At 55.6% G+C, this 56,147-nt stretch carries 54 protein-coding genes and 1 pseudogene (1 of these 55 running past the window's edge); 37 read left to right on the forward strand and 18 right to left on the reverse strand.

Annotation, left to right across the window (positions count from 1 at the left end; translation table 11 throughout):
• Positions 1–204: 204 nt before the first annotated feature.
• The 4 genes from dmsD to D5066_RS07575 form a co-directional block, all read right to left on the reverse strand.
• Positions 205–819, reverse strand: a complete 615-nt coding sequence (gene dmsD, locus D5066_RS07560; RefSeq protein WP_119915522.1) for a Tat proofreading chaperone DmsD — start codon at positions 817–819, stop codon at positions 205–207.
• A gap of 93 nt (positions 820–912) precedes the next feature.
• Complete coding sequence (ynfE, locus tag D5066_RS07565; RefSeq protein ID WP_119915523.1) at positions 913–3,351, reverse strand: selenate/tellurate reductase subunit YnfE; 2,439 nt, start codon at positions 3,349–3,351, stop codon at positions 913–915.
• A 131-nt stretch (positions 3,352–3,482) separates the two neighbouring features.
• On the reverse strand, positions 3,483–3,749 hold the full coding sequence (locus D5066_RS07570; protein ID WP_080327238.1) for a DUF1161 domain-containing protein: 267 nt from the start codon (positions 3,747–3,749) through the stop codon (positions 3,483–3,485).
• 101 nt (positions 3,750–3,850) lie between these two features.
• A complete protein-coding gene (locus D5066_RS07575) occupies positions 3,851–4,705 on the reverse strand; it encodes a glycosyltransferase family 17 protein (protein WP_119915524.1) in 855 nt (284 codons plus the stop codon).
• Between the two features lie 191 nt (positions 4,706–4,896).
• Between D5066_RS07575 and D5066_RS07580 the strand changes: the two genes are divergently transcribed.
• Positions 4,897–5,607 (forward strand): YnfC family lipoprotein, encoded by a 711-nt coding sequence (locus tag D5066_RS07580; protein WP_119915525.1) that lies wholly within the window; start codon positions 4,897–4,899, stop codon positions 5,605–5,607.
• Between the two features lie 17 nt (positions 5,608–5,624).
• On the opposite strand, the gene speG is transcribed toward D5066_RS07580, so the two are convergent.
• Entirely contained in the window at positions 5,625–6,185 is a 561-nt protein-coding gene (gene speG / locus D5066_RS07585; RefSeq protein WP_119915526.1) for a spermidine N1-acetyltransferase, read from the reverse strand.
• Complete coding sequence (locus D5066_RS07590) at positions 6,185–6,523, reverse strand: DUF1283 family protein (protein WP_063145673.1); 339 nt, start codon at positions 6,521–6,523, stop codon at positions 6,185–6,187. The genes speG and D5066_RS07590 overlap by 1 nt, the downstream gene beginning before the upstream one ends.
• Positions 6,524–6,675: 152 nt before the next feature.
• Here D5066_RS07590 and D5066_RS07595 point away from each other — a divergent pair, with 152 nt between their 5' ends.
• The 5 genes from D5066_RS07595 to D5066_RS07615 all read left to right on the forward strand — a co-directional run bounded on the left by D5066_RS07595 (position 6,676) and on the right by D5066_RS07615 (position 12,487).
• Positions 6,676–7,002: a YnfA family protein gene (locus D5066_RS07595; protein ID WP_119915527.1), complete on the forward strand. Its 327-nt coding sequence runs from the start codon at positions 6,676–6,678 to the stop codon at positions 7,000–7,002.
• 110 nt (positions 7,003–7,112) lie between these two features.
• Positions 7,113–8,327: a D-mannonate dehydratase ManD gene (gene manD, locus D5066_RS07600; protein ID WP_119915528.1), complete on the forward strand. Its 1,215-nt coding sequence runs from the start codon at positions 7,113–7,115 to the stop codon at positions 8,325–8,327.
• A gap of 14 nt (positions 8,328–8,341) precedes the next feature.
• Positions 8,342–9,361, forward strand: coding sequence for a Zn-dependent oxidoreductase (locus tag D5066_RS07605; protein WP_119915529.1), 1,020 nt, complete (start codon positions 8,342–8,344; stop codon positions 9,359–9,361).
• Between the two features lie 73 nt (positions 9,362–9,434).
• The gene (locus D5066_RS07610; RefSeq protein WP_119915530.1) at positions 9,435–10,802 is read left to right on the forward strand and encodes an MFS transporter; all 1,368 of its coding nucleotides are present in this window, start codon (positions 9,435–9,437) and stop codon (positions 10,800–10,802) included.
• A 221-nt stretch (positions 10,803–11,023) separates the two neighbouring features.
• Positions 11,024–12,487, forward strand: a complete 1,464-nt coding sequence (locus D5066_RS07615; RefSeq protein ID WP_119915531.1) for a mannitol dehydrogenase family protein — start codon at positions 11,024–11,026, stop codon at positions 12,485–12,487.
• A gap of 43 nt (positions 12,488–12,530) precedes the next feature.
• Here D5066_RS07615 and ydfZ read toward each other — a convergent pair whose 3' ends face one another.
• Positions 12,531–12,734, reverse strand: coding sequence for a putative selenium delivery protein YdfZ (ydfZ, locus tag D5066_RS07620; protein ID WP_080327230.1), 204 nt, complete (start codon positions 12,732–12,734; stop codon positions 12,531–12,533).
• Between the two features lie 286 nt (positions 12,735–13,020).
• On the opposite strand from ydfZ, the gene D5066_RS07625 reads away from it, so the two are divergent.
• Entirely contained in the window at positions 13,021–13,452 is a 432-nt protein-coding gene (locus tag D5066_RS07625) for a universal stress protein (protein WP_119915532.1), read from the forward strand.
• Between the two features lie 33 nt (positions 13,453–13,485).
• Here the strand turns inward: D5066_RS07625 and D5066_RS07630 are convergent, their stop codons facing one another.
• Positions 13,486–14,172 carry a GntR family transcriptional regulator gene (locus D5066_RS07630; protein WP_080327228.1) on the reverse strand — a complete coding sequence of 229 codons (687 nt, stop codon included), beginning with the start codon at positions 14,170–14,172 and terminating at the stop codon, positions 13,486–13,488.
• A 91-nt stretch (positions 14,173–14,263) separates the two neighbouring features.
• Positions 14,264–15,010: a bifunctional NADP-dependent 3-hydroxy acid dehydrogenase/3-hydroxypropionate dehydrogenase YdfG gene (gene ydfG / locus D5066_RS07635; protein ID WP_080327227.1), complete on the reverse strand. Its 747-nt coding sequence runs from the start codon at positions 15,008–15,010 to the stop codon at positions 14,264–14,266.
• A 142-nt stretch (positions 15,011–15,152) separates the two neighbouring features.
• Here ydfG and dcp point away from each other — a divergent pair, with 142 nt between their 5' ends.
• Positions 15,153–17,186 (forward strand): peptidyl-dipeptidase Dcp, encoded by a 2,034-nt coding sequence (gene dcp, locus D5066_RS07640; RefSeq protein WP_119915533.1) that lies wholly within the window; start codon positions 15,153–15,155, stop codon positions 17,184–17,186.
• Between the two features lie 139 nt (positions 17,187–17,325).
• Positions 17,326–18,534: an MFS transporter gene (locus D5066_RS07645; RefSeq protein ID WP_119915534.1), complete on the forward strand. Its 1,209-nt coding sequence runs from the start codon at positions 17,326–17,328 to the stop codon at positions 18,532–18,534.
• Between the two features lie 19 nt (positions 18,535–18,553).
• Here D5066_RS07645 and D5066_RS07650 read toward each other — a convergent pair whose 3' ends face one another.
• On the reverse strand, positions 18,554–19,543 hold the full coding sequence (locus D5066_RS07650; RefSeq protein ID WP_119915535.1) for a 2-hydroxyacid dehydrogenase: 990 nt from the start codon (positions 19,541–19,543) through the stop codon (positions 18,554–18,556).
• Positions 19,544–19,869: 326 nt separating this feature from the next.
• Between D5066_RS07650 and D5066_RS07655 the strand changes: the two genes are divergently transcribed.
• The 4 genes from D5066_RS07655 (at position 19,870) to D5066_RS07670 (ending at position 23,464) form a co-directional block, all read left to right on the forward strand.
• The gene (locus D5066_RS07655; RefSeq protein WP_119915536.1) at positions 19,870–20,190 is read left to right on the forward strand and encodes a hypothetical protein; all 321 of its coding nucleotides are present in this window, start codon (positions 19,870–19,872) and stop codon (positions 20,188–20,190) included.
• A gap of 127 nt (positions 20,191–20,317) precedes the next feature.
• Entirely contained in the window at positions 20,318–22,957 is a 2,640-nt protein-coding gene (locus tag D5066_RS07660; RefSeq protein ID WP_119915537.1) for a YdbH family protein, read from the forward strand.
• Complete coding sequence (locus tag D5066_RS07665) at positions 22,954–23,139, forward strand: YnbE family lipoprotein (protein WP_080327221.1); 186 nt, start codon at positions 22,954–22,956, stop codon at positions 23,137–23,139. Before D5066_RS07660 ends, D5066_RS07665 begins: the two co-directional genes overlap by 4 nt.
• A gap of 7 nt (positions 23,140–23,146) precedes the next feature.
• Entirely contained in the window at positions 23,147–23,464 is a 318-nt protein-coding gene (locus tag D5066_RS07670; protein ID WP_080327220.1) for a YdbL family probable chaperone protein, read from the forward strand.
• On the opposite strand, the gene feaR is transcribed toward D5066_RS07670, so the two are convergent.
• Entirely contained in the window at positions 23,465–24,373 is a 909-nt protein-coding gene (feaR, locus tag D5066_RS07675) for a transcriptional regulator FeaR (protein WP_119915799.1), read from the reverse strand.
• 241 nt (positions 24,374–24,614) lie between these two features.
• Here feaR and D5066_RS07680 point away from each other — a divergent pair, with 241 nt between their 5' ends.
• On the forward strand, positions 24,615–26,114 hold the full coding sequence (locus D5066_RS07680) for an aldehyde dehydrogenase family protein (protein WP_119915538.1): 1,500 nt from the start codon (positions 24,615–24,617) through the stop codon (positions 26,112–26,114).
• 99 nt (positions 26,115–26,213) lie between these two features.
• Here D5066_RS07680 and D5066_RS07685 read toward each other — a convergent pair whose 3' ends face one another.
• The 3 genes from D5066_RS07685 to paaZ all read right to left on the reverse strand — a co-directional run bounded on the left by D5066_RS07685 (position 26,214) and on the right by paaZ (position 31,950).
• Complete coding sequence (locus tag D5066_RS07685; RefSeq protein ID WP_119915539.1) at positions 26,214–27,320, reverse strand: GGDEF domain-containing protein; 1,107 nt, start codon at positions 27,318–27,320, stop codon at positions 26,214–26,216.
• A gap of 118 nt (positions 27,321–27,438) precedes the next feature.
• Entirely contained in the window at positions 27,439–29,712 is a 2,274-nt protein-coding gene (gene tynA, locus D5066_RS07690) for a primary-amine oxidase (protein WP_119915540.1), read from the reverse strand.
• 195 nt (positions 29,713–29,907) lie between these two features.
• Positions 29,908–31,950 carry a phenylacetic acid degradation bifunctional protein PaaZ gene (gene paaZ, locus D5066_RS07695; protein WP_119915541.1) on the reverse strand — a complete coding sequence of 681 codons (2,043 nt, stop codon included), beginning with the start codon at positions 31,948–31,950 and terminating at the stop codon, positions 29,908–29,910.
• A 285-nt stretch (positions 31,951–32,235) separates the two neighbouring features.
• Between paaZ and paaA the strand changes: the two genes are divergently transcribed.
• From paaA to paaK, 11 genes are read left to right on the forward strand one after another with little or no spacing between them, the layout of a single operon-like run.
• Positions 32,236–33,165 (forward strand): 1,2-phenylacetyl-CoA epoxidase subunit PaaA, encoded by a 930-nt coding sequence (gene paaA / locus D5066_RS07700; RefSeq protein WP_244288133.1) that lies wholly within the window; start codon positions 32,236–32,238, stop codon positions 33,163–33,165.
• Between the two features lie 12 nt (positions 33,166–33,177).
• A complete protein-coding gene (paaB, locus tag D5066_RS07705; RefSeq protein WP_119915542.1) occupies positions 33,178–33,465 on the forward strand; it encodes a 1,2-phenylacetyl-CoA epoxidase subunit PaaB in 288 nt (95 codons plus the stop codon).
• 8 nt (positions 33,466–33,473) lie between these two features.
• Positions 33,474–34,220, forward strand: coding sequence for a 1,2-phenylacetyl-CoA epoxidase subunit PaaC (gene paaC, locus D5066_RS07710; protein WP_119915543.1), 747 nt, complete (start codon positions 33,474–33,476; stop codon positions 34,218–34,220).
• An 11-nt stretch (positions 34,221–34,231) separates the two neighbouring features.
• On the forward strand, positions 34,232–34,729 hold the full coding sequence (paaD, locus tag D5066_RS07715) for a 1,2-phenylacetyl-CoA epoxidase subunit PaaD (RefSeq protein WP_119915544.1): 498 nt from the start codon (positions 34,232–34,234) through the stop codon (positions 34,727–34,729).
• A gap of 7 nt (positions 34,730–34,736) precedes the next feature.
• Positions 34,737–35,807, forward strand: coding sequence for a 1,2-phenylacetyl-CoA epoxidase subunit PaaE (gene paaE / locus D5066_RS07720; protein ID WP_119915545.1), 1,071 nt, complete (start codon positions 34,737–34,739; stop codon positions 35,805–35,807).
• The gene (paaF, locus tag D5066_RS07725; protein WP_119915546.1) at positions 35,804–36,571 is read left to right on the forward strand and encodes a 2,3-dehydroadipyl-CoA hydratase PaaF; all 768 of its coding nucleotides are present in this window, start codon (positions 35,804–35,806) and stop codon (positions 36,569–36,571) included. The genes paaE and paaF overlap by 4 nt, the downstream gene beginning before the upstream one ends.
• Positions 36,571–37,359: a 2-(1,2-epoxy-1,2-dihydrophenyl)acetyl-CoA isomerase PaaG gene (gene paaG / locus D5066_RS07730; RefSeq protein WP_119915547.1), complete on the forward strand. Its 789-nt coding sequence runs from the start codon at positions 36,571–36,573 to the stop codon at positions 37,357–37,359. The genes paaF and paaG overlap by 1 nt, the downstream gene beginning before the upstream one ends.
• Position 37,360: 1 nt before the next feature.
• Positions 37,361–38,785: a 3-hydroxyacyl-CoA dehydrogenase PaaH gene (paaH, locus tag D5066_RS07735; protein WP_119915548.1), complete on the forward strand. Its 1,425-nt coding sequence runs from the start codon at positions 37,361–37,363 to the stop codon at positions 38,783–38,785.
• Positions 38,775–39,197 (forward strand): hydroxyphenylacetyl-CoA thioesterase PaaI, encoded by a 423-nt coding sequence (gene paaI, locus D5066_RS07740; RefSeq protein ID WP_119915549.1) that lies wholly within the window; start codon positions 38,775–38,777, stop codon positions 39,195–39,197. Before paaH ends, paaI begins: the two co-directional genes overlap by 11 nt.
• Entirely contained in the window at positions 39,197–40,402 is a 1,206-nt protein-coding gene (gene pcaF, locus D5066_RS07745) for a 3-oxoadipyl-CoA thiolase (RefSeq protein WP_119915550.1), read from the forward strand. Before paaI ends, pcaF begins: the two co-directional genes overlap by 1 nt.
• Positions 40,403–40,428: 26 nt before the next feature.
• Positions 40,429–41,745 carry a phenylacetate--CoA ligase PaaK gene (gene paaK, locus D5066_RS07750; protein WP_119915551.1) on the forward strand — a complete coding sequence of 439 codons (1,317 nt, stop codon included), beginning with the start codon at positions 40,429–40,431 and terminating at the stop codon, positions 41,743–41,745.
• Positions 41,746–41,801: 56 nt separating this feature from the next.
• On the opposite strand, the gene D5066_RS07755 is transcribed toward paaK, so the two are convergent.
• Positions 41,802–42,638, reverse strand: coding sequence for an SIS domain-containing protein (locus D5066_RS07755; RefSeq protein ID WP_119915552.1), 837 nt, complete (start codon positions 42,636–42,638; stop codon positions 41,802–41,804).
• Between the two features lie 218 nt (positions 42,639–42,856).
• Between D5066_RS07755 and D5066_RS07760 the strand changes: the two genes are divergently transcribed.
• The 7 genes from D5066_RS07760 (at position 42,857) to paaY (ending at position 49,857) form a co-directional block, all read left to right on the forward strand.
• Positions 42,857–43,942, forward strand: coding sequence for a porin (locus D5066_RS07760; RefSeq protein ID WP_119915553.1), 1,086 nt, complete (start codon positions 42,857–42,859; stop codon positions 43,940–43,942).
• Positions 43,943–44,001: 59 nt separating this feature from the next.
• Positions 44,002–44,571, forward strand: coding sequence for a DUF2057 family protein (locus D5066_RS07765; protein WP_119915554.1), 570 nt, complete (start codon positions 44,002–44,004; stop codon positions 44,569–44,571).
• A gap of 9 nt (positions 44,572–44,580) precedes the next feature.
• Positions 44,581–45,495 (forward strand): N-acetylmuramic acid 6-phosphate etherase, encoded by a 915-nt coding sequence (gene murQ / locus D5066_RS07770; RefSeq protein ID WP_119915555.1) that lies wholly within the window; start codon positions 44,581–44,583, stop codon positions 45,493–45,495.
• The gene (gene murP, locus D5066_RS07775; RefSeq protein ID WP_119915556.1) at positions 45,495–46,916 is read left to right on the forward strand and encodes a PTS N-acetylmuramic acid transporter subunit IIBC; all 1,422 of its coding nucleotides are present in this window, start codon (positions 45,495–45,497) and stop codon (positions 46,914–46,916) included. Before murQ ends, murP begins: the two co-directional genes overlap by 1 nt.
• A 14-nt stretch (positions 46,917–46,930) precedes the next feature.
• On the forward strand, positions 46,931–48,229 hold the full coding sequence (pbp4b, locus tag D5066_RS07780; RefSeq protein ID WP_119915557.1) for a penicillin binding protein PBP4B: 1,299 nt from the start codon (positions 46,931–46,933) through the stop codon (positions 48,227–48,229).
• An 86-nt stretch (positions 48,230–48,315) separates the two neighbouring features.
• A complete protein-coding gene (paaX, locus tag D5066_RS07785) occupies positions 48,316–49,251 on the forward strand; it encodes a phenylacetic acid degradation operon negative regulatory protein PaaX (protein ID WP_119915558.1) in 936 nt (311 codons plus the stop codon).
• Between the two features lie 9 nt (positions 49,252–49,260).
• The gene (gene paaY, locus D5066_RS07790) at positions 49,261–49,857 is read left to right on the forward strand and encodes a phenylacetic acid degradation protein PaaY (RefSeq protein ID WP_119915559.1); all 597 of its coding nucleotides are present in this window, start codon (positions 49,261–49,263) and stop codon (positions 49,855–49,857) included.
• On the opposite strand, the gene D5066_RS07795 is transcribed toward paaY, so the two are convergent.
• Entirely contained in the window at positions 49,766–51,037 is a 1,272-nt protein-coding gene (locus D5066_RS07795) for a serine hydrolase domain-containing protein (protein ID WP_119915560.1), read from the reverse strand. The genes paaY and D5066_RS07795 overlap by 92 nt on opposite strands.
• Positions 51,038–51,237: 200 nt before the next feature.
• On the opposite strand from D5066_RS07795, the gene D5066_RS07800 reads away from it, so the two are divergent.
• The 4 genes and pseudogenes from D5066_RS07800 (at position 51,238) to D5066_RS07810 (ending at position 54,265) form a co-directional block, all read left to right on the forward strand.
• Positions 51,238–52,014, forward strand: a complete 777-nt coding sequence (locus tag D5066_RS07800) for an isocitrate lyase/PEP mutase family protein (RefSeq protein WP_119915561.1) — start codon at positions 51,238–51,240, stop codon at positions 52,012–52,014.
• Entirely contained in the window at positions 51,998–53,044 is a 1,047-nt protein-coding gene (locus D5066_RS07805; protein ID WP_119915562.1) for a bifunctional transcriptional activator/DNA repair enzyme AdaA, read from the forward strand. The genes D5066_RS07800 and D5066_RS07805 overlap by 17 nt, the downstream gene beginning before the upstream one ends.
• A gap of 72 nt (positions 53,045–53,116) precedes the next feature.
• Positions 53,117–53,229 (forward strand): annotated as a pseudogene (locus tag D5066_RS23315) (MarR family transcriptional regulator); the annotation flags it as partial.
• A 109-nt stretch (positions 53,230–53,338) separates the two neighbouring features.
• A complete protein-coding gene (locus D5066_RS07810) occupies positions 53,339–54,265 on the forward strand; it encodes a LysR substrate-binding domain-containing protein (protein ID WP_119915563.1) in 927 nt (308 codons plus the stop codon).
• Positions 54,266–54,311: 46 nt separating this feature from the next.
• On the opposite strand, the gene D5066_RS07815 is transcribed toward D5066_RS07810, so the two are convergent.
• Entirely contained in the window at positions 54,312–54,782 is a 471-nt protein-coding gene (locus D5066_RS07815; protein WP_080327187.1) for a hypothetical protein, read from the reverse strand.
• A 292-nt stretch (positions 54,783–55,074) separates the two neighbouring features.
• On the opposite strand from D5066_RS07815, the gene D5066_RS07820 reads away from it, so the two are divergent.
• Positions 55,075–55,551 carry a WbuC family cupin fold metalloprotein gene (locus tag D5066_RS07820; protein WP_119915564.1) on the forward strand — a complete coding sequence of 159 codons (477 nt, stop codon included), beginning with the start codon at positions 55,075–55,077 and terminating at the stop codon, positions 55,549–55,551.
• A 51-nt stretch (positions 55,552–55,602) separates the two neighbouring features.
• Here the strand turns inward: D5066_RS07820 and D5066_RS07825 are convergent, their stop codons facing one another.
• Positions 55,603–56,147: the 3' portion of an NAD(P)H-dependent oxidoreductase gene (locus D5066_RS07825; protein ID WP_119915565.1), read on the reverse strand. It continues 55 nt past the right edge of the window; the window shows 545 of its 600 coding nt (coding positions 56–600); its start codon lies beyond the right edge, outside the window — the gene reads right to left on this strand; it ends in the stop codon at positions 55,603–55,605.

The following is a 56,147-nucleotide window of genomic DNA, read 5'->3' on the forward strand; positions in this document are numbered from 1 at the left end:
TTACGTTAATCCTGGCGGGCAGGAAAACGGAATTAACGCGCTGGTTTAAAGATAGTCGGCCAACAATGAATGATGATGACATGATTCTGGCACCAGACCTCTATCTCGCACTTCGGTTCATTCAAAGCAAAGAGAGTATGAGTGAATCAGGTGGTGATGCATAAATTAAAGGCTTGCCCGCCACCCGCAAGCAAGCCACCTCTCTTAACGATACAGTGTCTTTTCCGCAACCGGAACAAGCAACCCGGTTCGCCAGTCCGCGAGCGTCAGCTGCGCAAGTTTGGCCAGCGCGGTATAGAACGGATGCCCGGCGTTATCGACAAACACCGAGAGGAAGCGAGTGCTCCACGGCAGCAGGTGCCATGCCAGAAGCCGATCGCACTCCGCCTCGCGGCCATTCTCAGCCAGCCACGCCGCCAGCAGCAGCAGCGTACCGAAATGATCTTCCGGTTCGTTTTGCTGCATCTCAAAAGCGATGCCGTTTTCGCGCATCCACTGGCGCAGCGCGAGCGTTGACTCACCAAACAAGACGGATTCGCGGTCCAGCCAGACGGAACCCCAAGGCGGAGCGGGCAGGGCATAAGGGCCAATAAATAGCCGTTGCCACGCGTCCGTAAGCGGTTCATCGGCAGGCTCGGCAAACGTTTTAGCGACAGGCAACAGGCTTTCGCGAGGCAGGGGCCAGTCCTCAATCCATTCGCCAGCCGTAAGTGCCTGCACCAGCGGCGCAGTCTGCTCGTTATCTGGCGCAAAATAAAACAGCGCGCCCAGTACGCGGGCGCTGAACGCGAACGAGTCACGGTGTGAGACGTCTTTCATTAAACCTTCCTTGCTCGCGCGGAGTCAGCCCGCGCGACTGTGTTAACCAATTTTACAGACCATAGAATAAACCACGGTCGCACATTTCACCCTCTAGACCTTCTCGATCTGCACCAGATTGGTGTGCTGAGGGTTGCCTTTTGCCAGCGGTGACGGACGATGCGTGGTCAGGGTGTTGATGCATGAGCCGTGATCGATGCGGTCGCCATTCATATTGGCGTCGTGCCAGGCTCCCTGGCCCATGGCGCTTACACCGGGCATGATGCGTGGCGTCACTTTCGCTTCAATTCGCACCTCACCGCGAGCGTTAAAGACGCGCACGATATCGCCGTTTTTAATGCCACGTTTCGCGGCATCAACGGGATTAAGCCAGACCTCCTGGCGACAGGCGGCTTTCAGCACGTCGACGTTACCGTAGCTGGAGTGGGTGCGGGCTTTGAAGTGGAAACCGAACAGCTGCAGCGGGAACTGCGCGCGCTCCGGAGCATCCCAGCCGTCAAAGGTCGAGGCGTAGACGGGGAGAGGGCTGATGGTTTCGTCTTTTTCCAGCTCCCAGGTGGCCGCAATATCCGCCAGCTTGCTGGAGTAAATTTCTATTTTCCCGGATGGCGTTTTCAGCGGATTGGCTTCCGGATCCTCGCGGAATTTTTTATAGGCCACAAAGTGTCCGTTTGGATCTTTGCGCTTATAAATACCCATTTTTTTCAGCTCGTCATAGGACGGCAGTTTGGGGTCTTTTTCGAGCATTTTGGCATACAGATACTGCAGCCACTGCTCCTGCGTGCGGCCTTCGGTGAATTTCTGATGAATATCCGGCCCGAGGCGTTTCGCCACTTCGCTCATGATCCAGTAGATGGGTTTGCGCTCAAACTTCGGTGCGGTCACGGGCTGGAGGAAAATCAGGTAGCCCATATTGCCCGCATAATCGTTAGGAATGATGTCTTCCTGCTCGACGGTCATCAGGTCCGGCAAGACGATATCGGCATACTTCGCTGACGAGGTCATGAAATTGTCAATGACGACAATCATTTCGCACTTGCTCTCGTCCTGCAGGATATCGTGCGTTTTATTGATGTCGGAGTGCTGGTTAATGATGGTATTGCCCGCGTAGTTCCAGATGAACTTAATCGGCACGTCCAGCTTCTCTTTGCCGCGCACGCCGTCGCGCAGGGCGGTCATTTCCGGTCCGCGGGCGATGGCATCCGTCCAGCTGAAGCAGGAAATTTGCGTTTTAACCGGGTTTTCCGGCAACGGCATACGTTCAATGGTGATGGTGTACGTCGATTCGCGCGCGCCGCTGTTGCCGCCGTTGATCCCCACGTTACCCGTGAGGATCGGCAGCATCGCGATGGCGCGGGACGTCAGTTCACCGTTCGCCTGACGCTGTGGTCCCCAGCCCTGACAGATATAGGCCGGTTTCGCGGAGCCGATTTCGCGGGCAAGCTTAATGATGCGATCCGCTGGAATACCGGTGATGCGCGAGGCCCACTCCGGCGTTTTCGCGGTGCGATCATCGCCCTGGCCGAGAATATACGCTTTGTAGTGACCATTCGCAGGGGCACCTTCCGGCAGCGTTTTTTCATCGTAGCCGACGCAGTATTTATCGAGGAACGGCTGGTCCACCAGGTTTTCGTCGATCAATACCCACGCAATACCCGCAACCAGGGCGGCATCGGTGCCTGGACGGATCGGGATCCACTCGTCTTCGCGTCCGGCTGCCGTGTCGGTATAGCGCGGATCGATGACGATCATGCGGGCGTTGGAGCGCTCGCGAGCCTGCTCCAGATAATACGTGATCCCGCCGCCGCTCATGCGGGTTTCCGCCGGGTTATTGCCGAACATCACCACCAGTTTGGTGTTTTCGATATCGGAAGTGCTGTTGCCATCGTTGCTGCCGTAGGTGTATGGCATCGCACAGGCGATTTGCGCCGTGCTGTAGGTGCCATAGTGGCTCAGGAAACCGCCATAACAGTTCATCAGGCGCGCCACCAGCGAAGCGTAAGGGGAGGAGCGGGTGATATTGCCGCCGACAATGCCAGAGGAGTAGTTAATGTAGACCGCTTCGTTGCCGTATCTGGCGATTACGTCTTTCAGGCTGGCAGCGATCGTGTTCAGCGCTTCGTCCCACGAGATGCGCTCGAACTTGCCCTCACCGCGTTTGCCCACGCGTTTCATCGGGTAGTTCAGACGGTCAGGATGGTTGATACGACGGCGAATAGAGCGGCCGCGCAGGCAGGCGCGAACCTGATGATTGCCATAGGTATCGTCACCGGTATTATCCGTTTCGACCCAATAGACCTCATCATCGCGAACATGCAGGCGCAGCGCGCAGCGGCTGCCACAGTTGACCGAGCAGGCGCCCCAGACCACTTTATCTTCTGTCGGTTTGATTGCGTTTTGTACCGCAGCGGCGGCGCTTTTCAGTCCAAAAGGCAACGAGATGCCGCCGGCGGCAAGCGCCAGAGAGCCTATCGCCGTGGATTTAACGAGTGTTCGACGGCTAATCCCGCCGTGGTGTTCAACATCGGACATGGCTCACCCCATCATTATCATTGCGTATTATTTTTCCCGTAATTACAACCGGGCTAATGATGGGGTGAGTGTTACTTATTTGGGGTTATTAAATATTAATCCTTATCAAATCAAAGGAAATTGAGGGCAAATTACTGAGCCTCAGCGGCCCCGCTGCCTGAACGGGTGTACAAAATTTTAAAGGTGTCGTTGGCGCAGTGACCCACCACCTGCGTACCTGGCTGGTCGGCCTGGTCGTTCGGCACAATGCTTAGCGTAAAACCTGATTCAGGCACGCCGTTGTTGATAATTTTCTGCTGAATGTCGCTTTTCACGCGTTCGCAGGAGTCTGGGGCAGCCAGGGCGGCCGTTGAAGCACTCATTAACAGCAGGGCGGTAATCCAGGGTAACCGTTTCATCTGTAGCTCCTTTTCTCTGTGTAGAGGATAAGCATAGCAGGATTTAGGTAAGCTTTTGTTTTATGACTATCTTTCTGAATAGTCCTGGTGCTTTGCCAAAATCATAAGATGAATTGCGAATACTTATGCTGATTTTCTACCAGATAGGAAGGCAGGGTGCGTGTGGAGACTTCTTTTTTGACCAGTTTTCGGTCACGTCCCCAGATGTCTTCTGCATTGCTGATAACCTTCATAATATGTTCCGGGTTATTGAATTCCGGCAGATCGTATTCAGTATGGGAAATGGTCGACATCTTCTCGGAAATTCTCTCAGGGGTCATTACCCATGAAAAATGCCAACCGCCATCCCGTACAATCCTGTTATTGATTTTTAACCAGTTCCATTTGAACCATGACCAGTTTTTATCTTTGCGGGCTCGCTTCCAGTTTCTGAACGATTCAGGTTCACCGTGGAAGAAATGTTTAAGGTTGTAATAAGACGTGGCGCGAGGCAACGTGCATTTTCTCGGCATATCATCCATGTTATGAACTTGCAGATTGAACTGATAATTGAACACATTTTGATGAATGGTTGTGCAAAGTGCTTTCGGATTAATAGCCTGAACCGTTTGGGGCATAAAGATTTCATCAACGTCTGAGACGAGAATCAGATCGTCATCAGACGCGTTTTTTAAGCCGTTCATAATAGAGTTGCGAAGTGCTGCTTCATTTGCCCATGCGTCAACCTCGTTATTATCCGCGTTTTTTAAGATGGGTTGTTCATCAAATGGCACATAAATAATTTTGTCTTTAAATTTTGCGAATTTCTCAATGTCGAAGTGCAAACTTCGCGGTTTACCCGTAAAGGAGTGTGTTGCTTCAACAATGACAAAACGGTCAACGACATTAGCAAGAGTATGTAATCTGATGTCGAGTAACATATCTTCGTCATAGTACAAAAAGCAGTCGTAAATCATGATGTTAACCCGAAAATAGCCGAATAAGATTTATAAAAGTGCTGAAACCTGCGCGCCCAAAGTAGTCATTTTGACCTGTCACGTCAATGCAAATGGGGAAATTAAAAAGAGTGAATAGATCAAGGATTTTCTGTTCTGTAAGTTGCTGTATTTGCTAATATGTCCTTATCTCTATCCGAACGGTAAATGATGTGAAGAAATACGCAGCGATAACGCTCCTGGCAGCTACTCTCGCGGGTTGTGATAACAACTCCGCACCGCTGTCGTTTACGCCCGAGATGGCGAGTTTCTCGAACGAGTTTGATTTTGATCCTTTGCGCGGCCCGGTCAAAGACTTTACCCAGACGCTGTTCAACGAGAAAGGCGAAGTGTCCAGGCGGGTCACCGGCACCGTGTCGACGGAAGGGTGTTTCGATACCCTGGAACTGCACGACCTGGAAGCGAATACCGGCGTTGCGCTGGTGCTGGATGCCAATTACTACATCGATGCTGAAACCCAGCAGCGAAAAGTGAAGCTGCAGGGAAAATGCCAGCTGGCTGAACTGCCGTCAGCTGGCGTGACGTGGGATACCGACGATAACGGTTTTGTAGTAGCGGCGCACGGTAAAGAGATGGAAGTGAAGTACCGCTACGATGCCGATGGCTATCCGCTGGGCAAATCCACGGTCTCCGGAGATCAGCATTTATCGGTCCAGTCGACGCCGTCTAAGGATGTCCGCAAAAGAATGGATTACTCGGCAGTAAGCATGTTAAACGACAAGCCGCTGGGCAACGTGAAGCAGAGTTGCGACTACGATCGACACAATAACCCCGTAAGCTGCGATCTGACGATCACGGACGATAGCGTCAAACCCGCCGTTGAGCGCAAGTACACCATCAAAAACACGATTGAATATTACTGAGAATGAAACCGCGCAAATTACTGCGCGGTTGGTTTCAGCAGGCTGGCGCCAGACGGCTTGTGACCGGCCAGATGCTGATGCTGGAAAATGCACATGCGAATGGTGTTACGGTACTCACCGTTGATAAAGAACTCGTGAATCAGCTCACCTTCTACCATAAAGCCCAGCTTGCGGTAGATATGGATCGCTTTTTCGTTCTCCTTATCCACAATCAGGTAAAGCTTGTAGAGGTTCAGGACGTTGAATCCGTAATCCATCGCCAGCTTTGCCGCCCATGAGGCGAGACCTTTCCCCTGATGCTCGGGCGAAATGATGATCTGGAACTCCGCCCGGCGGTGAACGTGGTTGATTTCAACCAACTCCACCAGCCCGGCTTTTTCGCCTTCACACTCCACCACAAAACGACGTTCGCTCTGATCGTGAATGTGTTTGTCGTAAAGATCCGACAGTTCGACAAAGGCCTCGTAAGGCTCTTCGAACCAGTAACGCATCACGCTGGCGTTATTGTCGAGCTGGTGGACGAAGCGCAGGTCTTCCCGCTCCAGCGGACGGAGTTTCACGTCGCAGGAAGCCGACATTATGGGGCTACCGTACGACCAGTGCGGCGATCCAGGCAGCGCAGGGTGTTAGGCTCCCAGTAGGCGTTGACGTTCGCACTTTGCTGACACTTATCGCGTGCGTCAAAAGCGACATCTTCTTTGTCCCACTCTTTCTCAGCACGTTTGTTGACCTTCTGGCGAAGGCTGCGGGTGTCATTCCATTGTTCTTTGTCCATGGCGGCGTTCTGACGGCTTTGCGCGCTGTCACCAGACTCGATAACGAGCTTGCTGGTTTCCGCTGTCGCAGAGGCGGCAAAGGCGAACGATGACAGCGCCAGCAGGGCTGTCAGACAAAGGCGTTTGCTTAATGTAGTCATAGCGTTTCCTTTTAAATGGGTGCAGATGAGCAGGTTTCCCCGTTCAGATTCTACACCAAAGAGCAATAACGGCATACCCGCGGAGCAAGCATGGGAAAGTAAAGGTCATTATCAGGTATGATGCCTAAATAGACCCTCACCTGACGTTAATTATGTTCAAAACGACGCTGCTTTTTTTTGCTACCGCGCTATGCGAAATCATCGGCTGCTTCCTGCCCTGGCTCTGGCTGAAGAAGGGAGGGTCCGTATTGCTGCTCATCCCGGCTAGCGTCGCGCTGGCCCTCTTTGTCTGGCTGTTAACGCTGCATCCGGCTGCCAGCGGTCGCGTCTACGCCGCTTATGGTGGTGTCTATGTCTGTACTGCGCTGCTGTGGTTACGCGTGGTGGATGGCGTCAAGCTCAGCGCGTACGACTGGACCGGCGCGCTGGTTGCCCTGTGCGGTATGCTGATCATTGTGGCAGGATGGGGGCGTACCTAAGTCCCCGGGTTTTGTGATCGTTCGCTAATTTTACGATCATTATACTTGTATGGTAGTAGTGCAGATGAGTAAATTTCCAACATCACAACGAACGATGTAAGGAATGGATTATGAAGATTGTCGGGGCTGAAGTGTTTGTAACCTGCCCGGGGCGTAACTTTGTCACCCTTAAAATCACCACCGATGAGGGGATTGTGGGGCTCGGCGACGCCACGCTGAACGGGCGTGAGCTCTCCGTTGCTTCCTACCTGAAAGATCATCTCTGCCCGCAGCTGATTGGTCGCGATGCGCACCGTATCGAAGATATCTGGCAATTCTTCTATAAGGGCGCCTACTGGCGTCGTGGTCCGGTCACCATGTCGGCCATTTCCGCCGTGGACATGGCACTCTGGGACATCAAAGCCAAAGCGGCCAACATGCCGCTCTACCAGCTGCTGGGCGGGGCATCCCGTGAAGGGGTAATGGTCTACTGCCACACCACCGGGCACACCATTGACGACGTGCTGGAAGATTACGCTCGTCATAAGGAGATGGGTTTTAAGGCGATCCGCGTGCAGTGCGGCGTGCCAGGTATGAAAACGACCTACGGCATGGCTAAAGGGAAGGGGCTGGCCTACGAGCCTGCCACCAAAGGCGACTGGCCGGAAGAGCAGCTCTGGTCCACCGAGAAATACCTCGATTTCACGCCAAAACTGTTTGACGCGGTGCGCAGTAAATTTGGCTTCAATGAACATCTCCTGCACGATATGCACCACCGTCTGACGCCCATCGAAGCGGCGCGTTTCGGCAAGAGCATCGAAGAGTTCCGTATGTTCTGGATGGAAGATCCAACGCCTGCGGAAAACCAGGAGTGCTTCCGCCTGATCCGCCAGCATACCGTCACGCCAATCGCCGTGGGCGAAGTGTTCAACAGCATCTGGGACTGCAAGCAACTGATCGAAGAGCAGCTCATCGACTATATCCGCACCACCATCACCCATGCGGGCGGGATCACCGGGATGCGCCGCATCGCGGACTTCGCGTCGCTCTATCAGGTGCGTACCGGCTCACACGGCCCGTCCGATCTGTCACCGATCTGCCACGCGGCCGCGCTGCATTTCGACCTGTGGGTGCCGAACTTTGGCGTGCAGGAATATATGGGCTACTCCGCACAGATGCTTGAGGTCTTCCCGCACAGCTGGCGCTTTGATAACGGCTATATGCATCCGGGTGACAAGCCGGGGCTGGGCATTGAGTTTGATGAAAAACTGGCGGCGAAATACCCGTACGATCCGGCTTATCTGCCGGTGGCCCGCCTTGAAGACGGCACGCTGTGGAACTGGTAACCGAGGAGCGAACGATGAAAAGCGTAGTGATTCAACAGCCGAATCAACTGGTGATTGAAGAGCGTCCGCGCCCGGAGCCAGGCGCAGGGGAAGTCCGCGTCAAAATCAAACTGGCCGGGATCTGCGGGTCAGACAGCCACATCTACCGTGGACATAATCCGTTTGCTAAATATCCGCGCGTGATCGGCCACGAGTTTTTTGGCGAAATCGACGCCGTGGGCGAGGGCGTAGAACCGTCCCGGTTAGGGGAACGCGTTTCGGTGGATCCAGTGATCAGCTGCGGGCACTGCTACCCGTGCTCCGTCGGTAAGCCTAACGTCTGCACTTCACTGGTGGTGCTGGGCGTTCACCGCGACGGCGGATTCAGCGAATATGCCGCCGTACCCGCGAAAAATGCCTGGCGCATCCCGGATGCGATCCCGGATAAACACGCCGTCATGGTTGAGCCTTTCACCATTGCCGCCAACGTGACCGGGCAGGCGAATCCCACCGAACAGGACGTTGCGCTGATCTACGGCGCAGGGCCGATGGGGCTGGTCACCGTACAGGCGCTGAAAGGCGTCTACAACGTGAAGCAGGTTATCGTCGTGGACAGAATCAATGAGCGTCTGACCATGGCCCAGCGCAGCGGTGCGGACTGGGTATTCAACAACGGCGAACAGTCGCTGCAGGCCGCGCTGGAGGAAAAGGGCATCAAGCCGACGCTGATTATTGACGCCGCCTGTCATCCGTCGATTTTACAGGAGGCGGTAACCCTGGCTTCTCCCGCTGCGCGGATCGTTTTGATGGGCTTTTCCAGCGAACCGAGCCAGGTTGTCCAGCAGGGCATCACCGGCAAAGAGCTGGCGATTTTCTCTTCGCGCCTGAATGCCAACAAATTCCCGGTCGTCATCGACTGGATGCAAAAAGGGCTGATCGACCCGGAAAAACTGATCACCCATACCTTTGACTATCACCATGTAACAGACGCCATCGAACTGTTTGAGAAAGACCAGCGGCAGTGCTGCAAAGTCTTACTGACGTTCGGGCAATAACCCTACACGCGGTTAAGAGCCCGCGAAGACGGGCTCTCAGTGGTACGCATCTTACCTTTTAGAGATAGCCATTATGACGCAAGCACAACCTCAAAGAACCACCTCCGATCTGGTGAAAGCCGCCGTCTCCGGCTGGCTGGGCACCGCGCTGGAATTTATGGATTTCCAGCTCTACTCGCTGGGGGCGGCGCTGGTATTTCATGAAATCTTCTTCCCGGAACAGTCGGCCGCGATGGCGCTGATCCTGGCGATGGGAACCTACGGCGCAGGGTACATCGCGCGCATCGTCGGGGCCTTTATCTTCGGCAGAATGGGCGACAGCATTGGCCGTAAAAAAGTGCTGTTTATCACCATCACTATGATGGGTATCTGCACCACGCTGATTGGCGTGCTGCCAACCTACGCGCAGATCGGCATTTTTGCCCCCGTACTGCTGGTGACGCTGCGTATTATTCAGGGGCTGGGAGCCGGGGCGGAGATCTCCGGGGCTGGGACCATGCTGGCGGAGTACGCCCCGAAAGGGAAGCGCGGCATCATTTCCTCGCTGGTAGCGATGGGGACTAACTGCGGGACGCTGAGCGCAACGGCGATCTGGGCCATCATGTTCTTCGCCCTTGACCGTGAACAGCTGCTCGCCTGGGGCTGGCGCGTGCCGTTCCTCGCCAGCGTCGTGGTGATGATCTTCGCCATCTGGCTGCGAATGAACCTCAAGGAGAGCCCGGTCTTTGAGAAGGTGAACGATGCACAAACAGCGCAGCCGGACACCTCGCTGGGTTCAATGGTAAAAAGCAAATCCTTCTGGCTGGCGACCGGTCTGCGTTTCGGTCAGGCGGGCAACTCGGGCCTGATCCAGACGTTCCTTGCCGGTTATCTGGTCCAGACGCTGCTGTTTGATAAGGCCATTCCGACCGACGCGCTGATGATAAGCTCCATTCTCGGGTTTATCTCCATCCCGCTGCTGGGCTGGCTTTCCGACAAAGTAGGCCGCCGGGTACCGTACATCATCCTTAATATCTCCGCCATCATTCTGGCGTACCCGATGCTGTCGATCATCGTCGATAAAAGCTATGCACCGGGGACGATCATGCTCTGCATCATCGTTATCCATAACTTCGCCGTCCTGGGGCTGTTTGCCCTGGAAAATATCACCATGGCGGAGATGTTTGGCTCGCGGAATCGCTTTACCCGTATGGCTATCTCCAAAGAGGCGGGCGGTCTGGTGGCAGTGGGCTTTGGTCCGGTACTGGCGGGGATCTTCTGCAACATGACGGGTTCCTGGTGGCCGATTGTTGCCATGCTGGTGGCCTATTCCGTGATTGGGCTGGTCTCGGCGGTCCTGATGCCGGAAGTGCGCGACCGTGACCTCAGCGCGGCGGAAGATGCTGCGGAGGCCGCGCCAAAAGAGAGCGTGGCTTACGGTGCGGTCTCCACGCGGCGCTAACGGTTTATATCTCGCGTGACTTATCACACAACTTTTTGTTTATGTCACACCACTTGAGCAAAAGTTAATATAAATCAAAAACACAAACGGCAGTATCAGTATGGTTGATGGCAGTTATTTTTTTACCCCAACTGCCATTCTAGTTGGTGTAGTCAGCAGGCGCGGCCGCGCTTGAATAGCGCGGCCGTGATTCACAGCTTTCTAATTAACGAGTCTTAATCATGGAAAACCGGTTATTACAGGCGAAAGCGACGCTTCCTCAGTACGATCGCAGCAGCCTTAATGCACGCATTGTTCATTTAGGGTTTGGCGCATTTCACCGTGCGCATCAGGCGGTGTATGCCGACATTCTTGCGGCGGAACACGGCAGCGACTGGGGCTACTGCGAGGTTAACCTGATTGGCGGCGAGCAGCAGATTGCCGACCTGAAAGCGCAGGATAACCTCTACACCGTGGCGGAGATGTCCGCCGATGCGTGGACATCCCGCGTGGTTGGCGTGGTCAAAAAAGCACTGCATGCGCAGGTCGATGGGCTGGAGAGCGTGCTGGCGGCGATGTGTGAACCGCAGGTGGCGATCGTTTCGCTGACCATCACCGAAAAAGGCTACTGCCACTCTCCGGCAACCGGGCAACTGATGCTCGATCATCCTTTCATCGTCGCCGACCTGCAAAATCCGCATCAGCCGAAATCCGCACCGGGCGTGGTGGTGGAAGCGCTGGCACGACGCAAAGCGGCGGGGCTGCCTGCGTTCAGCGTGATGTCCTGCGACAACATGCCGGAAAACGGTCACGTCATGCGCAACGTAACCTGCGCTTACGCGCGGGCGGTAGACAGTGAACTGGCGGACTGGATCGACGCGAACGTCACTTTCCCGTCAACCATGGTGGATCGCATTGTACCGGCGGTCACTCCCGATACGCTGGATAAAATCGCGCAGCTGACCGGCGTTCGTGACCCGGCAGCGGTGGCCTGCGAGCCGTTCCGCCAGTGGGTCATTGAAGATAACTTTGTGGCCGGGCGCCCCGAGTGGGAAAAAGCCGGGGCTGAGCTGGTGTCAGACGTCATTCCGTTTGAAGAGATGAAGCTGCGGATGCTCAACGGCAGCCACTCGTTCCTGGCGTATCTTGGCTATCTGGCCGGTTACCCGCATATCAACGACTGTATGGAAGATGAGAACTACCGCATCGCCGCTCGCGCGTTGATGCTTAACGAGCAGGCGCCGACCCTAAAAGTAAAAGGCGTCGATTTAGAACACTACGCCGATCTTTTGATTGCCCGCTACAGCAACCCGGCCCTGCGCCATCGTACCTGGCAAATCGCGATGGACGGCAGCCAGAAGCTTCCACAGCGTATGCTCGATTCCGTGCGCTGGCACCTGGTACATCAGAAGCCTTTCCCGCTGCTTGCGCTGGGCGTGGCAGGGTGGATGCGTTATGTTGGCGGCGTGGACGAGCAGGGTAACGCCATTGACGTGAGCGACCCGCAATTGGCGGCGATCCAGGCGGCGGTGAAGGGGAGCGCGGAAGGGGAAAGTCGGGTTAAGGCGCTGCTCGGCATTGAGGCTATCTTTGGTAAAGAGCTGCCGCAGGAAAACGTCTTTGTCGCGGTGGTGATGAGCGCATACGAGTTGTTACTGCAGAGGGGGGCGAAGGCCGCGGTGGCTGAACGCGTGTCTCACCTGTAATCCCTGATATGCCGCCGTTTGCGGCGGCATAACACGCGCACGTTTAGTGCATACCCAGGCGAATCAGCTCGATCGGTTCGAACTTACCGTCGCATCCTTCCACTTCCACCGTTTTGCCACGACGCACCTGCGCGGCATCAAGCCCTTCGCTGTGGATCGCCTTAATCACACCCGTTTTGCCTGTGCCGCTGATCATGACGCGGCTGCCGGTGGTGATTGCATTGCGGTTACGGTCGTATGTCATCATGGTATTTTCTCCTCTCTAACCGGTCGTTACGGCGCTATTTCAGGTTTTGCCGTTCACGGGGCATATAAATACGCCTGTCTGCATTTCATTTTTTTGTTTTTGATCAAACTCACACTTTTTTCTTTATTCAGCGACGCGCTGACGGTTCACGACAGCAATTTACAAAGCAGACACTTATTTTCCATTGCTGATAGTTTCGCGGTGGGATCGTTGAGGGTTGGTTTATATTGCCGATGCCATTCTGGATACAGGAAATAACCCTTCATCGGAATAAGGAGCCAGGCTTATGTATAAGAAAATTTTGATGCCTGTTGATGTGTTTGAAATGGATTTGAGCGACAAAGCGGTTCGCCACGCGGCAAACCTTGCGAAGGCTGAGGGCGCATCGATTACCCTGGTCAACATTTTGCCTGCCAGCAGTCGGTCTCTGCTGCGCGGATTCAACGCCGATATTAAAAAGTTCGAAGAGTATATGACCGCAGAATCCGGAAAGAAAATGAACGAGTTAAAAAGACTGTTCGATATCGCCCCGGAGAATATTCACACCCTGGTTCGTTTTGGCAACGTCCGCGATGAAATTATCAAGCTGAGCAAAGAAGGGGAATATGATGCGATCGTCATCGGGTCAAAAAACCCGGGCATTACGACCCATCTGCTGGGGTCAAATGCGGAATCTATTCTGCGTTACGCCACAATTCCGGTGCTAGTCGTTCGTTAATCATTTCGCCGCTCCCGAAAGGGGCGGCGAAAATTACTCTTCACTAAACCACTCGCTATTTTCCTGGCGAATAAGCTGCACGGATTCGCTAATTTCCTGCAGATGGAGCGTCATGGCTTTTTCCACGCCGTCCGGGTCACGTTTTTCGAGCGCGCTAAAAATATCATGATGCTGGCGGAGCAACATTTCCGGCGGTGATACATGATCCAGGCTCATGTAGCGCACACGGTCGATGGTGGCCTTGATGTTTTCAATCGTATCCCAGGCTAACTGACAATCCGCAATCTGCGCCAGCTTTTGATGGAATTCATCGTCAAGCTGAAAGAAATCATTGAGCTGCTTACGGTCAATTGCAATTCGCTGCTGGTGTAGGTTCTGCTCCAGCAGATAACACTGCTTGTCGTTGACGAGCGTTGCGGCACGGCGCGCTACCGCGCACTCAATCGCCTGACGTACGAAACAGCCGTTGCGCACCTGAGAAAGGGAAATTTTATTTACATAGCTGCCGCGCTGGGGACGGATCTGAATCAGGCCATTCTCAGCAAGTTTAATAAACGCCTCGCGCACTGGTTGACGGGAGACATCAAAACGCACGGACACCTCTTTTTCAGAGAGCGGCGTTCCCGGCGGGATCAGGCAGTGAACGATATCGCGACGTAAAATACGATAAATTTGCTGATTAACGGGCTGGGTAGGATTGAGTTGCGATTCAGCGGCCATGGGTTGTGATTTCTCAGAGAATTAACCTGAACATACTACCATTCTTTTACCCGGCATCACATACCCGGCCCGCAGGCCGGGAGAGCATCATTTAGCCGCGATGGACGTTAAGCCCGGCGAAACTCTGGCTGACCGGCATCATTTCCACGGTATTGATGTTGACGTGTTTTGGCAGCGTCGCGACCCACCAGACCGTTTCGGTGATGTCCTCTGGCGTCAGGGCATTGGCGTTTTCGTAGGTTTTATCCGCTTTCGCATCGTCGCCCTTGAAGCGTACGTTGGAGAATTCGGTGCCGCCCACCAGGCCCGGCTCGATATCGGTAACGCGAATGGCGGTGCCGTGCAGGTCGGTACGCAGGTTGAGGCTGAACTGGCGCACAAATGCTTTCGTCGCGCCATAGACGTTGCCGCCCGCGTAAGGCCAGCTCCCGGCGGTAGAACCGATGTTGATAATGTGGCCACGGTTGCGCTCGACCATGCCCGGCAACACCGCGCGGGTCATATAGACCAGCCCTTTGTTGTTGGTGTCGATCATGTTTTCCCAGTCTTCAACGCTGGCTTTGTGAGCGGGCTCCATGCCCAGCGCCAGACCGGCGTTGTTGACCAGAACGTCGATGGCGCGCCACTCTGACGGCAGGTTAGCAATCATCTCTTCAATGGCCGCGCGGTTACGCACGTCCAGCTGCGCGGTCAGGATGCTGTCACCTAAATCGTCCTTCAGCTCCTGCAGGCGCTCCTGACGGCGGCCCGTTGCAATCACCTTGTGCCCGTTGGCGACAAAGCGACGCGTGATACTTTCACCAAAACCCGCTGTTGCCCCGGTAACTAAAATAATCATCTCACTGTTCCTCAACGCTTTTTGTGTTGTTCTAACATAGCATGCTCGCAGAGGGTGCGTTAAGGCCACATTTGTATGACGGCATTGCAGCCAGTGGCGGCCTGGCCTACTCTGGGAGGATACCCGTACTCAGGAGTGAAAGATGTCGGCTACGAACCCCTTTTTTGACATTAGCCTGTTGCCTTACCAGGCTCCGCGTTTTGATGAAATCCACGACAGCCACTATCGCCCGGCCTTCGACGAAGCGCTTCGCCAGAAGCGCGCGGATATTGACGCTATCGTTACTCAGGCCGCTGCGCCGGACTTCAACAATACCGTGCTGGCGCTGGAGAAAAGCGGCGTTATGCTCACGCGCGTCAGCAGCGTTTTCTTCGCCATGACCTCCGCGCATACTAACGGTTACCTGCAGGAGCTGGAGGAGCAGTTCTCCACTGAACTTGCCGCGCTGGCGAATGATATCTGGCTGAACGTCGCGCTCTTTTCCCGCGTGGAGAGCGTCTGGCAGGATCGTACCGCTCTGGACGCCGAATCCCGTCGGCTGGTCGAGGAGACGTACCAGCGCTTTATTCTTGCCGGTGCGCGCCTGAACGAGACAGAAAAAGCCGAGCTGAAGGCGCTGAATACCGAGGCCGCGTCCCTGACCAGCCAGTTTAACCAGCGCCTGCTGGCTGCCGATAAGGCGGGCGGGCTGGTGGTGGATTATGTGCATCAGCTTGAGGGGCTCAGCGCTGATGAGATCGCTACCGCTGCGCAGGCCGCCGCGGAGCGTGGGCTGAACGATCGCTGGCTGATCCCACTTCTGAATACCACTCAGCAACCCGCGCTTTCAGCGCTGCGCAATCGGCAGACGCGCGAAAACCTGTTTAACGCAGGCTGGACGCGTACCCAGAAAGGGAATGAAAACGACACCCGAGCGCTGATCCTCCGCCTTACGGCGCTGCGCGCGCGGCAGGCCAGCCTGCTGGGCTTTAAGGATTACGCGAGCTGGAGCATCGCCGACCAGATGGCGAAAACGCCAGAGGCCGCGCTGACCTTTATGCGCGGCATTGTGCCCGCGGCGCGTGCCCGTGCAGAGCGCGAGCAGGCCGATATTCAGAAAGTGATTGATGACGAGCAGGGCGGCTTCACCGTGCAGGCCTGGGACTGGGCCTTTTATGCCGAGCGCGTGCGCCAGGCGAAATACGCCCTCGATGAATCGCAGATTCGACCCTATTTTGCGCTCAACACCGTATTGCAGGATGGCGTATTCTGGGCGGCCAGCCAGCTGTTTGGCATCCGCTTTGTGGAACGGTTCGATATTCCGGTTTACCACCCGGACGTCCGCGTATGGGAAATTTTCGACCACACCGGTGAGGGCATGGCGCTGTTTTACGGCGACTACTTTGCCCGCGATTCCAAACAGGGCGGGGCCTGGATGGGCAATTTCGTCGAGCAATCCTTCGAGTTGTCTGCCCGTCCGGTGATCTACAACGTCTGCAACTACCAAAAGCCGGGTAACGGCGGCGTTGCACTTCTCTCCTGGGATGACGTCATCACCCTGTTCCACGAGTTTGGTCACACTCTTCACGGCCTGTTTGCCAGCCAGCGTTTCGCCACGCTCTCCGGCACCAATACCCCGCGTGATTTCGTTGAATTCCCGTCGCAAATCAACGAGCACTGGGCCAGCCATCCGCAGGTGTTTACCCATTATGCCCGTCACTACGAAACCGGTGAACCGATGCCGGACGCGCTGCGGGAAAGCATGCTTAATGCAACCCAGTTCAATAAGGGTTATGACATGACGGAGCTGCTAAGTGCGGCGCTGCTGGACATGAAATGGCACCACATCAGCGAGGCTGTGCCGAGCGTTGAAGAATTCGAAGCCGCGGCGTTGAAAAAAGAGGGGCTGGATCTGCCCGCTGTTCCGCCGCGCTATCGCAGCAGCTACTTTGCCCATATTTTTGGCGGCGGCTACGCGGCGGGGTACTACGCCTACCTGTGGACGCAAATGCTGGCGGATGATGGTTATCAGTGGTTTGTCGAGCAGGGCGGATTGACGCGTGAAAACGGGCAAAAATTCCGTGAGGCGATTTTGTCTCGTGGCAATAGTACTGATTTAGCTGAACTTTACCGGAACTGGCGCGGCCACGATCCGAAGATTGAGCTAATGCTTAAAAACCGCGGCCTGGAGGACTGAGCCAGCCGTCCGGCAAGCACAGCGTCACCCGGCCAGAAATGCTGTGCGTATTATTAAATCGCGTAGTTTTCGGTGCTGCTGCTGGCTGTTAAACTCAGCTTAACTTTTGGGACGATCCCCTGGTTCAGGCCGACGCTCTATGTCTCTTCGTTCGCTGCGGGCGTTATGCCTCACAAGTTTTTTCCTCGCCGACGTCCGTGATGGACTCGGCCCTTTTCTCGGTATCTTTCTGACAGAACGCCACTGGACGCCTGATGATATCGGTATCCTGATGACTGCCGGTGGGCTGGCGGGATTGCTGGCTACGCTCCCGGCGGGGGTGATTACTGACACTTCCCGGAACAAACGCGCCTTGCTGGCGCTGCTCTGCATTTTGATCACCCTGAGCACGCTGCTGCTCTGGTTCAGCCAGCAGACCGGCGTTGTCGCCGTCTCACAAATGGTCACCGGCATCTGCGCGGCGTTTGTCGGGCCGCTCGTCGCCGGGATCACGCTGGGCCTGACCGGCCAGCGCGGGTTTAGCGCACAGATGGGCAAAAACGAGGCGTTCAATCATGGCGGCAATTTTGTCACCGCCGCGATAGCAGGCGGCATTGCCTGGTACTGGGGCGTCGGGGGGATTTTCCTGCTGATGACCTGCACGACGCTGCTGACGCTCTGCGCGCTGCTTGCCATCCGTAACGGGGACATTGATAACGATGCGGCGCGAGGGCTTTCATCTTCAGGTAACGTTCCTGTCCCCGGCTTCGCGGTGTTAATTAAAAACCGGGCGCTGTTTGTGACCGGGCTGACGCTGCTGCTGTTCCACCTGGCGAACGCCGCACTGCTTCCGATGCTGAGCATGAGGGTTGCCGCGGCACCCGCCTCGATCAACCCTGGCCTGTTCGCGGCAGGCACCGTTATCATCTCGCAGGCGGTGATGATCCCCGTTGCCATCTGGGTTGCAGGCCGAATAGAACGTTACGGCTACTGGCACCTGATTATGCTGGCATTGCTGGTGATGCCGGTGCGCGCGGTGCTGGCAGCCATCACGGACGCACCGTTGATGATGGTTCCGGTACAAATTCTCGACGGACTGGCCGCCGGGATCCTGGGCGTCGTGGTACCGTCGTTTATCGTGGTGTTATTGCGCGGGAGCGGGCACGTCAATGCCGGGCAGAGTGTGGTGATGCTGATGCAGGGCATTGGCGCATCCATGAGCCCGGCGTTAACCGGCACGATTGCCGGTCATTACTCTTTTGCGACGGCATTCAGCGTGCTGAGCGCGATTGCGCTGGGGGCCGTTCTGCTCTGGTGGCGGGTTGCGCACCGAAGCTGGGAAACCGACAGTACGCCGGGTGGTGCATAGCCATCACCCGGCGTCACGCTTATGCCAGTTCGTTAGGGCACGCTTCACCTTTTTCCAGCTGCTTCAGGTTACCGAGCGTGGTTTCAGAAATGCTGATCAGCGCTTCGGCAGTCAAAAACGCCTGGTGGCCAGTAAACAGGACGTTATGACAGGCCGACAGACGGCGGAACACGTCGTCCTGGATCACATCGTTGGACTTGTCTTCAAAAAACAGGTCGCGCTCGTTCTCATACACGTCCATCCCCAGCGCGCCAATTTTCTGGGTTTTCAGCGCTTCGATAGCGGCCTGAGAGTCAACCAGCCCGCCGCGGCTGGTATTGATGATCATCACACCGTCTTTCATCTGGTCAAACGCCGCCTGGTTAAGCAGGTGGTAGTTTTCCGGCGTCAGCGGGCAGTGCAGGGAGATCACGTCAGACTGCGAGAACAGGGTCGGCAGGTCGACGTATTCCACGCCCAGCTCCAGCGCCGCAGCGCTTGGGTAGGGGTCGAACGCCAGCAGACGCATGCCGAAGCCTTTCAGAATGCGCAGGGCAGCCACGCCAATTTTACCGGTGCCGATCACGCCCGCGGTTTTGCCGTACATGGTAAAGCCGGTCAGCCCCTCCAGGGAGAAGTTGGCATCACGGGTGCGCTGATAAGCGCGGTGAATACGACGGTTAAGCGACATCATCATGCCAATCGCATGCTCCGCCACCGCTTCCGGGGAATAGGCCGGGACGCGCACCACCTTCAGACCCAGCTCTTTCGCCGCGTCGAGATCCACGTTGTTAAAGCCCGCACAGCGCAGGGCGATATACTTCACCCCCTGTTTTTTCAACTCTTCCAGCACCGGGCGACTGCCGTCGTCGTTAACAAAAATGCAGACGCCTTCACAGCCGTGCGCCGTTTTGGCGGTTCTTTCGGACAGCAGAAAGTCGAAAAATTCAAGCTCAAACCCGTAAGCCTCGTTAACATGTTGCAGATACTTTTTGTCGTACTGCTTTGTGCTATATACCGCGAGTTTCATAAGACTTTCTCCAGTGATTTTGCATTCACGTTAGCATGATTAAAATTATCTTACAATTTATAAAATATTATTGAATTCAATAAGTTCTATCAATTATTCTAGAGCATCTAAGCATTCTAACTCCATGATATTCTTACTGCGTGGGAGCGTCGGGGCGAATCTGGCCTGCGGCAGTGGGGATGATGAACTCGGTTCAGAATGCGATACGACGTCTGGAGGACGATGCTAAAGAATGGCAAGAGGCTATGAAAACTGCAATTCTTCCGGTAGTAAGGGGACGTTGTTAAGGATTGAGAGAGGCATCAGACGAAGAAGGAGAGTCGTGCATGCAACAGTTTGAATTGTCGTTAACCCCGCCCATATGGCCTGCTTTGTGCTATTTTATTGTATCTGCAGCTCTTTTTTGCTTGCTGTATATGGGAAAACGTAAGGTTAACATGCTTCGCAAATACCCTGTCTTCATTGCTTACACGCTGATTGTGATAGCCAGTTCAGCCATTCAAATTAACGTATTTGCCAATGGTCGGGAGTTTGTGAGCGGTTTTTTGCATATTAGCTTTGATCCGTGGCGTTACGACTCGGTGTATTGGGGGTCATTAATATTCGCTATGCTTTATCTCCTGACTTTGCCCCGCATCAGGCACTAGCGTCGCAGCTTATCGCTACAACATCTATCCTTAAATCTGGCTTTGGGTTCAACTGACCCGCTAAACATGCGACAATATTCGGCATTGCCGGCTTAATTATTTCGAAAAATCAGGACATTAACTGCCCATGAAGGGTAAATACAAAGCCGCCATTGCGGTTTTACTGCTGTTGATTTTGGTGCCGCTGACGCTGCTGATGACGCTCGCCCAGTGGGTGCCGACGCTCGCCGGGATCTGGCTTCCGGTTGGAACGCGCATCGCTTTTGAAGAGAGCCCCAAACTCACCCGTCACGCGCTGGTGATCCCCGATCTCCGCTATCTGGTGGAAGAGTGCGAAATTGCCCGCATTGATAACGTGACGCTGTCACATCCGAGCCGCTGGAAGCTGGATATCGGCTCGCTGGATCTTAACACCGTCTGTCTGAGCAAGATTCCCCAGTCTGCGCCCTCAACCGTCGCCCCCAAAACGCTGGCACAATGGCAGGCGGTGTTACCGAACACCTGGCTCACCATTCACCGTCTGACGCTCTCTCCCTGGCAGCAGTGGCAGGGCGAGCTTAATGCGTCACTGACGCCCTCCAGCCAGGAGATCGCTTACAAAGGCGAACAGGTCAGCATCAAAGGCACGCTTCGCGGCCAGACGCTCTCGGTCAGCCAGTTTGATGTTCAGCTCCCTGACCAGCCGCAGCCCATTAAGCTGGCGGGCGAGTTTACCTTGCCGCTGGTGCCGGACGGCGTGCCGGTGAAAGGCCACGCGGTAGCCACCTTTAACGTGCCACAGTTAACGTCCCTGGTCGATGCCGATCTGGACTGGGAAGATAATCAGGGACAACTGGTGGTCATGGCGCGGGACAACCCCGATCCGCTGCTTGACCTGCCGTGGCAGGTCACGGCGGAGCAGCTGAACATCAGCGACGGACGCTGGAACTGGGATCTCTCCGGTATGCCGCTCAGCGGTCGGGTTTCCCTGCGTGCCGAAAACTGGCAGCAGGGACTGGAAAAAGCCACCCTGACCGGACGGCTGAACGTATTGACGCAAGGCGATGCGGGGAAAGGCAACGCGGTACTGAATATTGGGCCCGGCAGGCTCAGTATGGAAAACAGCGACATGCCGCTGCATCTGAGCGGCGAGGCGAAGCAAAACGATCTTATTCTTTACGCCAAATTGCCCGCCAGACTGACCGGCAGCCTGTATGAACCGCAGCTCGACTTCCAGCCCGGCGCGCTGCTCCGCTCGCGCGGGCGCATTATTGACTCACTCGATATCGATGAAATCCGCTGGCCGCTGGCGGGTGTGAAGCTGACGCAAAAGGGCGTGGACGGCCGTCTACAGGCTATTCTGCGTGCTCATGAAAACGAGATGGGCGATTTTGAACTCCATCTGGACGGTCAGGCCAACGATTTTCTCCCCGATAACGGCCTGTGGCAGTGGCGCTACTGGGGAAAAGGCGGCTTTACGCCAATGAATGCCCGCTGGGATGTCGCCGGGAAAGGCGAGTGGCGGGATAAACTCATCGAGCTCACCGCGCTCTCCACCGGTTTTGACAAGCTCCAGTACGGCACGATGGAGGTCAGCAAGCCGCGCCTCGTGCTGGATCATCCTGTGCGCTGGCTCCGCGAACCGGAACAACCGACCTTTAGCGGCGCGCTGTCGCTCAATGCCGGGCAAACCCGGTTCGCTGGCGGCAGCGTTTTGCCGCCGTCGGTCCTGACATTCAGCGTCGACGGCACCGACCCGACGATTTTCCAGTTTAAGGGCGATCTCCGTGCGGAAAAAATTGGCCCGGTACAGGTAAACGGCCGCTGGGACGGGGAGCGCCTTCGCGGACAGGCCTGGTGGCCGAAACAGTCGCTCACTGTCTTCCAGCCGCTGATCCCGCCGGACTGGAAAATGACGCTGCGCGACGGGGAACTCTATGCGCAGGTCGCCTTCTCGGCGGCGGCAGAACAGGGCTTTGAGGCGGGCGGGCACGGCGTGCTGAAATCCGGCAGCGCCTGGATGCCGGATAACCAGATCAACGGCGTCGATTTTGTGCTGCCGTTCCGCTTCAGCGAGGGGACCTGGTCACTGGGCACGCGCGGCCCGGTTACGTTGCGCATTGGCGAAGTGAAAAACCTGGTGACCGCGCGCAACATTACCGCGGACCTGCAGGGAGATTACCCCTGGACGGAGGACAACCCACTGTTGCTCACCAACGTGAAGGTGGAAACCCTCGGCGGGAAGATTACCATGCAGCAGCTGCGGATGCCGCAGCACGATCCGGCTCTGCTGCGCGTGGACAATATCTCCTCCAGCGAGCTGATCGGCGCCGTTAATCCGAAGCAGTTTGCCATGTCAGGCCCGGTCAGCGGGGCGCTGCCGTTCTGGCTGGACAATGAAAAGTGGATCATTAAAGATGGCTGGCTGACCAACCCCGGGCCGATGACGCTGCGTATCGATAAAGATACGGCTGACGCCATCGTGAAAGATAATATGGTTGCGGGGGCGGCGATTAACTGGCTCCGTTATATGGAAATCTCGCAGTCGTGGACGAGAATCAATTTAGATAACCTGGGTGAATTAACCATGCAGGCGACCATCAAGGGGACCAGCCGCGTGGACGGCAAAAGCAGCTCCGTCAACCTGAACTATACCCATGACGAGAATGTCTTTACCCTGTGGCGCAGCCTGCGTTTTGGCGACAACCTGCAAACCTGGTTTGAGCAACACGCGGCGATACCCGCTCTGCGCAGTTCGACTGGCAAGGAAAGTGAGGAACAACAATGAAAAAGATGGCTGGTGCGCTCACCGTTGCCGCGCTACTGACCGGCTGTACGCCGCGCATTGAAGTCGCTGCGCCAAAGGAGCCGATTACCATCAATATGAATGTCAAAATCGAACATGAGATCCACATCAAGGTCGATAAAGACGTTGAAACCCTGCTGAAATCGCGCAGCGATCTGTTCTGAGGACGCCATGAAACGATTAGCGTTGATTTTACTGGCCCTGAGTATAAACGTGCAGGCGGCTGGGCTGACCTTAAACGATGCCCGGGCGCAGGGGCGCGTGGGGGAAACCCTCAGCGGTTATCTTGCTCCGATCCAACAGGATGCTGAAACGCTGGAGCTGGTGAGCCGCATTAACGCGGCGCGCACGGAGAGCTATCAGAAGCTCGCCGACAGCAATAATTTACCGGTCGATGAAGTGGCGAAAATGGCGGGGCAAAAACTGGTTGCTCGGGCGCAGCCGGGCGAATACGTCAAGGGCATTAACGGAAAATGGCTTAAAAAGTAGCTAGCGGTAGCGCTTGCGGTATTCACCCGGCGAGACGCCAAAACGCTGCTTAAAGGCCGTTGAGAAATGGCTATGGTCGGTAAACCCCCAGCTGTAGCCAATGCCCGCCAGCTTTTCATCATCGCCGGTGGATTGCAGTACCTGTGCACAGAGATCCAGACGACGGTTTTTAATGTACTGCGCTACCACCAGTCCCTTCTCGGCAAACATGCGGTAGAGGCTGCGCACGGACATTCCGCTCTCGGCAGCAATCCATTCCGGGCGCAGCGCTTCAGACTGAATATGGTCGTCAATCAGTGCCACCACATGCTGGAACTGGCGCTCCTTACGCGGCTGCATCACGTCGCGCTGCTGAAAAGCGGGGCGCAGCAGGCAGATCATCGCTTCGAGCGCCGCTTCACTCTCCCGGTCACTCAGGTCGGCATTGCTCATGCTCTCCATCAGCAGGCGATGGCTCAGCTGTACAGTGGGCAAGGTGCGGGAAAGGGCCGTTGCGCAGTTTATCTCCTGAAAGCGGCACTGCTGCTCAATAATCTGACGGGGAACCAGCAGCGAAATCTGGCGGGATTTTTCCCGCCAGTTGATTGAGCAGGGGCGCGATGCGTCAAGCAGCGTAATATCACCGGTTTTAAGCAGCGCGCGACGGTCATCCTGCTCAATTTCCGCGCTGCCTTCAAGCTGGAAGACGGTGTAGAACCAGGCATCATTACTCTGCTGGATCTCCTGATGAGAGCGGAACAGGTTTACCCCGCCTGCAGTGACGGTACTGAGCTTCAGGCTGCGCGCATAGCTGGTCTCCAGCTCACCGAAGAATTTACCCCCGGTGGGCTGGGCGTTAAAACGCCCGCAAACCTGGTTAATTTGCGCCAGCCACTGCTGATACTTTTCCTGGTCACTTGCACACGCCATCGCTTCTCTCACTGCACCGTCAACGTTTTCGCATTGTTGCATTTGTGTTGCATTTTGTCAGAGCTATGAGGCTGACTATAGGAAAGAACACTCACCGGTAACAGCGATATAAGCGGCAATTATCGCGAATTGCGGCACCTGTCACAGGTGGCAAAGCGAATGTCACAGAGACAAAAGCGAGAATGCAAAACCCCACTTAGACTGGATTAACACCCTGAGAATAACAACGAAGGAGTATCCTATGTCTGAATCACAGGTGGCCATTCTGCCTGCCGTGCAGCAGTTTTTAGACCGACATCATGGCCTGTGGATTGAAGGGCGTCAGGCCGCGTCAGACAGTGAAAAGCGGCTGAATGTCTACAACCCGGCCACGGGTGAGGTGATTGCCTCGACCGCCGATGCCAGCGTCGATGACGTTGACCGCGCGGTGATGTCCGGCTGGCGCGCGTTTGTTGCCCGCAGCTGGGCCGGAAAATTACCGGCGGAGCGCGAGCGGATCCTGCTCCGTTTCGCCGATCTGGTCGAGCAGCACGGCGAGGAGCTGGCCCAGCTTGAAACGCTGGAGCAGGGGAAATCGATCAACATCTCCCGTGCCTTTGAAGTCGGCTGTACCCTGAACTGGATGCGCTATACCGCCGGGCTGACCACGAAAATAGCCGGTAAAACCCTCGATCTCTCCATCCCGCTGCCGCAAGGTGCGCGTTACCAGGCGTGGACGCGCAAAGAGCCGGTTGGCGTGGTGGCCGGGATTGTGCCCTGGAACTTCCCGCTGATGATCGGGATGTGGAAAGTGATGCCAGCGCTGGCCGCGGGCTGCTCTATTGTCATCAAGCCTTCAGAAACCACGCCGCTGACCCTGCTGCGCGTGGCGGAGCTGGCCTGTGAAGCGGGCATTCCGGACGGGGTGTTCAACGTAGTGACCGGGAGCGGCGCGGTGTGTGGCGCAGCGCTGACCTCGCACCCGCATATCGCGAAGGTGAGCTTTACCGGCTCAACGGCGACGGGTAAGCAAATTGCCCGCGCGGCGGCGGACACGCTAACCGGGGTGACCCTGGAGCTGGGCGGGAAAAACCCGGCCATCGTGCTCAAGGATGCGGACCCGGCGTGGGTGATAGAAGGATTAATGACCGGCAGCTTCCTGAACCAGGGGCAGGTGTGCGCGGCGAGCTCGCGTATCTACATTGAAGCGCCGCTGTTTGACACGCTGGTCAGCGGGTTCGAACAGGCGGTGAAATCCCTGAGCGTCGGACCGGGCATGTCGCCGGAGGCGTTTATCAACCCGCTGGTGTCGCGTGCGCACTGCGATAAGGTGCAGACCTTCCTCGACGAAGCGACGCAACGCAACGCGGAGCTGATCGTGGGTAACCGCGGACCGGAAGGCAAAGGCTATTACGTCTCGCCTACGCTGGTGGTGAACCCGGATGCCGCGCTGCGGTTAACCCGCGAAGAAGTGTTTGGCCCGGTGGTCAACCTGGTGCGGGTATCCGATGGGGAAGAGGCGCTCCAGCTGGCAAACGACACCGAATATGGCCTGACGGCCAGCGTCTGGACGCAGAACATCAGCAAGGCGCTGGAGTATACCGACAGGCTGCAGGCGGGCACCGTCTGGGTGAACAGCCATACGCTGATTGACGCCAACCTGCCGTTTGGCGGGATGAAGCAGTCCGGTACAGGACGTGATTTTGGCCCGGACTGGCTGGACGGCTGGTGCGAAACCAAGTCGGTTTGCGTGCGCTACTAGTAAAAGCAAAAGGCAACCGGGAGGTTGCCTTTTTAGTGTTTGTTCCCTCTCCCGTGGGAGAGGGTCAGGGTGAGGGCATCAGGCCGCACCCTGTGTTATTCAAAGCGACCACCGATCCCGCCCGGCCTCCTTCGCCCGATACAGCGCCGCATCGGCGCGGGCAATAATCTCGGTACCGGCAAGCCCCTCGACCATACCCGCAATCCCCATGCTCACGGTGACATGGTCGCTAACGGTTGACGCGCCGTGCGGTATGGGCTCCGCACGCAGGCCGTCCTGAATACGCGAAGCAACTTTTTCCGCTATATTTTCCGGGCAGTTAAACAGGATCACCACAAACTCCTCGCCGCCGTAGCGTGACACCACATCGTCAGGCGTTCGTACTGACTGCTTCAACACCTGCGCCACGCGCGTCAGACATTCGTCACCCGCCTGATGCCCGTAGGTATCGTTGTAACGTTTGAAATAGTCGATATCCAGCATGATCAGCGAGAACGGTTTCTTCTGCTCAACCGCGTTCTCCAGCACCACCTCCATCTTCCGGCGATTGGCGGTTTTGGTTAACGGATCCTGATGCGCCAGCGCATCCAGTCTGGAGATCAGCAGCTGATTTTGCTGGTTACGCCGCCAGGCTTCGTCAAACCAGCTCAACAGGATGAAACGCCCGCAAATCAGGATCAGCGAAAACACGCTCCAGATGACTACGAAGTGAAGGTTAAGGCCGTTATTCAGTGTCCAGCTGGTTACCGGCAGGGTGATCCAGAGCGGGAGCACAAAGGCGAGCAACCCTTCAGGATAAAAATAGAGCGCCGTTAAGCCGGCGAGTAATAAAATGACGCACAGCGGCCAGACGTGTGGCAGCAGTAATTGGGTGATAAACCAGAAACAGGATATCGACCAGATAACGCTACAGATAAACAGCACCACGCTGATACCGGCAATGCGCCGCCAGGCCATCAGGATCAACGCTGCAGAGAGGATAATAATGCCGAGCATGGATGCATCGACCATTTTTGTCAGCTGCGGCGAGTGGGGATAAAGGGGATCGCTGGCGTTAAGCAGAACGTGGCGCAGCAGAATCATCACGGCAAAGCTGATGTTGACGAAGGCCAGCCAGGGCAGGTTCATCGCCAGCCCGTGCATAACCATGGCGTGGCGCGTCGGCCAGGTTGCGCGCTCAAGTGTCGGTTTTTTTCTTTTTTCCATAAAATTCTTTCCCGTCCGGGGGATAAATCATTCAAATGAGATATCAGTAACTATAAGCAAGCCCGGACGATCCTCAAACGCCGGGGCAAAAAAAACCGGGCTATTGCCCGGCAGGTGGTTATTTTTCGTCTTTTTTCTTCCCGAGCGTTGGCGTCTCGTCAAAGAAATTCCATGGTTTAAGCAGGGTGTGCACCCATTCCGTCGGCATGATCGGCCACTCTTCCGCGCGCGCCACGTGGGTGGTGCCGGTGGTCATCCAGACCACGTCATCCTGGTTATTCAGCGATTCGTTATCCTTGCTGTACTGACCCAGGCCCGTGTCGTGGATGGAGCGGTTCGGGAATTTCCCTTCCGGATAGAGCTCATCCGGGTGGTAACGCGTTACCCACAGCTGTTTATCCATAAAGCTCAGGCGATGGTAAATCCACTCGTCCGGGGCAAATTTCGCGCCGGTCGCTACAGGATGAGTACCGCCTGCGTAAGGGATAATCTGGTACGAGACCGGGTTGCCCATGCGGTTCTCTTTGCTGGTGTTGCTCAGCAGGCGAATGGTGCCCGGGTCGAATTTCTGCGCCGCCTGCTGTTCAGTATCAATGTCATACTGGTTCACCTGCATGGTGCTGGTGCGCGGGCCACCGGCGGTATTCGGTTTAACTTCCGGGTCCATCGCCACCAGCTTGTTGTTGATGCCATCTACGTCCATATCCAGGCGGAAATTATAGATGTGCTGGTGGGTGGTGCCCACAATGTTATGGTCGATCAGCGTGCCGTATTTTGTGTCGTTTTTGGCGGTCGCGTCATGCATGGTTTTCGCCTGAACGCCTTTCACCGCCTCGATACCCGTTGCGCCAGCATCAATGCCGATGGTGCCATTCTCATGGAATACCCAGTCGAAGATGTAATCGTAGTTGCCAACGGTACTCACCCAGCGCACCACCAGCTCGCGACGCTCGGCGCTGACGTTGGGCTGGCCCATCTCCTGGTGTTTATATTCTGGTCCGGCGTAGCGTTCAAAAATGGCGATCGCGCGCGGGATCTCCATCGGCGCGCCGGTGTAGTCCGGGATGGTTTCGTTTAGCATTACGGCGTTGGACGGCACGTCCTTCCCGCGCACCAGCGGGGAAGTCAGGGTGCCCATACCGTAGTCGCCGGAGTCGAGATAGGCCTTGAAGTACCAGCCCACGTCCGGATCGCCGTAAGGGACAATCATGCCGCCGAGCGAACCCTGATACATCACCTGACGCTTTTTACCATTGTCGTTGTAGGTGACGGTCGAAATCATTGGGCCGACGCGGGAGTCCAGGCTCAGGTGGAAATCCCAGTTCTGCCAGTGCACCATGTCGCCGGTGATGGTGTAGTTCTTGCCTTCTTGCTCGATAATTTCCAGCGGTTTTTTCGGCGTCTCTACGCGGTCGCGGCCATCATACGGGCGCGGAGTCATGGGAACCGGCACAACGGCACCTTCTTCAATCTTCTGGATCTTCTTCTGCTCAAGGTCGACCACAGCCACCAGGTTCTCGATCGGGTGCGCCCAGTAGTTGCCGTCGCCGACATCCAGATAGCTCACCACCTTCAGCAGGCGGTCTTCCTGCTTCAGGCCGTCTTTACCGTCGAAATAGCCGACGGTCAGCGGCGTGGTAATCACTTTTTTCGGGTCGGTGATGCCGTGTTTTTTCAGCACCTCGGCAAACTCTGTGCTCTCGTTGATAATTTGCTGCACCGCGGTGAAATCATCCAGCAGCACCATGCCGTGCGCGTCTTTCACCGCTTCCCAGCGCAGGATTTTTTTATCCTTCAGATCCACCACGCTTTCGATAACGTGCTTGCCGTCGAGCATGACGATCTTCGCCTGGCGAGGGGCATCCACTGCCGTACCGTTGAGCACAAAGTCCCACACTTTGGCTTTCGCTGGTTCCGCAAGGGCGATCTGGGTAAAGCGGGTGTTTGGTTTAAAATCCGCAGAGGCTTTCACAATCTCCACGGCCTGCTTAATTTCGTCCGCCGTTAGCGCGTTCAGCGGGTGAGGGCGTTTTTCAACCTGGAAGGTCTGGTCAAGGCCGGACTGGAAAACATCGTTGATGAAGGTCTCTGGGATAAAGGCTTTTTTGCCCTTCATCACTACCGGCACCTCGAGTTTGAGGGTTTGACCGTTGACGATGGCGGTTTTTGCGCCCGGTTTGACCTTCACAAAGGCACCGTCTTTCGCAATGGTGAACATCTGTGCGTAATCATCCCACTGCACGTCCGCGCCAAAATCCTGCAGCGTTTTGTCCATCGGGACCATATGCGCCTCGCTGCCGTGGGCGAAAACAGGGGATTGCCAGGCGCAACACAGCGCAACGGCCATGGCCAGCGCCGTTCTACGGGCAGAAAAAGAAGAATTGCTTCCCATCGTAGACCTCATCTTGTTGTGTTTATTGTGTTGTGACAGCCTTATCCTGACAGGCCCATGAGAAAAGCGTTTGCCTGCATCTGCCAGGTTATTTGTTGATCTTGCCAGGTTAAAAAAAGAGCGGGGGGAAATCACATGCTCGTGCAGATTAATTCCCTCTCCCCTGTGGGGGAGAGGGTCAGGGTGAGGGGGACGTTACCTGAAATCACCCCGCTGGCGCGCCACCAGCGTCAGGATGGAGTAGAGCGCCACGGCCTGCTGGTGCTGGTTGAAAATCTCAACCGCCCACTCTACCACGCCGGTCGGTTTCTCCTCGGCGGTACGCTGTTTCTTCAGCGTTTTACGTTTGCAGGTCAGGCGCACCTGAATGGTGTCGCCCGGCTTGACCGGCTCGATAAAGCGCAGGTTTTCCATACCGTAGTTGGCAATCACCGGCCCGACGCCCGCGTCGACAAACAGTCCCGCCGCGGCGGAGATCAGGAAGTAGCCGTGGACCACGCGTTCGCCAAAGATCGACTCTGCCGCACCGATCTTGTCCATATGGGCGTAGAAATGGTCTCCGCTCAGGCAGGCAAAGTTCACAATGTCCGCTTCCGTGAGGGTGCGGCGCGGCGTAAGCAGGCTGTCGCCCGGCTGTAGCTCCTCGAAGTATTTGCGGAACGGATGCACGCGATCTTCCTGCACCGTTGCGCCACGCACCCACTGTTTGCCAATGGCGGCCAGCATCGACGGGCTGCCCTGAATCGCGGTGCGCTGCAGGTAGTGTTTCACCGCGCGCAGGCCGCCCAGCTCTTCGCCGCCGCCCGCGCGCCCCGGGCCGCCGTGGACCAGCTGCGGCAGCGGGGAGCCGTGGCCGGTGGACTCTTTCGATGACTCCTCGTTAAGGATCTGAATACGCCCGTGGGCGCGCGCCGCGCCGGCAATAAACTGGCGGGCAATCGCCGAATCGGCTGTGACCAGCGTCCCCGCCAGGCTGCCGCCGCCCGCGCGGACAAGCTGCATGGCGTGGTCTGCGCTGCGATACGGCATCAGCGTAGCGACCGGGCCGAAGGCTTCGGTATCGTGCACGGCAGGCGTTTCATCCGGCTGAGGGCAGAACAGCAGGGTCGGCGGGAAGAACGCGCCCGCGGCCTGTAGATCCGCTTTGCCGCCAAGACGGATTTGGCAGCCTGCGGCGATCAGCTGATCCACTTTCTCCTGCACGTCCGCCCGCTGTTCGGCGTTGACCAGCGCCCCCATCTTCACGCCTTCCTGCGCCGGGTCGCCCACCACCACCTTTTCCAGGCGGGCAATCAGCGCCTGGCTTACGGCATCAACCTGGCTTTGCGGGACGATAATCCGGCGAATGGCGGTACATTTCTGCCCGGCCTTGGCGGTCATCTCGCGGACCACCTCCCGGATAAACAGCGCAAATTCCGGCTGTTCCGGCGTGACGTCTTCCCCCAGCACGCAGCAGTTCAGGGAGTCGGCTTCCATGGTAAACGGTATTGAATTCGCCACAATATTCGGGTGCACGCGCAGGCTTTGCCCGGTGCTGGCGGAGCCGGTAAAGGTCACCACGTCCTGGCTGTCGAGCTGGTCGAGGAGATCGCCCGCGCCGCCGCAAATCAGGCTGATGGCGCCGTCCGGCACCAGCCCGCTGTCCACGATGGATTTCACCATCGCCTGAGTCACCTGCGCGGTAGCGGTGGCGGGCTTGATGATGGCGGGCATTCCGGCCAGCCAGGTCGGTGCCAGCTTTTCCAGCATCCCCCAGCAGGGGAAGTTAAAGGCGTTGATGTGCACCGCCACGCCGGATTTTGAGGTGAGGACGTGGCGCGCCGCAAAGCCGCCTTCTTTCGACAGCGGGATCAATTCATCTTCCGGCCACAGCGTGTCGTCAGGCAGCTCGCGGCTGCCCAGACTGGCGTAAGTGAAGAGGGTGCCGATGCCGCCCTCAATATCGACCCAGCTGTCCGCTTTCGTCGCGCCCGTCTGGGCGGACAGGGCATAAAACGTCTCTTTCTCGCTAAGCAGGTGCTTCGCCACCGCTTTCAGCATGGCGGCACGTTCGATAAAGGTCATGGCGCGCAATGCCTCGCCCCCATGCTCAATGGCATAGCGACGGGCGGCCGCCATGTCCAGCCCTTCGCTGGTCACTTCCCAGAGTGCTTCGCCGCTGATGGCGTGATGAATCGCGCGTTCGCGGCCCCGGCCAGATTGCCAGGTACCGGACAAGAAGCTGGCTAACTGCTGCATCGCTTATCTCCAAATGTTTCGTGATTTCACTATTAATAGTTTGATCGTGAATCATAAAAATCAAGCTGTGTTTTTAATGAATTGTTAACGTTGTGATCTGGCTGGACGAATCGCCTCGCGTAAACGCGCTTTGCAAAAGGCCTGAAGTAAAAGCCTTGCGAGCAGCATCACAAAACCGGGAAACAATTCTTGGGGTTATATTTAACCTTTGTGTAACTTTTAAAAAACAAAGTGATTCAACATTTCGCTTTAATTTGCAAACTAACGAATCATAAAGGTGATGACGTGACGCAAGAACAACGGTTTGAGCAGCGCATAGCGCAGGAGACGGCGATTGAGCCTCAGGACTGGATGCCGGACGCCTACCGTAAAACGCTGATCCGCCAGATTGGTCAGCACGCGCACTCCGAAATTGTCGGCATGCTGCCGGAAGGGAACTGGATCGCCCGCGCGCCAACGCTGCGCCGAAAGGCGATCCTGCTGGCGAAAGTGCAGGACGAAGCCGGACACGGGCTCTACCTCTACAGCGCGGCGGAAACGCTGGGCTGCGCGCGGGAAGACATCTACCAGAAGATGCTCGACGGCAAGATGAAATACTCCTCCATCTTTAACTATCCGACCCTGAGCTGGGCCGACATTGGCGTGATTGGCTGGCTGGTGGACGGTGCGGCCATCGTCAACCAGGTGGCGCTGTGCCGGACCTCGTACGGTCCGTATGCCCGCGCGATGGTGAAAATCTGTAAAGAAGAGAGTTTCCACCAGCGCCAGGGCTTTGAGGCCTGCATGGCGCTGGCGCAGGGGAGTGAAGCGCAGCGTCAGATGCTGCAGGACGCCATCAACCGCTTCTGGTGGCCGGCGCTGATGATGTTCGGGCCGAACGACGACAATTCGCCAAACAGCGCCCGCAGCCTGGCCTGGAAAATCAAGCGCTTCGGTAATGACGAGCTGCGCCAGCGCTTTGTCGACAACACGGTGCCGCAGGTGGAGATGCTGGGCATGACGGTGCCGGATCCGGATCTGCGTTTCGATGAAGAGAGCGGTCACTACCGCTTCGGTGAAATCGACTGGCAGGAGTTTGACGAGGTCATTAACGGGCGCGGCATCTGCAACCACGAGCGCCTGGCCGCCAAGCGTAAAGCCTGGGAAGAGGGCGCGTGGGTGCGGGAAGCCGCGTTGGCGCACGCCGAAAAACAACGTACCCGTCAGGCCGCATAAGAGGAAATAACCATGAGCAATGTCTACTGGCCGCTGTACGAAGTGTTCGTACGCAGCAAACAAGGGTTATCGCACCGTCACGTGGGCAGCCTGCATGCCGCCGACGATCGCATGGCGCTGGAAAATGCGCGCGATGCCTACACCCGCCGCAGCGAAGGCTGTTCTATCTGGGTGGTGAAGGCGAGCGAGATTGTCGCCTCCCAGCCGGAAGAGAGCTGCGAGTTCTTCGACCCGGCGGAAAGCAAGGTTTACCGCCATCCGACGTTCTACACCATCCCTGACGGCATCGAGCATATGTGAGGCAAAGAATGAATTCAGTGACTGCCTATGCCCTGCGTCTGGGCGACAACGGTCTGGTGCTTTCCCAGCGTCTCGGTGCCTGGTGCGGCCACGCGCCGGAGCTCGAGATTGACCTCGCGCTCGCCAATATCGGCCTCGACCTGCTGGGGCAGGCGCGCAATTTCCTGACCTACGCCGCGCAGTTAGAAGGCCAGGGCGATGAAGACACCCTGGCGTTTGGCCGCGATGAGCGTCAGTTCCACAACGTCCTGCTGGTGGAGCAGCCGAACGGCAGCTTCGCCGACACCATTGCCCGCCAGTACCTGATGGACGCCTGGAACGTGGCGCTGTACGAACGTCTGACTCAGAGCAGCGACGGCCAGCTGGCCGCCATCGCCGCCAAAGCGATTAAAGAGGCGCGCTACCACCTGCGCTTTAGCCGGGGCTGGCTGGTGCGGCTGGGCGACGGGACCGAAACCTCCGCGCAAAAAATGCAGCAGGCTATCGACAACGTGTGGCGTTTTACGGCGGAGCTGTTTGAAGCCGATGACGTCGAGCTGGCGCTGATTGAATCCGGCGTGGCGGTGGATCCGCGAACTCTGCGCCAGCCGTGGGAAAGCGAGGTGTTTGCCGGTCTTCACGAAGCCACCCTGAGGATGCCCGAAGAAGCGGCGTACCGCACCGGGGGTAAGCAGGGGCTGCATACCGAACATCTGGGCCCGATGCTGGCGGAAATGCAGTATCTCCAGCGCGCGTATCCCGGTCAGCAGTGGTAAAGGAGAACGCTATGCAACGCCTCGTCGACATCGTGCCCGCGCAAATACCTGAGATCTGGACACTGCTAAGCCAGATCCCCGATCCGGAAGTGCCGGTATTAACCATCACCGATTTAGGCATGGTGCGCAGCGTGAAGGCGCAGGGGGAAGGCTGGGTCATTGGCTTTACGCCCACCTACTCGGGCTGCCCGGCAACCGAACACCTGCTGGGGGCGATCCGCGACGCGATGACTAAACGCGGCTTTACTCCGGTGCATATCGTGCTTCAGCTAGAACCAGCCTGGACCACCGACTGGATGACTCCCGACGCGCGCGAGCGCCTGCGGGCTTACGGCATCAGTCCGCCCGTGGGGCACAGCTGTCACGCGCACGCGCCGGTGGAGGTGAGCTGCCCGCGCTGCGCCAGCACCGACACCTCGCTTATCAGTGAATTTGGCTCGACGGCCTGCAAAGCGCTCTACCGCTGCAACACCTGCCGCGAGCCCTTCGACTATTTCAAATGTATCTGAGGCTGCCATGACAACGTTTCATTCATTAACAGTGGCAAAAGTGGAACCCGAAACCCGCGACGCGGTGACTATCACGTTCGCGGTGCCGCAGGCGTTGCAGGAAGCCTATCGCTTCCGCCCTGGCCAGCACCTGACCCTGAAAACGACGCTGGGCAAGGACGAGCTGCGCCGCTGCTACTCCATCTGCCGCAGCACCGCGCCGGGCGAGATCAGCGTGGCGGTCAAAGCTATCGAAGGCGGGCGTTTCTCCCGCTATGCCCGGGATGAGATCAAAGCGGGCATGGCGCTGGAGGTGATGGTTCCGCAGGGGCAGTTTGGCTACCAGCCGAGGGCTGAACGTGAAGGCCACTATCTGGCGATTGCCGCAGGCTCCGGGATCACCCCGATGCTGGCGATCATCTCCGCCACGCTGGCAACCGAACCCAACAGCCATTTCACCCTGATCTACGGCAACCGCAGCAGTCAGAGCATGATGTTCCGCCAGGCGCTGGCGGACCTGAAGGACAAATATCCGCAGCGTTTACAGCTGATCTCCATCTTTAGCCAGGAGCGGCTGGACAGCGATCTGCTCTTTGGACGCATCGACGGGGAAAAGCTGCAGGCGCTGGCGAAAACCCTGATCAACTTCCGCCAGTACGACGAGGCGTTTATCTGCGGCCCGTCGGCGATGATGGACGACGCCGAAGCGACGCTGAAGGCGCTGGGGATGCCGGAAAAATCCATTCACCTTGAGCGCTTTAACACCTCAGGGATCACCGTGAAGCGTGCGGTGCACGTACAGGCAGAAGGTCAAAAAGTGACCGTGCGTCAGGACGGGCGCGACCGTGAAATCACCCTGACGGCGGACGACGAAAGCATTCTTGATGCCGCCCTGAGGCAGGGGGCGGATCTTCCTTACGCCTGCAAGGGCGGCGTGTGCGCCACCTGCAAATGCAAAGTGCTGCGCGGCAAAGTGGACATGGCAACCAACTACAGCCTGGAGCCGGACGAGCTGGCCGCCGGGTACGTACTGAGCTGTCAGTCGCTGCCGTTGACCGCCGACGTGATTGTCGACTTTGACGCGAAGGGGATGGCATGAGCGAACTGATTGTTACCCGGCATGACCGCGTGCTGCAGCTGACGCTGAACCGTCCGGCGGCGCGCAACGCCCTCAACAATGCGCTGTTGACGCAGCTTGCTGAGCAGCTTGAGGCTGCCGCCGTGGATGCCGACATCGCCGTCTGCGTGATTTACGGCAGCGAGCGCTGCTTTGCCGCCGGGGCCGATCTCAACGAAATGGCGGAGAAAGACCTGCCCGCCACCCTGAACGATACCCGCCCGCAGCTGTGGGGACGCATTAACGCGTTCAACAAACCGCTGATTGCCGCCGTGAACGGCTTCGCGCTGGGCGCAGGCTGCGAGCTGGCGCTGCTGTGCGACGTGGTCATTGCGGGTGACAACGCCCGTTTCGGCCTGCCGGAAATTACGCTGGGCATTATGCCTGGCGCGGGTGGCACCCAGCGTCTTATCCGCAGCGTGGGTAAATCCCTTGCCAGCAAAATGGTGCTGACCGGCGAGAGCCTCTCCGCGCAGCAGGCGCTGAATGCCGGGCTGGTGAGCGATGTTTTCCCGGCAGCGCTGACGCTGGAGTACGCCCTGAAGCAGGCGGCACTGATGGCGCGCCACTCTCCGCTGGCCCTGCAGGCGGCGAAGCAGGCGCTGCGCCAGTCACAGGAGGTGCCGCTGCAGGCCGGGCTCGCGCAGGAGCGCCAGCTATTCACGCTGCTTTCCGCCACCGAAGACCGCCGGGAAGGGATCGACGCCTTCTTACAAAAACGCACCCCCGACTTTAAAGGACGCTAATTGTGGAATGTATTCTCAGTCACGTAGAACAGGGCGTAATGACCATTACGCTGAACCGTCCGGAGCGCCTGAACAGCTTTAACGACGTGATGCACCAGCAGCTTGCCGAATGCCTGAAGCAGGCCGAGCGGGATGACACCGTTCGCTGCCTGCTCATCACCGGGGCAGGACGCGGATTCTGCACCGGTCAGGATTTGAACGACCGTAACGTCGACCCCAACGGCCCGGCGCCGGATCTGGGGATGTCTGTAGAAACCTTCTACAACCCGCTGGTGCGCCGCCTGGCAAAACTGCCGAAGCCGGTGATCTGCGCCGTTAACGGCGTGGCGGCGGGCGCGGGGGCTACGCTGGCGCTCGGCTGTGACATGGTGATTGCCGCCCGCTCCGCCAACTTTGTGATGGCCTTCAGCAAGCTCGGTCTGGTGCCGGACTGCGGCGGTACCTGGCTGCTGCCGCGCGTGGCCGGACGCGCCCGCGCCATGGGGCTGGCGCTGCTCGGCGACAAGCTCAGCGCCGAACAGGCGCAGGCGTGGGGGATGATCTGGCAGGTGGTGGACGACGACCAGCTCTCCGCCACCGCACAGCAGCTGGCGCTGCATTTTGCGTCGCAGCCGACCTTCGGGCTGGGGCTGATCAAGCAGGCAATCAATGCTGCGGAAACCAACACCCTGGACGCGCAGCTCGATCTTGAGCGCGACTATCAGCGCCTGGCCGGACGCAGCGACGATTACCGCGAGGGCGTCAGCGCTTTCCTGGCGAAGCGCGCGCCGAACTTTACGGGGAAATAAGATGCTGAACATACGGACTGTCGCCGTGATTGGCAGCGGCACGATGGGCGCGGGGATTGCCGAAGTGGCGGCAAGCCACGGTCATCAGGTTCTGATTTACGATATTTCTGCCGACGCCATTTCCCGCGCGATTGACGGCATTCGTCAACGCCTCGCGTCTCGGGTAACGCGCGGAAAGCTTTCTGCGGACGCGAGCGGACAGATCCTCGCCCGGCTGGTTCCTGTGACGGATATCGATGCGCTGGCATCGGCAGATTTGGTTATTGAGGCGGCATCCGAACGCCTTGACGTCAAAAAATCACTGTTTGCGAAACTGGCGGAAATCTGTCCACCACAGACGCTGTTGACAAGCAACACCTCATCCATCTCCGTCACGGCGATTGCCGCTGATATTCACCACCCGGAGCGCGTTGCCGGGCTCCACTTCTTCAACCCGGCGCCCGTAATGAAGCTGGTGGAAGTGGTGAGCGGGCTGGCGACCTCTCCGGAAGTGGCCGACGCGCTGAGCGAGCTGGCGCTGAACTGGGGCAAGCAGCCCGTTCGCTGCCACTCAACGCCGGGATTCATTGTCAACCGCGTAGCCCGTCCGTTCTATTCCGAAGCCTGGCGCGCGCTGGAAGAGCAGGTCGCGCCGCCGGAGGTAATTGATGCAGCCCTGCGCGAAGGCGGCGGTTTCCCGATGGGGCCGCTGGAGCTGACCGACATGATTGGTCAGGACGTCAACTTTGCGGTGACCTGCTCGGTATTTAACGCCTTCTGGCAGGAGCGTCGTTTTTTGCCCTCGCTGGTGCAGCAGGAGCTGGTGCTGGCGGGAAGGCTGGGCAAAAAGAGCGGGAAGGGCGTTTATGACTGGCAGGGCGAGAAGCCCGAGGTGCGCTGGGCAGAGGCCGTGAATGACAGCTATAGCCCGATGCGAATGGAAAAGAAACGTGACGGTGTCACAGAAATTGATGATCTGTACCTGATTGAAACGCAGGGCGAAACCGCGCAGGCGCTGGCGCTGCGGCTGAACGGCCCGGTGGTGGTGGTGGACCGCATTGAGCGTGACGTCGCGGTCATCGCCGCCGCCGCCAGCAACCCGCATACCGCGACGCAAAAAGCCATCCGCTACCTGCAACAGCAGGGGCTCCGGGTGGTACAGATTGCCGATTATCCCGGCCTGCTGGTCTGGCGCACGGTGGCGATGATCGCCAACGAAGCGCTGGATGTCCTGCAAAAAGGGGTCGCCAGCGAGAAGGACATCGATACCGCCATGCGCCTCGGCGTGAACTACCCGAGCGGCCCGATTGCCTGGGGCGAGCGACTGGGCTGGCAGCGTCTGCTGACGCTGCTGGAGAACCTGCAGCGTCATTACGGCGAAGAGCGCTATCGCCCCTGTTCACTTCTGCGCCAGCGCGCGCTTCTGGAGAGTAGCTATGAGTCATAACGCCTGGCGCAACGCCCGCGCCATGTATGAACAGGACGCCTGCGCGCAGGCGATGGGGATGGACATCGTCGACATGGACGACGGCTACGCGGTGGTGTCCATGACCATCACCCCGCAGATGCTTAACGGCCATAAAACCTGCCACGGCGGACAGCTGTTTTCGCTGGCAGACACCGCCTTTGCCTACGCCTGCAACAGCCAGGGTCTGGCGGCGGTAGCCTCCGGCTGCTCGATTGATTTTCTGCGTCCGGGCTTTGCCGGGGACACGCTCACCGCCACCGCGCGGGTGAAGCATCAGGGCAGGCTGACCGGCGTGTATGACATTGAAATCCAGAACCAGCAACAGAAAACCGTCGCCCTTTTTCGCGGAAAATCTCACCGCATCGGCGGCAACGTGACAGGAGAGGCCTGATGCGTGACGCATTTATTTGTGATGGCGTTCGAACGCCTGTGGGGCGCTACGGCGGCGCGCTTTCCGCCGTTCGGACTGACGATCTCGGCGCCGTGCCGCTGCGCGCGCTGCTGGCCCGCTACCCGCAGCTCGACCTGGAGCGGATTGACGACGTGATCTTCGGCTGTGCCAACCAGGCGGGGGAAGATAACCGCAACGTGGCGCGCATGTCATCGCTGCTGGCCGGGCTGCCGCAGACGGTGTCCGGAACCACCATTAACCGCCTGTGCGGGTCGGGGCTGGACGCGATTGGTTTTGCCGCTCGCGCCATTAAGGCGGGCGACGGCGAGCTGCTGATTGCGGGCGGCGTGGAGTCCATGTCCCGCGCGCCGTTTGTGATGGGCAAAGCCACCGCCGCGTTTCAGCGTCAGGCGGAGATCTTTGATACCACCATCGGCTGGCGATTTGTGAATCCGCTCATGCATCAGCAATTCGGAACTGACAGTATGCCGGAAACGGCAGAGAATGTAGCTGAATTGTTAAATATCAGCCGTGCCGATCAGGACGCGTTCGCGCTGCGCAGCCAGCAGCGTACCGCGCAGGCGCAGCAGAACGGCATTCTGGCGCAGGAGATTGTGCCGGTGCGGGTGCCGGGCAAAAAAGGGGCGGTCACCGAGTTCAGCGAAGATGAACATCCCCGTGCGGACACCACGCTTGAGCAGCTCGCCGGACTGAAAACGCCGTTCCGTAAGAACGGGGTGATTACGGCGGGCAATGCCTCCGGCGTCAACGACGGCGCGGCGGCGCTGATTGTCGCCAGCGAGCAGATGGCGCTGGCGCAGGGGCTCGTTCCGCGCACGCGGATCGTGGCGATGGCGACCGCGGGCGTGGAACCCCGTCTGATGGGGCTCGGCCCCGTACCTGCCACCCGCAAGGTGCTGGAGCGCGCCGGGCTGAGCATAAACCAGATGGACGTGATCGAGCTTAACGAAGCCTTTGCCTCGCAGGCGCTGGGCGTGCTGCGTCAGCTGGGCTTGCCGGATGATGCCGCGCACGTCAACCCGAACGGTGGCGCGATTGCGCTGGGCCACCCGCTGGGCATGAGCGGCGCCAGGCTGGCGCTGGCCGCGAGTAACGAACTGCACCGACGCGGCGGGCGCTACGCGCTGTGTACGATGTGCATCGGTGTGGGTCAGGGCATTGCCATGATCCTTGAGCGTGTTTGATCAAATTACAATGTGAGTACCCTACAATGACAAATACAACAAAGCTTGATCCGATTGAAACGGCCTCCCTTGACGAATTACAGGCGCTGCAGACCGCGCGCCTGAAATGGACACTGCACCACGCCTACAACAACGTGCCGATGTACAAACGCAAGTTTGACGCCGCGGGCGTTCACCCTGACGATTTCAAAGAGCTGGCGGATATCCGCAAATTCCCGTGCACCACCAAGCAGGACCTGCGGGATAACTATCCTTTCGATACCTTTGCCGTGCCGATGGAGCAGGTGGTGCGTATTCACGCGTCATCCGGCACCACCGGCAAACCGACCGTTGTCGGTTACACCCAGGGCGACATCGACAACTGGGCCAATCTGGTGGCCCGCTCCTTGCGCGCGGCGGGCGGCAGCGCGAAGGACAAAATTCACGTGGCGTATGGCTATGGCCTGTTTACCGGCGGGCTGGGCGCGCACTACGGCGCCGAGCGTTTAGGGGCGACGGTGATCCCGATGTCCGGCGGCCAGACGGAGAAACAGGCGCAGCTGATCCGTGATTTCCAGCCGGACATGATCATGGTGACGCCATCCTACTGCCTCAACCTGATTGAGGAGCTGGAGCGTCAGATGGGCGGCGACGCAAGCAGCTGTTCCCTGCGCGTGGGCGTCTTCGGCGCCGAGCCGTGGACGCAGGCCATGCGGCGCGAAATCGAAAAACGCTTAGGCATTACGGCGCTGGATATTTATGGCCTCTCCGAGGTGATGGGGCCGGGCGTGGCGATGGAATGTATTGAAACCGCCGACGGCCCGACCATCTGGGAAGATCATTTCTACCCGGAGATCGTCAACCCGAACGACGGCACGCCGCTGGACGACGGCGAGCAGGGCGAACTGTTGTTCACCACGCTGACCAAAGAGGCGCTGCCGGTGATCCGCTACCGCACCCGCGACCTGACGCGCCTGTTGCCGGCGACCGCGCGCAGCATGCGGCGTATGGACCGGATCGGCGGGCGCAGCGACGATATGCTGATCATCCGCGGCGTCAACGTCTTCCCGTCTCAGCTGGAAGAGGAGATTGTGAAGTTTGAACATCTCTCTCCGCACTACCAGCTGGAGGTGAACCGTCGCGGACATCTTGATTCACTTTCCGTGAAGGTGGAGTTGAAAGAGAGCAGCTTAACGCTGACGCACGAGCAGCGCTGCCAGGTGTGCCACCAGCTGCGCCACCGCATTAAGTCGATGGTGGGGATTTCCACCGACGTGATGATTGTGAACTGCGGCAGCATTCCGCGCTCGGAGGGGAAAGCCTGTCGGGTGTTTGATTTGCGTAAAGTGGCGGCCAACGGTTGATATCTGATTCCTCATCCTCTTCCGGGGATGAGGAATTTCTGGAAACTTACAAATGGCTATTCAAGTTTGTTAATGAGCTCTCGACTTTGTTTAATCATAGAAGATGCGCGAACATCATTTAATTGCAGAAGCCCGATAAATATTAAATCGGTAATACAGTTTTGTGCTGTACGTGACGTGATAGATGAACTTCTCCATTCATCTTCATTAGATAAAGTATCTAACGAATAGTCTGCGATTCGTCTGAGGGGACTTTTCATCATCGAAGTGATTGCGATAATGGTCGCACCTTTTTCTTTGGCAGCATTGGCTGCAATGGTAATCTCTTTCTTCTTACCGGAATAAGATACGACGATCTGAATATCATCTTTCGTCAAAGCCTGAGCAACCGTTATTTGCACATGCGTATCAACTTCACAGGTGACGTTGTACCCAATTTTCATCAATTTAAAAGCCAGATCTTTAGCAACTAAGGCTGACCCTCCTAAACCAATGACTTGAATAAGTCTTGCTTTGTTGATTTTTTTTATTATTTTTTCAAGCAGCTCAAAATTGATACATTCTGTCGTTTTGGTTATAGCGACATTCTTTTCATGAATTAATTTCTCAGCTATAGCATGTAAGGGGTCTTCTGTATTTATAGAGCTGTGAAGTGTTTTATTTTTGGTTTTATTACCTTCAACAATTAACGCAATCTTGAGTTCAGTAAATCCTTTAGCACCGAGTTTTTTAGCAAATTTCGTTATAGATGATTCACCAATCTGCAGTTTGTTTGCAATAGATGTCGTTGTTGCATCTTTAAGTTGTGCAATGTTATTTATTATATATATCGCAATCTTACGTTCAACATTCGAAAAACAATTTAATCCCGCCTTCAATTTATTTAAATACACGGTAATGTACCTTTAAAAAAGACAGCCAATCAGCCAGCAAATATAACTGCATGAATTCATAAGTGCAAATTATATTTTATTAAAAATGAGTAATTTATTTTGACAGATGTCACAACCTTTTAAAAATGAAAATTTTTTTCCTTTTTTTTAATCCGAAGCATGATCAACAATTCCTGTCGCGCAATTTGAGTGTTTCACAGCAATTATAAGGATTATTTATGAAAAAAGGGTTGAGGTATTTACCGTATTTATTAGCAGCTTTCGCTGTTTCATCTCATGCTGCTGTCATCTATCAGGCTAATGATGGCTCAAACATTGATCTTTATGGCCGTCTGGGTTTCAACGTTTCAGATAAAAAAACAGGTGATACGAGCGGTGATTTTGACGCCCGTATTGGCTTCTCCGCCCGCCAGGCTATCAATGACAAGATAGCGATAATCGGTTTTACGCAATACCAGGTTAACGCTGCTGAATACGCTAACAACATTAAAGCGGAAGATCCCGATGATTTTACAGCACGCTATGTTTGGGCTGGTGTGGATTTAGCTGAATACGGCAAGATAACAGGGGGGCGCGTTTCATCTGGCCTGATCATGTTCACTGATATCGGAGATGTGTTCGCAAGTTCTGATGTGGCGGCAGCGCGCCAGGCTAACTTTATCGATCCAACGGCAGTGCAGGTTTTCCGCCAGGACGGCACGATTCAGTATCAGAATACGTTCGGTAACGTTGATTTCTCCACCGCCTATATTCTCGGTAACAATAGCTCTGATCTTGATTACGGCGTCAACACCGCTGTGCGCTATACGCTCGATATGGGCGCTGCGGGTAAACTGCAGCCGGTTCTCGTCGCACAGAAATCAAAAGCAAGTCATGATGAAACATCTGCGCAGTCGGATGATAATGCAGATGAATATACAATGTGGGGGGCCGGTAGCCGTTACTATATCGGCGACTTTATGTTTGGCTTGCTCTATTCCGAAGATACCGTGCAATATCTGGATGGTCGTCCGGACAGCACAGATAAAGATTATGAAGCCACTCTCGTTTATTCACTGACACCTGAGTGGTGGTTCAGAACCGGCTATCGTCATTTAGAAAATGAGGACGGCGATGAGCTCAAATTACGCGACACTACATTCGAAGTGCAGTACAAAGCGACTGCACGTAGTTCTGTGTACGCCTCTTACTCATGGCGCAACGGTGAGGCAGGAAAAAATCGCGTAACGGGTAGTACCGTATCATTTGGTGGTAGCGATCCTGCTGATGATTATTTCCATGTTGGTCTGCGTTACGAGTTTTGAATTTATTAATACGCATAATGAGGGTGATAAACCCTCATTGCTTTACGAGGGTCAGGTCAATGAAAGGATTATTTCTCGCGTTGCCTTTGTTTTTCTCGAGCATGGTCATGGCACAAACCAGGTTAGAACTGGGTGATAATGTTGTTGCACTTGCGGCCGCAAATGCAAAAGTATCTATGTTTTCGAGAGAGATTGCGCTACCGGAGGGTAAACAACAATTAGTGATCAGGTTTGATAGCGCAACAAACCCCGAGTCTGTAAACCAGGGACGGGGAAGATTAACATCCGCACCCTATATTATCTCATTTAGCTATGAGGGTTCTGCACCCGTTTTATTATCGGCAGGCAAAGTCAGCGACGAAAATGAGGCAAAAAGTGAAGCAAAAAACCCATCATTTTCTTTAACCGCAAACGGCGTGCCGGTTACGTTCTCATTAAAGAAGATAGACCAGGAAAGCGTCAACGCCTTCACGGACTATAAATCTATGCTTGTTACTGATATCAGCGAGCCAGCAGAGGTTAATGTTCAGCCCGAAGTGCTGGAAGGAATTGAAAAAGCCAAAAAAGCATATTTAAATCTTTCTGATAAACAAAAATTAATTTTTATGAAATGGTTGATGAACAATTAAGGGAATGTTATGAGTTTAGATCTTGGCAAGTTAGTTACGGAAGGTTCTAATTCTGCATCTATGGAATTAGACCGTTTATCAACTTTAGAAATGTGTTCAGTCATTAATAATGAGGATAAAAAAGTCCCCGATGTGGTGGAGTCATGTTTACCACAAATTGCAGAGGCGGTAGACATGATCCATGCTGCGTTAAAAAATGGAGGGCGGCTATTATATATCGGCGCGGGTACATCCGGTAGATTAGGCGTGCTTGACGCAAGTGAATGCCCTCCTACTTATGGTGTTTCGCCATTGTTAGTAAGGGGGATCATTGCCGGTGGAAGAACGGCATTGACTGATGCTGTAGAAGGGGCTGAAGATTCCAGAGTTGATTCACTACGCGATCTTTCTGCCTATGGCGTGGATAGTTGCGACATCCTGGTCGGTATTGCTGCCAGCGGTCGCACCCCGTATGTCGTTTCAGCGCTGGAGCATGCTAAAAACGTTATAGGATGCAAAACGATAGCAATATCATGCAATCCTGATAGCCCAATCAGCCATATTGCTGATATTGCAATAACGCCTGTCGTCGGTCCTGAGGTGATTACCGGGTCTTCACGAATGAAAGCCGGTACTGCACAAAAACTGATACTTAATATGCTTTCGACCTGCACGATGGTAAAGATGGGTAAGGTCTACGGGAATTTGATGGTTGATGTGGTTCCTACCAATCTTAAATTAATCGAGCGTCAGGTCATGATAGTCGTCGACGCCACCGGATGTACTCGAACCGAAGCATTACACGCGCTTAAACAAAATAATCAGAATTGCAAGCAGGCAATTGTTATGCTCACTCGAAAATGCAGTTCTAAAATTGCCGCAGAACTTCTTGAGAAGTACGACGGTTCTACTCGTTTAGCAATAGAGCATGGAGTAGCTGAATAATGTCTAAAAATATCAGTAAGGATTTGCTCATTTCCATTCTTGAACTGGTTGGCGGAAAAGATAATATTGAAACATGCGGAAATTGCATGACCCGCTTACGCCTCAAGGTTACATCGACCTCTTTGATATCTGCATCGATTAAAGAAGAATTAAAGGGGCTGGTAAACGGTGTTATCATCAATGGCAGTGAAGTACAAATCGTTTTCGGTACGGGTAAAGCAAATCGTGCAGCAGAAGCTATGAATGCTCTTTTAGGCAAAAAAGACTTAAATGCTATCGCTGCGGAAAAGAAAAATGAGATAAAAAGTAAACAGCAATCATCTCTGCAACAATTTCTCGCGAATTTTGCCACCATTTTCACACCGCTTATTCCTGGGTTTATCGCCGCCGGCTTAATGCTCGGTATCGCAACGTTACTCAGTACGGTATTGCATGTCGCACCGGATGCTAAAGGTGCGCTACCTGATGCGTTGAGCTTTCTCAAAGTATTCAGTAAAGGCTTGTTTACCTTCCTGCCGATACTTGTCGGATACAACGCGCAAAAAGCATTTGGAGGGACAGGGGTTAACGGTGCAATAATCGCGGCGCTCTTTATTCTTGGCTATAATCCGTCGGCAACGGTGGGCTATTTTTCTGGTTTACAGGATTTCTTCGGTCATACCATTGATCCGCGCGGCAATATCATCGGCATACTGCTGGCTTCCTATGCTGGCGCTAAAATTGAACGTTTCCTGCGTAATTATATTCCGGATGAACTAGAAATGATTCTGACGTCAATGTTCACTCTGGTTATCACGGCTGTTGTCACCTATATCATTATCATGCCAATCGGGGTGTGGCTGTTCCAGGGGATGTCCTGGCTGTTCATGCACCTGAACAGCAATCCGCTGGGATGTGCTGTTCTTGCGGGAGTGTTCCTGATAGCCGTTGTATTTGGTGTTCATCAGGGCTTTATTCCCGTTTATCTGGCGCTGATGGATACACAAGGCTTCAACAGCCTGTTCCCTATACTTTCCATGGCCGGGGCCGGGCAGGTTGGCGCTGCACTGGCACTTTACTGGAAAGCAGATAAGGCTTCCACGCTGCGTTCACAGATAAAAGGGGCCATCATTCCCGGCTTATTAGGCGTTGGCGAGCCGTTAATCTACGGCGTGACGTTACCCCGCATGAAACCCTTTATTACGGCATGCATCGGCGGCGCAGTTGGCGGTCTGTTTATTGGTACCGTTGCTCAATTTGGGCTACCAGTGGGTCTCAACAGCGCATTTGGTCCGTCCGGGCTTGTTGCTTTGCCTCTTATGACTTCAGAGAGGGGGATTCTTCCTGCTATTGCAGTCTATGGGGGCGGCGTTCTGATTTCGTACATTGCAGGACTTATGCTTACAGCAATGTTTGGCAGTAAAAACGTTGATCTTGATTAATTAAGGGAATAGCGATGAAACTCAAAATGATTGCAACTCTGCTGCTGGCCTGTTCTGTATCGGCTTTTGCTGCTGACTATCCTGTGCTGACAAGCACAAGCCCGGACAACGTTGGGTTTGACATAAAGAAACTGAATAGGCTTGATACCTGGGTTCAGCATCAGATTGATGCCGGGTATTCAGGTATGAATATTCTTGTCATTAAAGACAATCACATCGTGCTGCAAAAAGCCTGGGGTTATGCAAAAAAATATGACGGCTCTGTGTTGCTTGCAGAACCGGTCAAAGCCACAACCAGCACCCTGTACGATCTGGCTTCGAACACAAAAATGTATGCAACCAATTTTGCGTTGCAAAAGTTGGTATATGAGAAAAAGATTGACGTCAATGACCTGGTTTCAACCTATTTACCTGGTTTCGGCGATTCTGCAGAGGATAAAATTAAAGGAAAAAGTAATCTTCGTATTACAGATATTCTTCATCACGTTGCCGGGTTCCCTGCCGATCCGCAATATCCAAATAAAAACGTAGCAGGTGAGTTATTCTCACAGGATAAACCTACTACGCTGGGAATGATTAAGAAAACGCCACTGGAGTACAAGCCGGGATCAAAGCATATCTACAGCGATGTTGATTATATGATACTCGGTTTTATCATTGAATCCGTCACAGGAGTGCCGCTTGATAAGTATGTTGAAGAAAATATTTATCAGCCGCTCGGCCTGTCACACACCGTATTTAATCCTTTATCTAAGGGATTTTCAAAAACGCAAATCGCAGCTACTGAACTTAACGGTAATACGCGCGATGGTGTAATCAGTTTCCCTGACATTCGTAAAGAAACAATCTGGGGTCAGGTACATGACGAAAAGGCCTGGTACTCCATGGGGGGCGTCTCTGGTCATGCCGGATTGTTCTCTAACACAAGCGACATGGCGGTGCTGATGCAGGTTATGTTGAATGGTGGCGGCTACGGGAAGGTCAAGCTCTTCGACAAGGCAACAGTAGAGCAGTTTACGCGCAGTTCTGCCGACGATGCTACGTTTGGCCTGGGCTGGCGTGTGAACGGTAACGCTTCAATGACGTCAACTTTCGGCGTGCTCGCCAGTTCAGAAACGTATGGTCACACGGGATGGACGGGAACACTGACAGCTATCGATCCCGTTAACAACATGGCTATTGTCATTCTGGGAAACAGACCACACTCACCAGTGGCGAACCCTGCGGTGAATCCAAACGTGTTTGTCAGTGGCTTGTTGCCAGCAGCGACATATGGCTGGATTGTCGATCAGATATACGGGGCATTGAAATAAAACAGAAAAGGGGCTCGACAGGGGCCCTTCCGGTATCTTTCAGATTCCTGTGCTATGATTCATCCACGAAAAAAAATAACAACAGAATGAATCACATGAATAAACTTGACGCCTTTATCCAGCACGCGGTTAGCTCGGTGCCCATCAGCGGAACGTCGCTGATTTCCTCGTTATACGGTGACGCGCTTTCCCACCGCGGCGGTGAGATTTGGCTCGGCAGCCTCGCCGCATTGCTTGAGGGAATGGGATTTGGCGAGCGCTTCGTGCGCACCGCGCTGTTTCGCCTCAACAAAGAGGGCTGGCTGGATGTTTCACGCATCGGGCGGCGCAGCTTTTACCGCCTGAGCGATAAGGGGCTGCGTTTAACCCGTCGCGCGGAGAATAAGATCTACCGCGCAGAGCTGCCCGCCTGGGACGGCAAGTGGCTGTTGCTGCTCTCCGAAGGTCTGGACAAAACCACCCTTGCCGACGTCAAAAAACAGCTGATCTGGCAGGGGTTTGGCACGCTGGCGCCGAGCCTGATGGCCTCGCCGTCGCAGCATCTGGCGGATGTGCAGTCCCTGCTTCATGATGCCGGGGTGGCGGAAAACGTGATCTTCTTTGAAGCCCACTCGCCGCTGGCGCTCTCTCGCGCGGCGCTGCGTTCGCGGGTGGAAGAGTGCTGGCAGTTAACCGAGCAAAACGCGATGTACGAGACGTTTATCGAATCGTTCCGCCCGCTGCTGCCGCTGCTGAAAGAGGCCGCGCCGGAGGAGCTGACGCCGGAGCGCTGCTTCCAGATCCAGCTGCTGCTGATTCACTTTTATCGTCGCGTGGTGCTGAAAGACCCGCTGCTGCCGGAAGAGTTGCTGCCTGCGCACTGGGCGGGGCAAAGCGCCCGTCAGCTTTGCATTAACATCTATCAGCGTGTCGCGCCGGGGGCGCTGGCGTTTGTCAGCGAGAAGGGCGAAACCTCCGTGGGCGAACTGCCCGTGCCCGGCACGCTCTACTATCAACGCTTTGGTGGTCTTACAAGCGCATAAGGAGTGAAGATGCCAGTTTATCAAATTGACGGTCTGACGCCGGTGGTGCCGGACGAGAGCTATGTTCACCCAACGGCGGTGCTGATTGGCGATGTGATTCTGGGCAAGGGCGTGTATGTTGGACCGAACGCCAGCCTGCGCGGTGATTTTGGCCGTATCGTGGTGAAAGACGGCGCGAACATTCAGGATAACTGCGTGATGCACGGTTTCCCGGAACAGGACACGGTGGTGGAGGAGGACGGGCATATCGGCCACAGCGCCATCCTGCACGGCTGCATCATCCGCCGCAACGCGCTGGTGGGCATGAATGCGGTGGTAATGGACGGGGCGGTGATTGGTGAAAACAGCATCGTCGGTGCGGCGGCGTTCGTGAAGGCGAAAGCGGAGATGCCCGCCAACCACTTAATTATCGGCAGCCCGGCTAAAGCGATTCGCGAGCTGAGCGAGCAGGAGATAGCCTGGAAGCGGCAGGGCACGCGGGAGTATCAGGTGCTGGTGGAGCGCTGCAAGCTCACTATGCACCAGGTTGAGCCGCTGCGCGAGGCTGAGCCTGACCGGAAACGGCTGGCGTTTGACGAGAACTTAAGGCCGAAGTCGGCGGTGTAGGGGTAAGGTCGTCTTTTTTCGCCATATCCATCAATAGCGCGATGCCAATATAGTTGCTCCAGTTAAACGTATTTTGCAGCACCACCACGGCATTGCCCCTGTCTTTGTCATAACCGATAAAGCTGGAGTAGCCACCGATATAGCCGACCTGATAGGTGATTTTTTCGAGGCCAATATAATCGGTGGTCCAGGCAATGCCCTGCACCCCGTCAGGGCGTTGAATATCGGTATTTCTGACTTCGTCAAAGACGCTGTCCAGCAAGGGATTGTGGGTCGTAGAGACGTGATAGCGGGCATAGGCCGCCAGATCTTCGGCGTTACTGTATAAACTCGCTGCCGCCACCATGTTGTTGGAGAAATGCCAGTCCGGGGTGAGCTGCCCGCGCGGGATAAATTTTGGCTGATCGCCCGCGTGGCCGAGCGCCCGCTGCGGGTATCCTTTGAGCAACTGGGGCGTAAAGCTGCTGTTAGCCATGTGCAGCGGACGGAAAATATAGCGCGAGGCTAAACTCTGAATATCTTCGCCGGTTTTATGCTTGAGGATGTAGCCGATAAGGGCGTAGCCGGTATTGGAATATTGCGGCGTTTTATCTCCCGGCGCGCGCCAGTTCGCAAGATAACGCAGCACGTTATCGCTATCCAGCTCACCATAAAAATTATCACCCGTACTTAAATAGCGGATAAATTTTCCGAGCATCGGAACGTCCATATTCTGACGCGGCAGGCCGGAGGTGTGGGTTACCAGCTCCAGCAGAGTAATTTTTTTTGCATCCGCGCTAAGCGGCGTTCCTGGCGGGAGTAAGGTCGTCAGGTTGTCGTTCCAGTTTAGCTGTCCCTCACTCACCAGACAGGCCACCACTTCCGCCGTGATCCCCTTGCTGAGCGAGCCGAGCGCAAACAGGGTGTCTGGCCTGATCGGGTAACGATGGACCGCATCGGTTACGCCCCAGGTGTAAAACTGCGGTGAGCCGTGATTGTGGATCACCGCGACCGTCATCCCGGGAACGGATTTTTGCGCCATATAGTGTCGCACTACACTGTCAACGTCGCCATCCAGCGATTCATGGGTGAGGAGTTCCTGAGTACCTTCCGGGGAGGACATTTGCGAGAGCGTACCACAACCGCTAAGTAGTGGGAGGGTAAGCAGAAGCCAGCGAATTTTTTTTGTTGTGTTCTGCATACCTGATAGCGAGAGAGGTGGTCATTGGCGCGGCAGGAATGTATCACACTTAGCCTGTATGAATGTAAACTTTCTGCACGAAAGACGCCGCGTAGGTGGAATTCAGACTAGGCTTGCTAAAAAATGGTCGTCTGAATTTCGGTTGTGACGTTCTTCCTGAATGCTTAGATTCATTTTCAATCTATTGAGAGGATATGAATATGAACTTTGCAGAACTCCACAACCAGCATGAGCCCCTTCTTATCGCTAACGTCTGGGACGCCGCCAGTGCTGTCGCAGCGCAAGAAGCAGGTTATCAGGCACTGGGAACGTCCAGCGCAGCAATAGCGTCCACGCTGGGATATGAAGACGGGCAGGGAATGCCGTTTAATGAGTTATTTTATATAGTCACCCGTATCCGGGCGGTCAGCAACCTGCCATTGAGCGTTGACATGGAAGCAGGGTACGGTGATTCAGCCGAAGAGATAGTCTCTAATCTCAGGCGCCTTGCTCAGACAGGCGTATCAGGCGTCAACCTTGAAGACAGTAGAGTCATTAATGGGAGGCGTCAGCTTGACGATGTCTCTGATTTTTCCCGTAATCTGAAAACAGTATGCAATGCGCTGAGAAGCGAAAATTGTAGCCTGTTCCTGAATATCCGGACTGACACTTACCTGCTCGGGCATGAAGACGCCTTGCAGGAGACGATATTACGGGGTCAGAGCTATAAAGCTGCAGGTGCTGACGGCCTGTTTGTTCCCTGCCTGACGTCAGAGAAAGACATCAGCCTCATCGCAGAGGCAACGGGTCTGCCTCTGAACGTCATGTGTATGCCCGATCTTCCGTCGTTCGACAGGCTGAAACTGGCCGGTGTAAAGCGCATTTCAATGGGCAATTTTGTTCATTCAGCCATGCAGTCAAAGCTGACTGATGTCATGCATGCGATACGAACTCGTCAGACGTTTGAAGGACTTTTTGGTGATGAAAATAATCGATAAGAATTTGTGTGATATCTGGTATCAGGCATTACTCGAACGAGCTTCAGAATATACCGGCGTATTTTTTGTTGGCGTCAAAACCACCGGCGTATTCTGCATTTCGGTATGCCGGGCACGAAAGCCCAAACGCGAAAATGTCGAATTTTATAAAGACGCCAAATCTGCCCTGGCGGCCGGGTTTCGTCCCTGTAAAGTCTGCAGACCCGCTGAAAATGCACACAGCGCGCCATTATTTGTTGAGCAGGCGCTTGCGCTTGTCAGGCGCGATATTAAATCCCGTGTATCTGACCCTGAGCTTCGCCAGCACGGAATCAGTCCGGAGCGGGTAAGACGCTGGTTCCTGCAACATCACGGCATCACTTTTCAGGCTTTCCAGCGAATGCAGCGGGTGAACGTTGCCCTGCAGGAGCTGAAAAGCGGACGAACGGCGACTGACGTTGCGCTGGACAATGGCTATGAATCCCTGAGCGGATTTGGTTACACCTACAAGCGGCTTACTGGCGCAGCGCCGACTCAGGTAACCCAGGTAATTGTCATTCACCGGTTTACCACTACGCTTGGGCCTATGTTTGTCTGTGCGACAGAGCGGGGCGTTTGTCTGCTGGAGTTTACCGACCGCCGGATGTTAGAAACAGAATTTCGCGATATCCAGCGTTTATTTAACGCCAGAATTGTCACCGGAGAAAACAGCCATACCCGGCAGACAGTAAAAGAAATCAGCGAGTATTTTGCTGGAACTCGCCGACAGTTTGATCTCACTGTAGATGCCCCGGGCAGTGATTTTCAGCAATCCGTCTGGCATGAGTTGCGTGCAGTTCCCTATGGGCAGACCTTACACTATCAGGTGATTTCACAACGGCTTAATAAGCCAAATGCTGTGCGCGCCGTCGCTGCAGCTAATGGCGCAAACCGGATTGCGATTGTGATCCCTTGTCACAGGATAATTGGAAAAGATGGAAAGATGACAGGTTATGGTGGTGGCATTTCGCGCAAAGAATGGCTCATTGAGCATGAGAAAAACAACGCTTAATTGTGTGATGAGCCAATGCGGACATACGGTTAGCCACCAGCAACCGATAGCCTTTTTCACTCAGAACTCGAAGAGCCGTATTGCCTTTCGCCCACGGAGCTGTATAAATCGTTGCTGATTACCTCGGGGCGCTGACGAACCGGCTCAACTATCTGGAAACGCAGGGCTTATTCAACGCATTATCCATTCTCTGGGCGTTACTGCTAACATTTCCGCCTGAAGAATTGAGTGACCAGTAGCTGAGTGCCGATAATAAAAATAACACCCTGATCGCACCTCGCTGAAAGGAAAAGTATGTCTTTACCGCCACTGTACGCCCTGCGCGCGTTTGAAGTTGCTGCGCGGCTGAACTCCTTCAGCAAAGCGGCTGAAGTACTGAATATCACGCCGGGCGCGGTTAGCAGACATGTCCGGACGCTTGAAATGTGGTTCGATTGCGAGCTGTTTAAACGGCAAGGGCCAAGAGTGGAGGTCAGTGAAGCCGGGCGTATTCTGGCTGGCCAGCTTAGCGAAAGCTTCTCGAATATTGAGTGGGCCTGTCGCGCATTCCGCAGTGAAAATCACCTTCTGCGCCTGAAAGCGCCCAGTACCCTGACGATGCGATGGCTCCTGAACGTTCTCAAATCCTTTCGCGAGAACCATGCGAAACCGAAAATCGAAATCGCCAGCGTCTGGATGGACTTCGACACCGTTGACTTCAGCCGGGAGCCATACGATTGTGCGATCCTGCTCGGGAATGGCTATTTCGGCGAGTCAACGGAGAGCCGGTTGCTGTTCAGCGAATGGCTTATCCCGGTTTGTCCGCCGTCATTGCTTGAGTCTGCCCGGCACCAGCTTCCTGAGTGCGATCTTATCCACCCCTCTCCCGACAGGCGGGACTGGAAGCGCTGGCTGAAAAGAACAGGGCTTTTCCCCGGGCTCGACATGAGCGGCGGAATAGTGTTCGACACCCTCGAGCAGGGAAGCCTGGCCGCCATGCACGGTCACGGCGTGGCGATGGCCGATCTCCGGCTCACGCTGGAAGCACTGAAAAGCGGCCTGCTCGCGCTGCCCTTCAGGGAGGCGATAGCAACGGGGGACGGATACTATCTTGTGTGGCCCAAAAACTCGCTCAGAAGACAGAGCATTGAACGTCTGCTGGGGTGGCTTAACCTGAATTCGCCGGTAGTTCCTTCTCTGGATATCGTCTGTCTTGAGTATGATGAAAAGCGGCTTTCTTGAATTAAACAGGATATTCCTTACGGGCAATCCTGCCTGTTTGATAAGTTTACGCGTAGGGGATATTCGCCATCTTCTTATATCTTTCCGGCAGGGCGCTATTCAGGTTAAGTAATTTATCCAGAATATAAAGCGCAGGCGTTCCCTTTGCGCGCTCTGCTTCGATCAGCGCAGCGCGTAACACATTGGCGGCCGAAGTCATTTTACGGTAGTAATCCTCTGACTCCGGTGTCTTTACTTCACCGGACTCGGCGTAACGCCCCCGGGGCCAGTCCGCGAAGTCAGGCTGGGGAAGGAGTCCATCGTCTGTTGGAATATGGGCTGAGAGTAACGCCTCGGCATTACCGGGAGCGCTCTGGGCAAAGGAGAGCAGGTGCAGTCGATGTATAAATGGCGAAATCGCTTCCGAACGATGACGTTCTGAGGAAAGTAAGGTGATTAGCGCAGGTATATGTTCATCAGCGGTGCTTTTTTCTGGTGACAGGGTTTTCATTAAATGGAATAAAACATCGAGTGTCATAGGTGCTCCATATCCGCACATTTTTATTTATTGTTTTAACGTCGCTATCTGTTTTGACAGCGGTATACCAGGGGTAAATGGATGGTATTTCAGTGCGGTTACGTTTGAAAAACGATAAATAGTGGCAGTCAATGTGAGTTTTACTCAACGTGGCGCTCTGGGCCCCCACATTGCAGATCCTCTCACTGCAGCGTTTTGTTGCACAAACGCCATAGCTTACCGGCTTTTCAGAATGGTATAACGTCGTGCAGCAATCGGCTTGCCGTTAATCGCCACATCCTCAAAGGCTTATATGAAACAAATTACCTTAAGTGACCTGCAGCTGCAGAGCGAGCAGGCTGCACAGTCCCCGCGCTTACGTGCGCATCGTAATTTACACCCTGACCTGAGCGACCCGGTGCAGCGCCTGGCTATCGCCATGGAGCCGGGCACCTATGTTCGTCCGCATCGCCATCCGCACACGTTTGAACTGCTGACGGCGCTGAGCGGTCGTTTTCTGGTATTGAATTTTGACGACCGCGGTAATGTGACCCGGCGCGTGGTGTTAGGTGAAGAGTGCAAGGTGCTGGAGATGGATGCTGGCACCTGGCATGCCGTGCTGTCGCTGGATAAAGGCGGCGTCATTTTTGAGGTAAAACACGGGGGATACCAGCCTGTTCCTGAGCACGATACCGCCCCATGGGCACCTGCTGAAAACGAACCCGGTACGAAGGAGTTGATGGCGTGGTACGCCCGGGCGCAGGTGGGGGACGGCGGTTTTACCCTGTAATTTATCTCTGGCGTGCCCGACGCGCTGAAAAGCGCGACGGCACCGGATGCTTTACTGAATGTCGCCGAGTTTTTGCAGGAAATCTTCAACCTGCTCAGGCGCAGCCGTGTCTGCCTGGTAAAGGATATCGAGCTTAAGGTTCTTCAACCCGCAGAAGCCAAATACCCCTTCGATAATCTGCGTCTGAATCGCTGTCGAATAGCCGTGCTTGTCGAATCCGGCGAGATCGCTTCCGCCGGTGGCAATCAGGCGGACGGGAACGTCCCGTAAGTTGCCCACAATCCGTCCATCGTCGGCCACCTTATACGCCCAGTTCAGAGTTAATACGCGATCGAACCAGCCTTTCAACAGCGCGGGGACCGACCACCAGTAAATGGGGAAGACAAACACCAGCATATCCGCTCGCTCGACGCGCTGCTGCTCGCGCAGAATATCGTCGGGAAGCGCGCTCGGATCGCCGTGATATAAATCCAAATCGGGGCGAGAAAACGCCGGATTAAACCCTTCTGCATGAAGATCGGCGATCTCAACCTGCGTACCTTGCTCGCGTAATTTACCGGCAATGCGGGCGACCAGCGTATGGGATAACGACGTGT

The organism is Enterobacter chuandaensis (genome assembly GCF_003594915.1).
In the GTDB taxonomy this organism is placed as follows: Bacteria; Pseudomonadota; Gammaproteobacteria; order Enterobacterales; family Enterobacteriaceae; genus Enterobacter; species Enterobacter chuandaensis.

Bases quoted from the DNA above. Each gene is read 5' to 3' on its own strand.
- D5066_RS07570 (WP_080327238.1), bottom strand. From the start codon at position 3,749: ATGAAACGGTTACCCTGGATTACCGCCCTGCTGTTAATGAGTGCTTCA.
- paaH (WP_119915548.1), top strand. From the start codon at position 37,361: ATGCTGAACATACGGACTGTCGCCGTGATTGGCAGCGGCACGATGGGC.
- dmsD (WP_119915522.1), bottom strand. From the start codon at position 819: ATGAAAGACGTCTCACACCGTGACTCGTTCGCGTTCAGCGCCCGCGTA.
- D5066_RS07765 (WP_119915554.1), top strand. From the start codon at position 44,002: ATGAAAGGATTATTTCTCGCGTTGCCTTTGTTTTTCTCGAGCATGGTC.
- D5066_RS07660 (WP_119915537.1), top strand. From the start codon at position 20,318: ATGAAGGGTAAATACAAAGCCGCCATTGCGGTTTTACTGCTGTTGATT.
- paaF (WP_119915546.1), top strand. From the start codon at position 35,804: ATGAGCGAACTGATTGTTACCCGGCATGACCGCGTGCTGCAGCTGACG.
- D5066_RS07575 (WP_119915524.1), bottom strand. From the start codon at position 4,705: ATGATTTACGACTGCTTTTTGTACTATGACGAAGATATGTTACTCGAC.
- pbp4b (WP_119915557.1), top strand. From the start codon at position 46,931: ATGAAACTCAAAATGATTGCAACTCTGCTGCTGGCCTGTTCTGTATCG.
- ydfZ (WP_080327230.1), bottom strand. From the start codon at position 12,734: ATGATGACATACGACCGTAACCGCAATGCAATCACCACCGGCAGCCGC.
- tynA (WP_119915540.1), bottom strand. From the start codon at position 29,712: ATGGGAAGCAATTCTTCTTTTTCTGCCCGTAGAACGGCGCTGGCCATG.
- D5066_RS07625 (WP_119915532.1), top strand. From the start codon at position 13,021: ATGTATAAGAAAATTTTGATGCCTGTTGATGTGTTTGAAATGGATTTG.
- paaI (WP_119915549.1), top strand. From the start codon at position 38,775: ATGAGTCATAACGCCTGGCGCAACGCCCGCGCCATGTATGAACAGGAC.
- D5066_RS07650 (WP_119915535.1), bottom strand. From the start codon at position 19,543: ATGAAACTCGCGGTATATAGCACAAAGCAGTACGACAAAAAGTATCTG.
- dcp (WP_119915533.1), top strand. From the start codon at position 15,153: ATGTCGGCTACGAACCCCTTTTTTGACATTAGCCTGTTGCCTTACCAG.
- D5066_RS07645 (WP_119915534.1), top strand. From the start codon at position 17,326: ATGTCTCTTCGTTCGCTGCGGGCGTTATGCCTCACAAGTTTTTTCCTC.
- D5066_RS07800 (WP_119915561.1), top strand. From the start codon at position 51,238: ATGAACTTTGCAGAACTCCACAACCAGCATGAGCCCCTTCTTATCGCT.
- paaE (WP_119915545.1), top strand. From the start codon at position 34,737: ATGACAACGTTTCATTCATTAACAGTGGCAAAAGTGGAACCCGAAACC.
- D5066_RS07610 (WP_119915530.1), top strand. From the start codon at position 9,435: ATGACGCAAGCACAACCTCAAAGAACCACCTCCGATCTGGTGAAAGCC.
- paaD (WP_119915544.1), top strand. From the start codon at position 34,232: ATGCAACGCCTCGTCGACATCGTGCCCGCGCAAATACCTGAGATCTGG.
- D5066_RS07670 (WP_080327220.1), top strand. From the start codon at position 23,147: ATGAAACGATTAGCGTTGATTTTACTGGCCCTGAGTATAAACGTGCAG.
- D5066_RS07605 (WP_119915529.1), top strand. From the start codon at position 8,342: ATGAAAAGCGTAGTGATTCAACAGCCGAATCAACTGGTGATTGAAGAG.
- D5066_RS07595 (WP_119915527.1), top strand. From the start codon at position 6,676: ATGTTCAAAACGACGCTGCTTTTTTTTGCTACCGCGCTATGCGAAATC.
- D5066_RS07615 (WP_119915531.1), top strand. From the start codon at position 11,024: ATGGAAAACCGGTTATTACAGGCGAAAGCGACGCTTCCTCAGTACGAT.
- D5066_RS07795 (WP_119915560.1), bottom strand. From the start codon at position 51,037: ATGCAGAACACAACAAAAAAAATTCGCTGGCTTCTGCTTACCCTCCCA.
- pcaF (WP_119915550.1), top strand. From the start codon at position 39,197: ATGCGTGACGCATTTATTTGTGATGGCGTTCGAACGCCTGTGGGGCGC.
- paaX (WP_119915558.1), top strand. From the start codon at position 48,316: ATGAATCACATGAATAAACTTGACGCCTTTATCCAGCACGCGGTTAGC.
- manD (WP_119915528.1), top strand. From the start codon at position 7,113: ATGAAGATTGTCGGGGCTGAAGTGTTTGTAACCTGCCCGGGGCGTAAC.
- paaY (WP_119915559.1), top strand. From the start codon at position 49,261: ATGCCAGTTTATCAAATTGACGGTCTGACGCCGGTGGTGCCGGACGAG.
- murQ (WP_119915555.1), top strand. From the start codon at position 44,581: ATGAGTTTAGATCTTGGCAAGTTAGTTACGGAAGGTTCTAATTCTGCA.
- paaK (WP_119915551.1), top strand. From the start codon at position 40,429: ATGACAAATACAACAAAGCTTGATCCGATTGAAACGGCCTCCCTTGAC.
- D5066_RS07810 (WP_119915563.1), top strand. From the start codon at position 53,339: ATGTCTTTACCGCCACTGTACGCCCTGCGCGCGTTTGAAGTTGCTGCG.
- paaZ (WP_119915541.1), bottom strand. From the start codon at position 31,950: ATGCAGCAGTTAGCCAGCTTCTTGTCCGGTACCTGGCAATCTGGCCGG.
- ydfG (WP_080327227.1), bottom strand. From the start codon at position 15,010: ATGATTATTTTAGTTACCGGGGCAACAGCGGGTTTTGGTGAAAGTATC.
- D5066_RS07665 (WP_080327221.1), top strand. From the start codon at position 22,954: ATGAAAAAGATGGCTGGTGCGCTCACCGTTGCCGCGCTACTGACCGGC.
- D5066_RS07685 (WP_119915539.1), bottom strand. From the start codon at position 27,320: ATGGAAAAAAGAAAAAAACCGACACTTGAGCGCGCAACCTGGCCGACG.
- D5066_RS07820 (WP_119915564.1), top strand. From the start codon at position 55,075: ATGAAACAAATTACCTTAAGTGACCTGCAGCTGCAGAGCGAGCAGGCT.
- paaB (WP_119915542.1), top strand. From the start codon at position 33,178: ATGAGCAATGTCTACTGGCCGCTGTACGAAGTGTTCGTACGCAGCAAA.
- D5066_RS07680 (WP_119915538.1), top strand. From the start codon at position 24,615: ATGTCTGAATCACAGGTGGCCATTCTGCCTGCCGTGCAGCAGTTTTTA.
- D5066_RS07590 (WP_063145673.1), bottom strand. From the start codon at position 6,523: ATGACTACATTAAGCAAACGCCTTTGTCTGACAGCCCTGCTGGCGCTG.
- D5066_RS07760 (WP_119915553.1), top strand. From the start codon at position 42,857: ATGAAAAAAGGGTTGAGGTATTTACCGTATTTATTAGCAGCTTTCGCT.
- paaC (WP_119915543.1), top strand. From the start codon at position 33,474: ATGAATTCAGTGACTGCCTATGCCCTGCGTCTGGGCGACAACGGTCTG.
- D5066_RS07630 (WP_080327228.1), bottom strand. From the start codon at position 14,172: ATGGCCGCTGAATCGCAACTCAATCCTACCCAGCCCGTTAATCAGCAA.
- D5066_RS07805 (WP_119915562.1), top strand. From the start codon at position 51,998: ATGAAAATAATCGATAAGAATTTGTGTGATATCTGGTATCAGGCATTA.
- D5066_RS07655 (WP_119915536.1), top strand. From the start codon at position 19,870: ATGCAACAGTTTGAATTGTCGTTAACCCCGCCCATATGGCCTGCTTTG.
- speG (WP_119915526.1), bottom strand. From the start codon at position 6,185: ATGTCGGCTTCCTGCGACGTGAAACTCCGTCCGCTGGAGCGGGAAGAC.
- feaR (WP_119915799.1), bottom strand. From the start codon at position 24,373: ATGGCGTGTGCAAGTGACCAGGAAAAGTATCAGCAGTGGCTGGCGCAA.
- D5066_RS07815 (WP_080327187.1), bottom strand. From the start codon at position 54,782: ATGACACTCGATGTTTTATTCCATTTAATGAAAACCCTGTCACCAGAA.
- murP (WP_119915556.1), top strand. From the start codon at position 45,495: ATGTCTAAAAATATCAGTAAGGATTTGCTCATTTCCATTCTTGAACTG.
- ynfE (WP_119915523.1), bottom strand. From the start codon at position 3,351: ATGTCCGATGTTGAACACCACGGCGGGATTAGCCGTCGAACACTCGTT.